The 47,440-nt window shown below is 60.9% G+C and carries 6 protein-coding genes and 3 pseudogenes; 1 reads left to right on the top strand and 8 read right to left on the bottom strand.

The features are described 5' to 3' along the window. The 8 genes and pseudogenes from AC6ROY_RS23170 to AC6ROY_RS23205 all read right to left on the bottom strand — a co-directional run. Positions 1 to 2,398: pseudogene (locus tag AC6ROY_RS23170) on the bottom strand (beta-ketoacyl synthase N-terminal-like domain-containing protein); the annotation flags it as partial. A gap of 192 nt (positions 2,399 to 2,590) precedes the next feature. After that, positions 2,591 to 5,260, bottom strand: a pseudogene (locus AC6ROY_RS23175) (type I polyketide synthase); the annotation flags it as partial. Positions 5,261 to 6,353: 1,093 nt separating this feature from the next. Beyond that, positions 6,354 to 14,666, bottom strand: coding sequence for an SDR family NAD(P)-dependent oxidoreductase (locus tag AC6ROY_RS23180; RefSeq protein WP_500102944.1), 8,313 nt, complete (start codon positions 14,664 to 14,666; stop codon positions 6,354 to 6,356). A 92-nt stretch (positions 14,667 to 14,758) separates the two neighbouring features. After that, positions 14,759 to 29,920 (bottom strand): SDR family NAD(P)-dependent oxidoreductase, encoded by a 15,162-nt coding sequence (locus AC6ROY_RS23185; protein WP_500102945.1) that lies wholly within the window; start codon positions 29,918 to 29,920, stop codon positions 14,759 to 14,761. Between the two features lies 1 nt (position 29,921). Continuing rightward, positions 29,922 to 41,408, bottom strand: a pseudogene (locus tag AC6ROY_RS23190) (SDR family NAD(P)-dependent oxidoreductase); the annotation flags it as partial. A gap of 50 nt (positions 41,409 to 41,458) precedes the next feature. Then, complete coding sequence (fabD, locus tag AC6ROY_RS23195) at positions 41,459 to 44,866, bottom strand: ACP S-malonyltransferase (protein WP_500102946.1); 3,408 nt, start codon at positions 44,864 to 44,866, stop codon at positions 41,459 to 41,461. 36 nt (positions 44,867 to 44,902) lie between these two features. Beyond that, positions 44,903 to 45,583, bottom strand: coding sequence for an MBL fold metallo-hydrolase (locus tag AC6ROY_RS23200; protein WP_500102947.1), 681 nt, complete (start codon positions 45,581 to 45,583; stop codon positions 44,903 to 44,905). 90 nt (positions 45,584 to 45,673) lie between these two features. Beyond that, a complete protein-coding gene (locus AC6ROY_RS23205; protein WP_500102948.1) occupies positions 45,674 to 46,435 on the bottom strand; it encodes a 4'-phosphopantetheinyl transferase family protein in 762 nt (253 codons plus the stop codon). 315 nt (positions 46,436 to 46,750) lie between these two features. Between AC6ROY_RS23205 and loaP the strand changes: the two genes are divergently transcribed. Next, a complete protein-coding gene (gene loaP, locus AC6ROY_RS23210) occupies positions 46,751 to 47,305 on the top strand; it encodes an antiterminator LoaP (RefSeq protein ID WP_500102949.1) in 555 nt (184 codons plus the stop codon). Positions 47,306 to 47,440 lie beyond the last annotated feature (135 nt).

Consider the following 47,440-nt stretch of genomic DNA (forward strand, 5'->3'; position numbering starts at 1 on the left):
TGCTCGGGTCAAGTCCCGCCTGCCGCAGCGCCTGCTCGATCACATTCGCCTGCGCATTCGGGTTCGGGACGGTATACCCGTTGGTTTTGCCCCCGTGGTTAATGGCGGTGGCCTTGATCACCCCATAGATCTGATCGCCGTCTTCCATCGCTTTGGACAAAGGCTTGAGCAGCACCGCGCCCACGCCTTCGCCCGGCACGTACCCGTCGCCCCCTTCGCCAAAGCTCTCGCATCGCCCTTTGCTCGACGCAAACTTGCCTTGGCCGAGCANGAGCAGCACCGCGCCCACGCCTTCGCCCGGCACGTACCCGTCGCCCCCTTCGCCAAAGCTCTCGCATCGCCCTTTGCTCGACGCAAACTTGCCTTGGCCGAGCAAAATATACTTATTCGGATGAATCGAGACGTTGACGCCGCCGGCGATCGCCAGCTCGCGACCGCCTTGCTGCAAGCTCTGGCAGGCCAGATGAATCGCCGTCAGCGAAGACGAACACATCGTATCGACGGCAAGGCTCGGCCCGTGCAGGTTGAAGAAGTACGACACCCGGTTGGCGATCGAAGCCGGACTTCCCGCCAGCGCGATCGGGCTGCCAAGCAGCGTCTCCTGTGCGCCGTACAGCTGATACTCTTCGTACATCACGCCGACATAGACCCCAACGTTGCCGTCAAGCCCCCGTCCGTGCTGCTTGGCAAGCGTCTCGCGAGTATAACCGGCGTCTTCCATCGCTTCATAGACGGTCTGCATGAACAATCGCTCCTGCGGGTCCATGAGCTCCGCCTCGCGCGGGGAGATGTTGAAGAACAGCGGATCGAATTGATCCACGCCATCCATAAATCCGCCCCATTTGCTGTTCGTCTTGCCCGCCTTGTTTTTGTCCGGGTCAAAATAGAGGCTATGATCCCAGCGTTCTTGAGGAATCTCCGTGATCGAATCCTCACCGTCCCGCAGATTGCCCCAAAATTCCTGAAGGTTGCGCGCCCCCGGATAGCGGCCGGAGACGCCGATGATCGCGACGTCCAGCCTGCTGTTCGCTCCCTCTTCTTGCGCATGCGCCATCGAAGCGAACCGCTGGCGTCGACGGCTGACGAGCGCCGTCCGTTCAGGCGTCTCCTTGACCGCAGGCTTGCGGGCCGGCGCGGCGTCTTGCGCCGGTTCCTCGTCCCCTGTCAGCCGCACCAGCTGCGCCCGATGCGAGTCGAGGAAGTACCCAGCCAGGTCCCGGAGGTTCTGGTACTCAAAAAAGAGCGTCTTGGGCAGAGAGCCAAATGTGTTTTCCAACTGGTTGGTGAGCTTCATCACCAGCATGGAATCAATCCCGTACTGTTCGAGCGGCGCATCCGCATCAAGGCGGCTCACCGGCCATTTCAAAACGGCGGACACCTGCTCTTTGAGATACGCGAGCGCGCTCTCCTGCAAGGGGTCCGCGCTCGCAGCAGCTACCTCTTCCCGGCTCGTTTCCACGAGCTTCTCCGGCACAGCGGCCTGCTCGTCTTCCGCAACCGCCCCAGCTTCCAGCACGCGAGAGGTATACCCTTTGAGACGGATGCGAACGCTTCCTTCCTTGTCGCAGAGATCGACATCGAGCTTTTGCACCTTGTCTTCCGGCCGGCTGCCCGCGCTGTATCGAACGAGCGCCCACATCTCGGCTTCACACGGCCCGAAGACATCCAGCTCCTGCAGCGCAAACGGCAGTGCCGGCTTGAAGATCTCTTGCCCGATCAGGAACCCGACAGCCGATTGCAAGGCCGCATCTGCAAGGCTCGGATGCAGAAGGTAGTCGGCCAGAGAGTCAGTGACGACGGACGGCAGCCTCAATCCGGCCAGCACGCGCCCTTCGCCCGCCTGCACCTGCTTGATGCCTTGATAAGCCGGCCCGTACTCCATGCCCATCGCACGGAGATATTCATAGCAGTCCGCTGCCCCGTACTGTCCCTGCACGAAGGATGCTTGCAGCTCCTTCAGGTCCCACTTCGGCGCTTCTTCCGCCGACGCACTCCGCACGGCGCGTCCTTGGCTGTGCACGATCTCCTCCCCGTCTTGCAGGGTGTAAACCTCATATCCGACCTCTCCGCCCGCCTCCGGGAAGAGGGCGATGTGCACCTCGACTGGTTCGTCGCCGACGAGGATCGGCCGCGCCCAGACCACATTGCGCAGGCGAGCATCCTTCAGGCCAGCCGCCTGCTCGACCGCCTTGCGGGCCATCTCCAGATAGGCCACGCCGGGCAGCACCTTCTGCCCCTTGACCACATGATCGGCCAAGAAAAACTCCGCTCCCGTGAACGTCGAGGAAAAGCGCTGTTCCGCAAAATCAGACGTGTTCCGATGAACCAGCGGATGCAGCTGCGACGCCGTCGGAAGAGCGCTGACCTTCGCCTTCCGTGCAACCCAGTATTCTTCCCGCGCGAACGGATAGGTCGGCAGGTTCGTGCGCGTAGGTCTTTCTGCGCCGAACAGCGCGTCTCCCGCGATCTCGCCGCCTTGGCCATACAGACCGGCAAGTGTACGAAGGTGCTCCTGATAGGCCGCAGGGTTCGTCGCCAATTCGCGGCTCTTCCCTGCCAGCTCCAACGCCTGCTCCTGCAGGGCCGAATCTCCGGCCTTCTCGCGCGCCGCCTTGCCGCGGAACATGTTGGCATCTTGCACGCCTTCCCGCGCCAGTTTCAGAACGCGCAGCATCTCCTGCGCATCCTGCACCACGACCGCCAGACGATGGGCAAAATGCTGACGTCCCTCCAGCAGCGTGTAGCTGATCTGCGCGAGACTGCCTGCCGCGCCCGAATCGTTCTCCAGCATCGCGATCATGTCTTGCAGTTTCTCTTGCAGCGCCTCGTCCGTTTTCGCCGAAAATGCGAGCAGGTAATGCGAGTCCCGGGGACCGGTATTCCCACCCTGTTCAACACTGCGGACGACCATGTGCGCGTTGGTCCCGCTCATGCCAAACGAACTCAACGCTCCCACACGGCCTGCGCCTGCCCGCTTCGTCCACGGCTTGCTCGCCTTATTCACATAAAAGGCACTGTTCTCCCAACGGATGTACTCGTTTTCCGTCTCGCAATGCAGGCTGGCCGGAATGGTCTCATGCCGCATTGCCTGAACCAAGCTGATCAGGTTGACCAAGCCTGACGCCGCAAACGTGTGGCCCAGATTGGTCTTGGTCGAAGTCAGCGCACAATACCCGCGCTTTTGCGTGCGGCGCTTGAAGACGTCCTGCAGCGCATGAACCTCGACCGGGTCCCCGAGCTTCGTCCCGGTGCCATGCGTCACGATGTAGTTGATCTCTTCCGGGTCTACCTCGTGCTGCTCGTACACATCCTGTACAAGCTTCGCCTGTGCGACGGTGCTTGGCGCCGTGATGCCGTTCGTCTTGCCGTCATAATTCACGCCGCTGCCTTGGATGACCGCGTAGACCGGGTCGCCGTCCGCCAGTGCTTGCGAGAGCCGCTTGAGCACGACCACCGCCACGGCTTCCCCCGGCACCAAACCGTTCGCCCCGTTGTCAAACGCCTTGCATTTGCCATCCTCCGACAGCATGCCGGCCTCCGTCATGCCCAGGTAAGCGGCTGGCGTCAGCAGCAAGTTCACGCCAGCGACCACCGCCGCGTCACACTCCCGATTTCGCAGGCTCAAGCAGGCCTGATGGGCTGCCACCAACCCGGAGGAGCAGGCGGTATTGATCGCCATCACCGGGCCGCTAAAGTTCAGAAAATACGGCAGGCGCGCCGCAAGAATCGCGTTATGGTTCGACGTGATGCTGGTGTCCTCGCCTTGAGAAAGCAGCGGATAGTCGCCTTCTTCCACACCGACGAACATGCCGATCTTGCTCTCGCTCAGCTGCCGCTTGCCCAATCCCGCATCTTCCAGCGCCCGCCACGCCTCTTGCAGGAGCAGGCGCTGTTTCGGGTCCATCGCTTCGGCTTCCAGCGGCGAGATTTCAAAGAACAGCGGATCGAACTCCCGCACGCCCGGGATCGCACCCAGCCATTTGCTGCGGCTGCGATCGCCATAATACACCCGCCAGTCATAGCGGTCTTCCGGAATCTCGGTGACCGCATCCCGTCCTTCAGAGAGAATGTCCCACAGTTCGTCGATGTTGCGCGCCTGCGGGAAGCGCCCGCTCATCCCGATGATCGCAATTGGCTCCGGCCCCGCTGCCGAGGTCTCGGTCGCCGCCGGTTCCACAATCGTGTCCTCAAGAGACGCTTCCGGCTGTTTCTCCAGTTGTATCTCCACACGCTCCGGCTGCACTCGCTCCGTCTTATAGAAGGCGCGCACGACTTCTCCATGGTCGCTCTCCAGATGCGAGACCAGCGCCTGAATCGTCGAATGCCCGAAAAACACCGCCGGGGAAATTTCCACGCCAAAATGCTTCGTCATCGAAGCGGCCAGATCAGCCAAGCTGACCGACTCAAATCCAAAATCGGCCAGGTTCGTCCCCACGTCCAACTTGTCCCGCGACACCTTTAAAATTCCGCCGATCAGTTGTTGCAAATCCCACGTCAAGCATTGTGCCGCCGTGAATCCCTTCATCTCCGGCCGTCTTCCGGAACCGGAAGAGAGGACCGCTTGCGAGGCTGGAGCCTTCGCAGGCTCCGGCTGCGACAGGCCGAGGAAGTGCTCGACGCGACGGCGCTCTCCGGCCATGACTAGATGCTGCGTCCGCTCCTGCGAGAGAAGGAGGTCGAACATCGCCAGCCCTTCTTCCACTTCCAAGAAGCGCTGACCGCTCGTTTTCAGGTAGAACCTGGCGCTCTCCTCATCTTCCAGCCCCATGCCTCCGTCTCTCCAGAGCGGCCAGTTGATCACCAGCGTCTTACCTGGACGCCCCTGTTTGTTTCGCATGGCTGCATAGGCTGTCTGGAACCGGTTCGCCAGCGCATAGTCACCCGAACCAAAGTCGCCGAGGATCGCCGAAGACGACGAGAAATAGCAGACGAACTCCAACGCCTCTTCGTCTGCGAGCAGCTCGTCAAGCACTTGGGTGCCCCTGATTTTCGGGTCGAGGATGCGTTTGAAGCTCTCCGCATCTTTCTCAAGGATGCTCCGGTCGCTCGTGACACCCGCCGCATGCACAACGCCATGAATCGCGCCAAATTGCTCACGCGCTTGAGCAAGCCCTTCCCGCATCGCATCCGCCTCGCAGACATCCGCTTTCACATACAGGACTTGGCTGCCCAGTTGTTCCAGAGCACGGAGCTTGGCCTGCTTCGCATCGTCAAGCGCAGAGCGGCCAGTCAGGATCAGCTTGACCGGACCTTTTTCCGCATAATACTCCGAAAATAAATACCCAAGCCCGCCGCATCCTCCGGTGATCAGATAAGTGCCCCCTGCTCTCACCTTCAAGTCGCCCGCTTGCAAGTCGGTCGGCTGCACGGAGCAAACATAGCGCTTGCCGGATCTGTAGAGAACGCTGGAGAGCGACGGCGCTTGCAGCTCCGTCAAAATCTTCGGCAGGCACGCAGCGAGCGAGACCTCTCCCTCTTGAATGAACATGGCCGCCTGCGTCTGTGGCAGCACGAGCCGTAGCGAGCGGGTCAGCGCGATCCACGACTCCAAATGACAACGCTCCAATTCGTTGGCATAAGAACCGAGGAGCAGCAGTCGCTTGGCCTGCACGTTCGACTTTGCCAGACTTTGGACAAGAGGAACGAGCGCAGCCGGGTTCTGGCGGCAGCTCGCATCCTCCAGCGGACAGAGGTACAGCACAGCGTCCACCGTTTGCCAGTCCTGCCGCCCGTCGCCGAGCACGTCCTGAAGGCTCTCCCCGCTGGTGACGAACGCAACCTGTGCGCGATCATCGACAGCCTGCACCGCTTCCACGACCGCTTGCTGATGCTCCGGCTCTGTCAGGAAGAAGATCAGCTTGCTCGCACGAAGCGGCGTTCCCTCAGCCGCCTTTTCCTCCTTCCAGACTTCTTCATAGGTCAGCAATTCAGAAGCCGGCTCAGAAACGGACTCGTTTCCGCTTGCCGCTTGTGCATGTCGAATCCTATCTATCGCTTCGGATTTGGACAAACGATTTTGTTTCACTTCAGACAATAGTTGCTGCAGGAAATCTTTCATATGTGCCTCCTAGCGGCTCAGCGTTCCTTTTCGAATTTTCTCTCATAAAATAGAAAAAAAGGAGGATCGCTCCTCCCTTTTCTTAGGTTCTGCTATGAAAATAGGTCATGCGGACATACTCTTCCCATGTCATCTGCCTACATGCACACGACACCATGCAACTGGATGTGCCCCTTACGCCCGCCAACGTGCCGCAACATCGATTGGAAAACAAATAAGGAATTTTTTCAAAACATGCTATTATTTGCCTTCTTATCCCTAATACTAATCTCGCAGCATTCATTTCGTCAAGAGATCAATTCAGGATCAGGGCGCTGCTGATTTTCAGAAGGGCTTCTTCGAGGGTGATCTCTTCGTCTACCAGCTCGTCCAGAATCTGCTCATAGAACCCTTCGTCAAAATTCGGCCCCTCCACCGCCCAGCATCTCTCACGGGCAAACGGATAGGTCGGCAGCGAGAGGCGGCGCGGTCTCTCCGTGCCATACAAAGAACCGTACTCCACACGCAGGCCCTTGACCCAGAGGTCGGCCAGCTTGGCAAGCTGGCCGCTCTCCCACCATTTCGTCACGAGCTCCTGCAGATCTTGATCCGCCGCGAACGACAGCGAGCTGTCCGTCGCGCCTTTGACCTGACCGCGGAAGACCGCGCCAAGCGCCGGACGGCCTTGCAGATAGGCGGACAGCTTCTGCTGCAGGTCCTGTGCGGAGGTTGCCACCACGGCGAGCCGCTCTTCCATCAGTTCGCGCCCCACCTGCAAGGTATAGGCCGCATCGGCGAGCGTGTCATCCGTCACGACCTGTCTGTCGATCGCCGCCTGCAGGCGCTGCGCCTGCTCGTGCAGACGCTGCTCGTCTTTGGCGGACAGCACGAGCAGCGCCGGACGGCTCTGCGTGATGCGGGCAACCGCTCGCGGCGCTACCTCCGGCACATGCTCCTCGATCACAAGATGCGCATTGGAACCTCCCGCTCCGAACGAGGAGATGCCAGCGATGCGCGGAACCTCGCGAAGCTCGCCGTCCATCTCCAGCAGCGGGCGCTTCCACTCCGCCAGTTCCCGCTGCACGACGAACGGCGTCAGACCAAAGTCGATGTTCGGGTTCAGCACGTCGGCGTGCAGAGACGGCACCAGTTGGCGATGCTTCATCTGCAGCAGCACTTTGGTCAGGCCGGCGATGCCAGCCGCACTCTCGCAGTGGCCGATGTTCGATTTGACTGATCCGATCGCGCAGAATTGCGTGTCTGCCGTGTCTTCTTGGAAGACTCTCATCAATCCGGCGATTTCGATCGGGTCGCCGAGCGCCGTTCCCGTTCCGTGCGCCTCCATGTAAGAGAGGGAACGCGGGTGAATGCCGGCCTTTTTGAACGCGCGTCCGATCACGCGAGCTTGCAGATTCGGATTCGGGACAGAGTAGCCGTTGGTCTTGCCGCCGTGATTAACCGCCGTCCCCTTGATCACGCCGTAGATCTGGTCGCCGTCCTCCAACGCCTTGGCGAGCGGTTTGAGCAGCACAGCGCCGACGCCTTCACCCGGCACGTACCCGTCGCCCCCTTCGCCAAAGCTCTCACAGCGCCCGTTGCTCGACGCGAACTTGCCTTGGCCGAGCATCAGGTACTTGTTCGGATGCAAGGACAGGTTGACCCCGCCGGCCACAGCCAGCTCGCAGTCGCCTTGCTCCAGACTCTGGCAGGCCAGATGAATCGCCGTGAGCGACGAGGAGCACATCGTATCGACCGCAAGGCTCGGGCCGTGCAAGTTGAAGAAATAGGACACGCGGTTGGCGATCGACGACGGGTTGCCTGACAAGGCCATCGGACGGCCCCGCAGCGTCTCCTCCGCTCCGTAGAGCTGATACTCCGAATACATCACCCCGACGTACACCCCGACATTGCGCTCCTCGCCCGATTCCCCGCCTGACACGAGCGTGTCGCGGGTGTAGCCCGCATCTTCCATCGCCTCATACACGGACTGCAGAAACAGGCGCTCTTGCGGGTCCATGAGCTCAGCTTCCCGAGGTGCGAGGTTGAAGAACAGCGGGTCGAACTTGTCGACATCGCGCACGAACCCGCCCCACTTGCTGTACGTCTTGCCACGCTTGCTGCGATCCGGGTCATAATACGGGCTGTGATCCCAGCGCTCCTTTGGAATCTCGGTGATCGAGTCCCGACCCTCGCGCAAGTTGTTCCAGAATGCCTCCAGATCATCCGCCTGCGGGTAGCGACCTGACAAGCCGATGATCGCGATGTCGAGCGCGTCGCTCTGTTTAGTCGGCTCCTTGACCGCCGCGCGAACCGGCGCGACGACCTTCCGCACAGGCGCTGCCACCGAAACCGATGCAGACTCTGCCGGTCGCTCCTCGACCCCGAGCAGGTCGATCAGATGGGCACGGTGACTTTTCAAAAAGTACCCGGTCAGCTCGCGCATGTTCTGGTATTCGAAGAACAGCGTCTTCGGCAACGCACCGAACGTTTTTTCCAATTGACGGGTCAGCTGCATCACCATGATCGAGTCGATGCCGTACACTTCCAGCGGCGCAGACGCTTCGATGCTCTCGGCAGGAACTCCCAGGACGGAGGACAGCTGCTTTTTGAAAAATTCGGCCGCTGCGCTCGCCAGAATCGCCTCTTCCTTGGCAGTCGGGATCGGGGCGGCGGGAACCTGCTTGTCGGTCTCGCCTGTCAGCAGGTCGATCACCTGCTGGATCGTCGGCAGCTCCGAGAAGTTGCTCGCCGTCAGAGCCAGGCCGAACTCCTCGTTGAGACGATCGGCCAGCTCATTCATCAGAAACGCGTCGATCCCGTAGTCCAGCCACTCGGCCTCGGCATCCAGTTTATCAGGTCTGACCTGCAGCAAGTCCGAGGCGATCTGCAGCACTCTCGCTTGCACATGGCCAGCCGCGCTGTGAACCGGGCGGGCAGCAGGGGCAGGGAACAGCGGGTGCAGCTTCTCCGTGATCCGGGCAAGGTCGCCTTGCACCACCATCACCTGATCGCACCCGATGGCCAAGCCCTGATAGAGAGCCCGAATCCCGTTCCGGCTCTCCAGCGGAATCATCCCCGTATGCTCTCTCATCCATTGCTCCGTCTCTGCATCCATTTGCATGCCGCCGTCTTGCCAGAGCGGCCAGTCGATCGCAAGCGTGCGGCCTTGGCGCTGCCCGCGAGCGACCAGTCGATTGCGCTCGGCAGCATAAGCATCCAAAAATCCGTTGGCCGCCGCATAATCAGCCTGCCCCGGATTGCCGAGGCAGCCGGCCACAGCGGAAAACAGCACGAAGAAGTCCAGCGGCAGCCCGATGCTCGAACGGTCGAGGTGGACCAATCCGCTCACTTTGGGAGCCAGCACCTCCTGCATCTCCTGCCCGGTCTTGCGGATGATGAAGTTGTCGCGGATCACGCCCGCTCCGTGCAGGATGCCTTGGAGGGTGCCATAGCGCGCCCGGATCTCCTCAAACAGTCCGGCGACCGCCTCTTCCCGCGTCACATCGACCTGTTGGTACTCGATGTGTGCGCCGAGGTCCTTCAGTTCCTGCAAAGCCGCTTGCTGCTGCAGGCCCAAGGGGGAGCGGCCGGTGAGGAGCAGTCGCGGAGCCTTGACTTGGCTTGCGATCTCTTTGGCAAAAATCAGGCCGAGTCCTCCCGCACCGCCGGTCAGAAGATAGACGCCGCCATCGCGCCACGGGATGTGGAACGCCTGCTGCGAGACTTCCGCCACCTCCCAAAAAGCGACCCAGCGCTGCCCGTATCGGTAGCGGATGCGGTCATCTTGCTGGGAATGGCGATTTTCCAAAAGCTTGTGTTCCAATTCTGCCGTGTCCTCGACCTCGATCAGCTGCGCGATCAGGTTCGGGTTCTCGCGGCGGGCGGTGCGAAGCAGTCCGGCAAGGCCGCTGAAGACCTGACCTTCCCCGTCGGCAGGCACCACGACCTGCACCAGCGCCTTGCCCTGTGGCTTGCTGCGCAGAAGGGTCTGAATCTCTTCGAACACGCGCGCCGCATACGCTTGGTAGCGGTCGGCGATGTCCTGACGATCCGACTGCAGCGCCACGACCTGTCCGCCGGGCACGAGAGGCGCCGTCAGCTCGCAGAGCAGCACCAGATGCTGCGACAGGGCAGGAGGGGCCGTCTTCTGCGCGATGCCCTGCTGCATCCAGCTCGGCTGCAGCAAGTGCGCTCCCTGCGTGCGCCCCCCTGCTCCCTCTTCCAGCACGCGTGAGGTGTAGCCCTTCAAGCGCACGCGCACCTGACCCTGTTCGTCACACGCGTCCACGTCGAACTTTTGCACCATGTCTCCCGCTGTGCTGCCTTCGCTGCGGCGCACCACGGCCCACATCGAGGGCGTGCACGGGCCGTAGATCTCGACTTCTTCCAACGCGAAGGGCACAAGCGGCTTGAATGACGAAGTGCCGAGCATCAGGCCGATCGCGGCCTGCAGCGCTGCGTCCATGAGGCTCGGGTGCAGAACGTAGCGGCTCTCTATGTCGGCCGCGCAATCAGGCAGCGACAACTTCGCCAGTACCTGCCCCGTTCCGATCGCCAGGCTCTCGATTCCTTGGTGTGCCGGCCCGTAGTTCAGTCCGGCTTGGCGAAAGACCTCGTACAGCTCGGAAGCGCTGATTCGGTTCTGCGAGCAGGCCGTCTGCAGAGTGGCGAGATTGACGGCAGGAGCATCTGCCTTACCCAAGCGTCTCGCCCGGCCTTGGCTGTGTACGACATCCCCCCGCCCGTCTCTGACTTCAAAGGAAATCGACTCGGCCTCTTCCGCCCGCAGCCCGACCTGAACCTCAACCGGCCCGTTCCCTGCGAGGATCGGGCTTGCGAAGCCCATATGCTGCAAGCGCCATGCGCTGCCTTCTTCGCTCGCTCCTGCCGCCAGCTCAAGAGCTGCGCGGACCATTTCGAGATGGGCCGCGCCCGGCAGAATCCGCTGTCCGTTGATCACATGATCGGCAAGGAAAAACTCTTTTCCCGTAAAAACAGATGCATAGCGCTGCTCTTCCAGCACCGAAATGTTTTCGTGCAGCAACGGATGCAGCGTGCGGGAGCTTGTGCCGCCCGCCTTCGCGACAGACTGCGCCGAACCCTCCGGCTTCCAATACCGCTCCTTGGCAAACGGATAGGTCGGAAGCGGAATGCGCGCATAGGGCAGCCCTTCAAACAGGCGTCCGTACTCCAGCGCATAGCCTTGTGCATACAGATCGGCCACGGCCGCGAGCTGTTCGAGCAGGTCTGCCCCTTGGGCAGCATGGCGACAATTTTCGATGCACTGGTTGCCGTAGCGTTTGAGCGACGGCTGTTCCCGAAGCTCGTTCGCAAGCAACTCGCCGTGATGCACACCGGCGATTTTTCCCGTCTCCAGCCATTTTTGCAGCGACTTGACCAGCTCCGGCACATTGCGCACTACGCAGGCCATGCGATGAGGCAGATGCCTGCGCCCGACGAGCAAGGTGCAGCTGATGCTGCCGCAGTCCGCATTCGGTTCCTGCTCGCAGAAGGCGATCAGATTCTGCGCCTGCTTGCGAAGCTGTTCGGCGGTGCGGGCAGACAGCACGATCAGATGCCCCGCTCTGTCAATCGGCGCCCGAACGGTCTGCGGCGCTTCCTCGATCACCATATGCGCGTTGGTGCCGCTGAACCCGAAGGCGCTGATCGCCGCGCGCCGCTTGCTTCCCGGCTCGATGCTCCAGTCACGCAGCTTGGTGTTCACATAGAACGGGCTGCCTTGATGCTCGATGTTTGCATTCCACGCGTCAAAATGAAGCGAGGGCGGCAGCTGCTTGTGTTCCAGCGCGAGCAGGATTTTAAGCACCCCGGCGACCCCGGCCGCCGCAGCTGCGTGTCCGATGTTCGTTTTGATCGAACCGATCGCGCAGTATTCCTTGCGGTCCGTGTAGGCGCGGAAGGCGCGGGTCAAGGCGTCGAACTCGATCGGATCGCCGAGCTTCGTTCCGGTGCCGTGCGCTTCGACCAGTTGAATCTGCTCCGGGTTGATCCCATGCGCCTCATAAACTTCGCGCTCCAGACGCTCTTGCGAATTGGCGCTGGGAGCGGTGATTCCGTTCGTCGTGCCGTCCTGGTTGAGCGCTGAGCCTCGAATCACGCCATAAATGTGATCTCGGTCGGCGAGCGCGTCTTTCAGTCGTTTGAGGACGACGACTCCCACGCCTTCTCCCGGCACGAATCCGTTCGCCAGGTCATCGAACGTGTGACAGCGCCCCGTCGCCGAGAGCATGCTCGCACGCTCTGCCGTCAAATAGAAACGAGGCGTGCTCTGGATGAAAACGCCGCCGGCCAGCGCCATATTCGTCTCCCCCAACCGCAAGCCCTGGCAAGCCAAGTGGATGGAGACGAGCGAACTCGAACAAGCTGTGTCGACCGCAACCGCCGGGCCTTGAAGGTCTAGGAAATACGAGATGCGCGCCGGAATCACAGAAGCGGCGTTGCCCCACATCGCTTGTGCCGGCGCCTGTTCAACCATCGACTGCTGGTAGTCGCCTCCGTTGATCCCGACATACACCCCGCAGGAGGCTCCTTTGACCGCGTCGCCGGCATAACCGGCCACTTCGAGCGCTTTCCAAGACTCTTCGAGGAAAATGCGCTGCTGCGGGTCCATGTGCGTCGCTTCAACGCCCGAGATGTGGAAGAACAGCGGATCGAAGCGGTCGATGTCATCGAGGAAGCCGCCTTCGTTGCAAAAGCGTGCTCCCTCCGCATGATAAGAGCGAAGATCCCATCGCGTCACCGGGCCAACGAGATCGTCTCCGTTCGCCAGATGCTCCCACAGCTCGCCCAAGTCCCCCGACTTCGGAAAACGCCCGCTCATGCCGACGATCGCAATCGCCTCAAGATCTCCACCTCGTTCGGAGATCTTTTTCCCCGCATCGTCTCGACCGTCAACTCGACTGCATTCTCGATCACCTTCTTGAGCACTTTCTCGAGCGCCTTGCTGAACGTCAGCTTGAGCTCTTGCCGTTTGCACCAATGTTGCTGCCGATGCAATTGTATTTGCAATTGCAGGATCATTTGCGATTGCAGTCGCCGCTGAGGTCGTCGCCGATGCTTGAGGCATGGCGGGAGCGAACGCTGTGGCAAGCGCTTCTTTGTATTGCCGGTGCATGTAGGAAGCGAGTTGGTTGACCGAGCTGTAATCGAACAGGTTCGTCGTCTTCAACCCGACCGGCAGCTTGTCGTTCAGCGCCTGCACCAGATGAACACCCGTGATCGAATCCAGACCGTAATCGGCAAACGACTTGTCGGAATCAATCCGATCCCGGTCCACTTTTAACGAAGAGACGAGCTGGTCCTTGATCACCTCCTTCACCCGCTCCTCAATCAGCGCTTCCGTCACCACGGATGCCGGAGCCTCGCCCGCTTCTCTCGACACAACGGGGGTCTCCGTGTTCGGCGACTTCGCTGCGGCGAGGGCCGTCGTCGGCCCTTGTCCCTGTTTCTGTCGCACCACCCCGTCGCTTTCCGCCACGATGATCTGCTGGCCGAGATCGTGCGCCTTTTGCGCCGGATGATCGACCGCGCGGAATCCTTCCGCTTTCAGCACCGAGGACCAGGCCTCCGGAGACAAGCCCGGGCAACCCGGCATGCGCAGCTCTGCATCCTCATACCACCACCATCCTTTGAGCAGGCCAAAGGTCAGGTGCGTGAACACCGAATTGCGGCTCATCTCGTTAAGCAGCAACAGGCCGTTTTTTGCTAAAACAGCCTTGGCATTGCGCAAGGTCTGGCGCATGTTCCTGGTGGCATGCAGGCAGTTGGTCGCCAACACGAGGTCATACGCCCCCGCATCCAGTCCCTGTCCGGCAATCGGCTCCTCCAAATTGAACAATCGATAGGTCAAATACGGAGCCTTCGGAGCATACTCCCGTTCGGCATGGAGCAAAAACGCCTTGGAGATGTCCGTGTAGCAATATTCTTCGACGTGCTGCTGATAAGGCTGTAGCTTGTCAAACATCATCGCGCTCGTCCCGCCGGTTCCGGCTCCGATCTCCAAGATGCGGACGCGCGCCGTCGGTTCGTTTTTCAAACGCTCCTGCAGGTAGAGGACCGCCGTGTCAGCCAGCACTTCGTTGAAGCCGTCGGAAATCGCGTTGTTTTTATACACGCCTTCCACCAGCTTCATCGAGGCATCAGGGAACAGGATGTCCGTCGCCGCCCGCTTGCCCGTCAGAATGTCCGGCAGTGCGCGCATCGTCGTCTCGGCCAGCACGACCTGCGCCTTGAGCTCCGCTTTTTCCAGCCAGCGAAACTTTCTCGCCTCCCACTCCCGCCAGAGCGTTTCCGTCGATGCGTCGAAGCTGAGCTGCGCATAACGGGTCAAGAGGGCGAGGCTTTCTTCGTACCACTTGTTATATAAGTCGGCCAACCCGCGAGCCGGGTTCTTGGCCGGATGCAGTCCCAGTTCGCGCAGGTGCGCCCCGAGCAGACGACAGAGGAGTTCATCCAGTTCCTCGCGATCACGGCTGCCTTCCGCCCAGACGCGAAGGAGGGTGGCGTCATCAGACACGAACTCCTTGCGGATCTGTTTCACAATGGAGGGATGCTTCTGCGGATAGACAGTGATGATGTCTCCTGCTCTTGTCCCTAGATACCGGTTCATGAACTTGCCCCCTCAAGTCAGGTGATTTGCTTTCCTATCCTTTGCATAAAAAAAAGCGCCCCCTTCCCGGACAGGAAGAGGAGCGCTTTCATCTAGTTCAAAATTTTCATCAGTGCCATCTGATCCATCGGACCTGCCAGCAGCGCCTCCAGCGCCTGCATGCCCTCAGGCGGCTCGATCGAGCCGATCCCCGCCTGGGTCATGCGTTCCTGATAGGCCGGAGATGCGACGACCCCGACCGAGCCCCAGTAGCCCCAGTTCATCACTTTCACGGCACAAGGCCATTCCTGTGCGAGCCGGCGCGCAAACGCGTCGGTAAAGGTGCAGCCGGCCACATAATTGCTCTGGCCTGCCGCTTTGAGAAACGCATTCACCGAGGAGAAGATCATCACGAAATCGAGCGGTTCTTCGCCAAACACCTGCGCCATGCGGACGCTGACATCCACCTTGGCTGCGAGCGAGGCGCGGAACTGCTCCTCCTCCATGTTGGCCAGGCTGCTGTCCGCCAGCACGATCGCGGAGTGTACGATCCCGTCGACCTGTCCGTAGCAAGCCTTGATCTCCTCATAGGCGCGCTCCAGCGACTGTCGATCCGTCGCATCCGCCGCAATGTAGTGCGGTGCAGGCCCCAGCTTGGACAGGGCGATCCGCTTGGCTTCAATCGCCGTATCCTGCGAACGGCGGCCGATCCAGACGATTTGCGCCGCGTAAGTACGGATCATGTACTCGCTCCAGACTTCGCCGATGCCGCCGGCCCCGCCGATCACCACGTATACGCCGCCCGGCTTGCAGATCGTCTGTTCCGGCTGTGGGCAACTCAGCTCCGCCAGTTGCTGGCGATGCCATTGCCGTCCTCGATAGACCCATGCATCCCCTTGCGGGTCTGCCGGGATCGTGAACAGGTCGGGCAGCGGCCATGCCTCCTCTGCGTCCAGATCGACCAGGCGAATGTTCCAGTTCGGATACTCCTTGGCCATCGAACCGATCAGGCCATGCAAGCCGGCGTGAACCGGGCTGACCGCCTCTTCGCGGTGCAAAGCCTGCGTCTGCGTCGTCAGCACCGTCCAGCCAAGGCTTCGAGCTCCGTATCCGAGATGGAGCACCGCTTTGATCAGGCGGAAGGCGAGCAGAACCCCTTCGTGCTGCCCGGCGATCACCGCCTCCAGCTCCAGCCCGTCAGAAGAATGGTCGGGCGCGATCCAGAAAATGTGATCGAGCGCACTGCGCGCCTGCAGCTTGCTGGCGATAACCTCCACGCTTTCTCCCGGCTTGATGTCAAGTTCGCGCGCGTTCGGCAGATACTGCCGGATCGCTAGCTGCTGCTCCGGCGTGCCGCCTACGATGGCGATCTGATCAAGCGGGGACGGGTGCAAGGGGCCTCGCTCCAAGGGAACCGCATCCCAGACAGGAACCAGCCTCACAACCTCGCCTTGCTCATCGTGCAGAAGGCTCGCTTCTGCGCTTGAAGTCTGCGGTGCAACGGAAGCCACTCCCGGATTTTCCAGCAGCGGCTCCACCCAGCAGCGCTGCTTCGCGAACGGGTAGGTCGGCAGGGAGATGCGTCGCGGTCTGTTTCCTTCGTAGAGCCGGCTCCAGTCAAACGCCAATCCTTTGACCCACAGGTCGAGCAGCTTCGCATATTTGCGCTTGCTCACCCACGCCTCGATCGCCGCCTGCAAGTCTTCATCGGCCGCAAACAAGGACAGGGTCTCTTTGTTGCCTTTGAGCTGACCACGGTACAAGCCGTCGATGCCGTCCTCCCCATTCAGGAAGCCCGCCAGCTTTTCCACCAACTCTCCGACGCTCGAAGCCGTCAGGGCCAACCGCTCCTCCATCGCTTCTCGTCCGACCTGCAAGGTGTAGGCGAGATCGACGAGGTCGGCTTCGGTGAACGCTTCTTCTTGCAAAACGGTCAGGAGATCCCTTGCCCGCTCGATAAGGCGCGGCTCTTCTTTGGCCGACAGCACAACGGCCGCCGGGTTCTCTGCGGTGACCTTCCGCTGCACGCGAGCCTCCGCTTCGGGAACGTATTCCTCCAGCAGGAGGCAAGCATTGGAACCACCCGCGCCAAAGCTGCTTACAGTCGCTCTCCTCGGCACTTCCCGCCCGTCGATCACCGGCCGCTTCCATTCCGCCAGCTCCTGCTGGACGACGAACGGCGTGCGGTCAAAGTCAATGTGCGGGTTAAGCACGGCTGAATGCAGAGAAGGCGCGAGCTGACGATGTTTCATTTGCAGCAGCACCTTCGTCAGACCGGCGATGCCCGCGGCGCTCTCCGAGTGCCCGATGTTCGATTTGACCGAACCGATCGCGCACTTCTGCCCGCCGACACGCGATTCTTGGAAGACCTTGGTGAGACCGGCGATCTCAATCGGGTCGCCCAGCGACGTTCCGGTGCCGTGCGCTTCCACATAGGAGAGCGTGCCCGGATCAATGCCGGCCTCTTTAAAGGCGCGGCCGACCACGCTCGCCTGCGCGTTCGGGTTCGGGACCGTATAGCCGTTGGTCTTGCCGCCGTGGTTGATGGCGGTCGCTTTCAGCACGCCGTAGATCTGGTTGCCGTCCTCCAGCGCTTTGGCCAGCGGCTTGAGCAGCACAGCGCCCACGCCTTCGCCCGGCACATAGCCGTCGCCGCCTTCGCCAAAGCTCTCGCAGCGCCCTTTGCTCGACGCGAAGTTGTTCTGCCCGAGCAGCAGGTACTTGTTCGGGTGCACCGACACGTTGACGCCGCCGGCAATCGCCACCTCGCACCCGCCATGCAGCAAGCTCTGGCAAGCCAGATGAATCGCGGTCAAGGACGAAGAGCACATCGTGTCGACCGCCAGGCTCGGCCCGTGCAGGTTCAGGAAATAGGACACGCGATTGGCGATCGAAGACGGGTTGCCAGCCAGTGACATCGGCTTGCCGAGCAGTGTCTGCTGCGCCCCGTACAGCTGGTACTCTTCATACATCACGCCGACGAACACCCCGACATTGCCGTCGAGCCCATAGGCGCGGTGCTTGGCGAGCGCATCGCGGGTGTAGCCCGCATCTTCCATCGCTTCATAGACGGTCTGCAGGAACAGCCGCTCCTGCGGGTCCATGAACTCCGCATCGCGAGGAGAGATGTTGAAGAACAGCGGATCGAACTTGTCCACATCTTGGAGGAAGCCGCCCCACTTGCTGTTCGTTTTGCCCGGATTGCGCTTGTCGGCGTCGTAATACGAGCTGTGATCCCAGCGGTCGGCCGGAATTTCCGTGATCGAGTCCCGACCGTCGCGCAGGTTTTTCCAAAACTCGCGCAGGTTCTGTGCCTCCGGGTAGCGGCCGGATACGCCGATGATCGCGATATCCAGCGGTTTTGCATCAGAAGCTGCTTCAACGGTCGGCACGTTTGCCCGCGCCTTCGAAGGAGCTTGTGCGAAACGGCCGCTCCCTCGCTTACTGAGCACGGGCGCTTCCCGCTCTGCGATCGGCTCGGCTGCGGCGACCGGCTCAGCGGCTGCCGGAGTCGGCTGATCTGTCGGCACTTCGACCCCGAGCAGCTTTTTCATCGGCTCCGGATAGGAGTCGATGAAGTACCCGGTCAGGTCTTCGATGTTCTGATATTCGAAGAACAAGGTCTTCGGCAGCGAACCGAATGTTTTTTCCAGCTGGTTGGTCATCTGCATGACCATGATCGAATCGATGCCATAGTCCTCCAGCGGCGCATCCGCTTCGATGCGGGCTGTCGGCATCTTCAGGACGGTCGATAGCAATTTTTTGAAAAAGAGAATCGACTTGTCCCGCAGAATCTCTTCCGACACCGAAGACTTGCTCAGCACAGAAGCCGATGCAGTCGGAATTGCCGTCTCTTGCGGCTGCTCCAACAGGGAAGCTCGCAGCTGTCTCAGGTTGCCGTGAAACACGACCACCTGATCCTGTTCCACCGCGAGGCTCTGATACAGCGCCTGTACGCCGCTCAAGGTCGGCATCGCGGTCATGCCTAGCTGCTCTTGCAAGGCTCGCTCCGTCTCGGCATCCAAGCGCATGCCGCCGTCCTGCCAGAGCGGCCAGTTGATCGACAGCGTGCGACCTTGGCGCCGCTTGGCGGCCACCTGCCCGTTGCGATACCGGGCATATGCGTCCAGGAAGGCATTGGCCATGCTGTAATCCGCTTGGCCCGGATTGCCGAGCACACCGGCGATGGACGAGAAGGTGACGAAGAAGTCGAGAGGCATGTCGCCGCTCGCTTGATCCAGATTCACCAGACCCGCCACTTTGGGAGCCAGCACCTCGGCCAGCTCCGCTTCCGTTTTCTTCAGCATGAAGTTGTCGCGAATCACGCCGGCGCTGTGGACGAGGCCGTCCAGCTTGCCGGAGTCGGCGCGGATGGCGTCAAACAGGCGCGCGACCTGTGCTCTGTCGGTCACATCCACACGCTTGTACTCGATGCGAGCACCTGTCGCTTGCAGCTCCTGCAGCGCGGTCTGCTGTGCTGCTCCAAGAGCAGAGCGGCCGGTGAGATACAAGGTCGTGCCGCTGACCTGCTGCACGATCTCCCGAGCCACGATCAGGCCGAGACCGCCTGCGCCGCCCGTGATCAGGTACGTCCCGCCATCTTTCCACGGGATGTGCGCCTCCTCCCGGGAGACCTCCGCTTCGCTCCAGCCTGCCACCCGGCGCTTGCCATCCTGGTAGCGAACGTGTCGGTCTTCCAAGCGGGCGAGATTCTCTTGCAGGCGAGCGGCCACTTCCGTCGCGTCGGACGTGCGCTCCAGTTCGATCAGCTGACCGATCAGGTTCGGATTCTCTTGCGACGCCGTTCGCAGCAAAGCGGAAAGTCCTGCGCTCAAGCGATGCTCCGGCTCGGCGCCGACTGCGATCTGCACGAGCACTTGGCCTTTGGGCTTCTGCTGAAGCAAAGCTTTGATCTCTCGGAACGCTTGGGTCGCGTGCGCTTCATAACGCGCTGCCGGATCGGATGTCTCCGAGCGCAACGTTATGCAGCGAGCGTCGTACACGTCTGCCTCCATGTCGCAGAGGAGCGCCAGGCGCTGGCTGTAGCTCGGCTGTTGTGCCGGCTCGCCGACCGGCTGCTCCGTCCAGTTCGGGAGCAGCAGCAGCGTTCCTTCCCGGCCGCGCCCATCGTCCAGTTGTCGTGCGGAATAGCCCTTGATGCGAACGCGGACATCGCCTTCTGCGGCACAAAGGTCAAGGTCGAACTTCTGCACCTTGTCCCCCGGACGGCTGCCAGCGCTGCGGCGCACGAGCACCCACATCTCGTCCGTGCACGAACCGAGGATGTCCACTTCCTCCAACGCGAACGGCAGAGCCGGACGCTTGATGTCGACACCGTCGGACAACAGGGCCAGCGTGACCTGCAAGGCCGAATCCATCAGGCTCGGATGCAGCGCAAACGAGCTTGCCCGCTCAACGGAAGCCGGCAGCACAAGGCGGGCGAGCGCTCGATCCGTGCCCAGATGCACGAGCTCGACGCCGCGGTGTGCCGGCCCGTAGTCGATGCCAAGCGACTCAAACATCGAATAGAACGCGGAGGCATCGAGCGTATGCAGGGAGCACTGAGACTGCAAAGTCTTGAGGTCAAGGCTTGGCAGGGCTTCAAGCGACTTCCACACCGCACGCCCTTGCGCGTGAATGACCGGCTCCTGACCTGCCTTCTCCTCGCTGTAGACCTCAAACCCGATCTCGCCATCCGCTTCCGGGAACAGGCTCAGATGCACATCCAGCGGCTGCTCCCCGAGGAGGAGCGGGCTTGCCCAGATGACATGCTTCAGACGCAGGCCGTCTCTTCCATCTTTCAGAGAAGCGGCCGCCAGCTCGACAGCTTCGCGCGCCATCTCCAGATACGCCACGCCCGGCAGCATGCGCCGGCCTTGCACGACATGGTCGGCCAGGAAGAACTCCTCCCCTGTGAAGGTCGAGGTAAATCGCTGCTCGGTCAGGTCGGACGTGTTGCGGTGAAGCAGCGGGTGAAGCGTCGTGTTCATCGCGTGCGACGAACGGCGTCCGCTGCCTGCCCTCCCCTCCCCCTTGGACATCCAGTAGCGCTCTTTGGCGAACGGATAGGCGGGCAGGCTGATGCGCTGCGGCAGGGTTTGATACAGCTCGTTCCAGTCAATGCGGCCGCCAAGGACCCAGAATTCGGCGAGCTTGTCGTGCTGACGATTCTGCATCCAATCGCTTGCCTCGGATGCGAGGCAGCCAAGGCTTGACTTGTCCTTGCCGCGTCTGACCTGACCACGGTACAGCCCGGCGATGTTTTCCTGCCCTTGCACGTACGCTTCCAAACGGTCTGTCAGCTCCTGCAAGGATCGGACCACGAGGGCCATCCGCTCTTCCATCTTTTCGCGTCCCACCTGCAACGTGTAGGCCGCGTCCGCCAGATCGGCATCCGTGATGCGTCCTTCCGCCACAAAGGCGAGCAGTTGGCGGCTCTTTTCCTGCAGGCGCTCCTCATTTTTCGCCGACAGCACGACGATCACCGCCTGCTTCGGCGCGGTGCCCTTGGTCTGGCGCGCTCTGCTCGGAATATATTCCTCGATCACCAGATGCGCGTTCGAGCCGCCGGCGCCAAACGACGAGATCCCTGCAATGCGCGGATATTCTCGACGAACCCCATCCAGTTCCAGAACCGGACGCGGCCACTCTCCCAGCTCCTGCTGCACGACAAACGGCGTCTTGCCGAAGTTGATGTTCGGGTTCAGCGGCTTGGCGTGCAGGGTCGGCGCGATCTGCCCATGCCTCATCTGCAGCAGCACTTTGGTCACGCCCGCGATGCCTGAAGCGCTCTCGCAATGGCCGATGTTCGACTTGGCCGAGCCGATCGCGCAGAACTGCTTGTCCTCCGTGCCTTTTTCAAATGCTTTGGTCAGGCCGGTGATCTCGATCGGGTCGCCCAGGGACGTGCCGGTTCCATGCGCTTCGAGATACGAGACCGTTCGCGGATGAACGCCCGCACGCTGCAGAGCGTCTGCGATGACGCGAGACTGAGCGTTCGGGTTCGGCACCGTATAGCCGTTGGTTTTGCCGCCTGCGTTCACCATGCTGCCCTTGATGACGCCATAGATGTGGTCGCCGTCGGCGATCGCCTTGTGCAGCGGCTTCAGGAGGATCGCCCCGACACCCTCTCCGTCGACAAAGCCGTCGGCCCCATCGCCGAATGCCTTGCACGCATCGGTCGCCGAGAGCATGGTCATCGCCGAGAGCCGCAGATAGTGCGCCGGATCAGAGATCAGGTTGACGCCGCCTGCGATCGCACAATCGCTCGTGCCGCTGTACAAGCTCTCCAGGGCGAGATGAATCGCCGTCAAAGAGGACGAGCAAGCCGTGTCCACATTGATGCTCGGCCCTTGGAAGTTAAAGAGATACGAGACGCGGTTCGCCAGCGACCAGAAGTTCGCACCCGTCGGGTAAAAAGCGTTCATGATCCCGGCGAACACCCCGACCTTGCCGCTTTCCGCGAGAGTGCCCGGCGTGTACCCCGCATCTTCGATGCTCGCGTACACCGTCTCCAGGAACAACCGCTCCTGCGGGTCCATCTTCTCCGCTTCGGCAGGGGAGATCTGAAAGAACAAAGGATCGAACTTGTCGATGTCCTTCAGGAACGCTCCCCATCGGGTGTACATCGTCCCCGCTTTTCCTTTTTCCGGGTCAAAATAGTCCTGCCAGTTCCAGCGTTCTTTCGGAATCTCGCCCACGCTGCTGCGGCCCTGCTTCAAATTGTTCCAGAAGCTGTTCACATCGTCAGCGTCCGGGTAGCGCCCGGCCAGCCCGACGATCGCGACGTCCTGCAGGCGCAGCGGCAGCTCTTCAGCTCTCATTTCGCGGGCGACAGGCGCCTCTTCTTGCCGCTGCAAATAGCGCTTGGAGGACGTGCGGAAGGTCAGGTTCGTGCGTGTTTGCGCGGCCTGTGCAGGCACGGAAGCCTCCGTGCGCGGCGTCTTCTGCACCTCCGTCTGCCCGGTCAGTCCGAGCTTTGCGACAAGCGCTTCGCGCTGCGTGTCGACCAGATGATCGACCAGCGAGTCCAGGGTCTGGTGTTCAAAGAACAGCGTGCTGTTGAGATCCTCCCCGATCCCTTCACGCAACGCATTGGTCAGCTGCACGACGAGGATCGAGTCGATGCCGTATTCCTCCAACGCTTCCGTCTCGTCGATCTTGTGCACCGGAATCTTCAGCGTGTCGCTGACGAGCTCCTTCAGATACGTCACGCTCTTCTCGCGCAGAGATTCAGGAGAAAGCGCGGCGACCGTCGCCTGCACAGGGCTCGGCTTGCTCGATACCGCTTGCGGTTTTGCTGCTTGTTGCTTGGTCGCCTGCTTGGCCACCGGCTTGCTTGTCTTCGCCGCCTGCTTCTGGCGAACGACGCCGTCGCTCATGGCGACGACAACCTGCTGGCCGAACTCATGCGCCTGCTCTGCCGGATGGAACACGCCGGAGAAGCCTTCGCTCGCCAGCACCTTGCCCCAGACCTCCGGGAACAAGCCTGGGTTGCCCGGAATGCGCAGCTCTGCATCTTCGTAGAGCCACCAGCCTTCGAGCAGACCGAACGTCAGATGCGTGAACAGCGCATTTTGCGAGATTTCGTTCAGCAAAAGGAGGCCGTTCGGTCGAAGCGCGGCTTTGGCGTTGCGAATCGTCTGCCGGATGTTCTTGGTCGCATGCAGGACGTTGGTCGCGATGACAAGGTCGTAGGCTCCCGCTTCAATGTCCTGTCCGGCGAGCGGCGCTTCGACGTTGAAGATCTTCGGTGCGAGATACGGATGGTCAGCCCCGTACTCACGCTCTGCATGCAGCAGAAACGCACGCGAGATGTCGGTGTAGCCGTACTCCACAATGCGATCCTGATACGGCCGCAGCTTGCGGAAGACCATCGCGCTCGTGCCTCCCGTACCCGCGCCGATCTCCAGAATGCGCAGGGAGACGGCCGGATCGTCCGCCATCCGTTCCTGCAGATAGGTCACCACCGTGTCAGCGAGCACCTCGTTGAAGTAGTCGGAGATCTGGTTGTTCTTGTAGATCCCCTCCACCAGCGCCATCGAGGCGTTGGGGAACATGATCTCCGTCGCCGGTACGCGGCCGGTCAGGATATCCGGCAAGGCGCGCAAGGTGGCCTCAACGAGCTGCGCCTGGGCTTTCAGGTTCGGGTTGGTGAGCCAGTGCGGCTTGTTCGCTTCCCATTCCAGCCAGAGCGCCTGGGCCGGCGTATCGAACTTCAGCGCAGGATCGCGCTCCAGAACGGCGACGCTCTCCGCCAGCCATTTGCGGTAAAATCCGCGCACCGCATGTCCGTCCTGCAATTGCGGCGCTTGCAGCTGCGCGCCGAGCAGACGAACAAGCAGCTCCTCCATGTCCGTCTTGTCCAAGCTCTCGTCCGCCTTCATGCGCGCCACGCGACCGTTCTGATCCGGCAGGCGCTTTTGCAGCGACTCTGCAAGCGCAGGCAGAACGTCCATCCCGATCTGCATCGTTTCGGTCGCGTTCACCCCTTCGACCTGCACGGCCTTGGTGGTTTTCATCAGCCCGAATTGGGCGATCGGTCGCGTCAGCAGCGTCTCCAGAGCTTCCATCGCTTCCTTCGGCTCGACAAATCCGATGCCGACCTGCGACAACAGCTCCCCTTCTTTGGAATGCACGATCTCCTCGGCGTTCCAGTAGCCCCAGTTCATCACCTTCACGCGGCAAGACATCTCGCGCGCCATCTGATGGGCAAAAGCATCCATGAACGTGCAACCAGCCGCATAGTGGCTTTGGTTCACATTTTTGATGAACGAGATGATCGAAGAGAAGAACAGGACAAAATCAAGCGGCTCGTCGCGGAACACCTGGGCCACGCGCAAAGAGACGTCCGCCTTCGCCGAGAATCCAGTGCGGAATTGCGCCTCCTCCATGCGATCCAGTCCTGCGTCCTGCAGCACCATCGCCGAGTGGATGATTCCGTCAATTCGGCCATACCGCTGCTTGATCTCGTCGCGCGCCCGCTGGAGCGACGCGGCATCGGTCGCATCGGCGGCCACATAGTGCGGAGTCTTGCCATGCCGTCCGAGGGCTTCGAGCTTGGATCGAATGGAGGCATCCGGTTGACGGCGACCGATCCAGACGACCTGCGCCTCGTAGCGGCGGATCATGTACTCGGTCCATGCTTCTCCGATCCTTCCGGCCCCGCCGATCACCACATACACGCCGCCCTGTCGGTACAGCGTGCCGTCAGCCGGCGTCGCTTGGAGCAAGACGAGCTGTTGGCGATGCCATTCGCCGCCTCGATAGACCCAAGAGCGACCACGGCGATCCGTCGGGAGCTGCAGCAAGTCAACCAGCGGCCAGACGCCCGCTTCGAGATCGACCAGGCGGATTTTCCAGCGCGGGTACTCCTTCGCCAGAGCGCCGACCAATCCGTGCAAGCCGGCGTGGGTCGGGTTAACCTGCTCCTGCGCGTGCAACGGCTGGGCCTGCGTCGTGAGTACCGTCCAGCCCAGCGGACGGGATTCGTATCCCGCTTGCAAAAGAGCTTTGACCGTGCGGAAGAGCAGCAGCACGCCTTCTTCCTGCTCGCGGACCAGCGCCTCGTTCGTCATCGAGGAGAGAGCGCGCTCCGGAGCGATCCAGAACATGTGGTCGAAGCTGCCCAGACGCTGCAGCTTGTCCCCGATCTCTGCGATGGAATCGCTCGGCTGCAGGTCGAGAGACTGTACGTTCGAAAGGTGCAAGCGCACGGAACGCTGCTGCTCCGAAGTGCCTCCGACCACCAACACGCGATCGGCAGCAGCAGGGAAAGCCGGCACGCGTTCCGGCGTGACGACATCCCATACCGGCGCCAAGCTCAAATTGCCGACCAGCGGGTCGTTTTTGCCCTCCTGCCCGGACGGCGTTTTCGCATCCAGCGCACGGTACGTGAAGCCTTTGATTCGAACCGAAACGCGGCCTGCCTCGTCGCATAGATCGATGTCGAGCTTTTCCACCGCGCCGCCTGCCTGGCTGCCTTCGCTGTGGCGGAGCACCGCCCACATCTCAGAGGTGCCGGCTTGGTAGACCTCCAGCTTTTGCAGCACGAACGGCAAAATCGGGTTCGGCGAGAGGTCTCCGCGCGCGCCGAGCAGGAAGCCGACCGACGCCTGCAGCGCTGAATCCATCAGGCTCGGATGCAGAACATACCTGCTGGCGGATGCTGACAGCGCGGACGGCAGAGACAGTCGAGCCAGCACGAGACCTGCGCCGACGTAGAGCTCTCGAATGCCGCGATGACCTTCCCCGTACTCAATACCCATCGACGAGAAGGCTTCATAGCAGGCTGCCGAAGTCAGCGCCTGCGAGGACGCTTGCTTCTGGAACGAGGCAAGATCGACCGTCGGAGGAGCCGTGACAGAAGCGAGCAGCGCGCGGCCTTCGCCATGCACCACCGGCTCGGAGTCCGGCCCCACGGTGTAGATCTCATACGCGACCTCGCCGTTCTCTTCCGGGAACAGTCCGATGTGCACCTGCACAGGCTGCTCTCCTATCGTGATCGGGCGAACCCATGCGACATTCTGCAGCTGCACCTCGCTCAGCCCTTCGACCAGCCCGCCGGCTGCATGCTCGACGGCGGCCCGCGCCATTTCCAGATAAGCCACGCCCGGCAGGACGCGATTGCCTTGCACTCGATGATCGTTCAGGAAGAACTCCTCGCCGGTAAAAGTCGACGAGAAACGCTGTTCGGCAAAATCGGACGTGTTCTGATGCAGCAGCGGATGAAGCACGCTCTGCACGCCCCCCGTTTCGGCCGCAACCTGTGCCGTCGCTCTGTTTGCAGCCTTGGGAACCCAATAGCGCTCCTTTGCAAACGGGTAGGTCGGCAGGCTGATGCGCTGCGGACGCCCTTGACGGTAGAGGCGATTCCAGTCGATCTCCACGCCTTTGACCCAGAGGTCTGCCAGCTTGTCATGCTTGCCTTTGGCGATCCATCGGTTCAGGAGCTCCCGCGAGTCTTCGTCTGCGCTGAAAAGCGTAATCGTCTCTTTGTTCTGCTTGACGGAGCCTCGATGCACGCTCACCTGCCCGTCCGGGTCTGCCACATACGCTTCGAGCTTTTGCTTCAGCTCCGAGAGGTCGCGGACGACAAAAGCCACGCGCTCCTCCATCGCCTCTCGACCGACTTGCAGCGTGTACGCGAGGTCGATCAGGTTGAGGTGTTGAAGAACCTCCGCAGCCGGGGTGACAGACTCTAGATGCAGGCCGGACGCCGCCGTTTCCCGCACCGCTCCCTCAAGCCCTGCCACGTGGGCCACCGCCGCAGCGATCGACTCTTGCTCCAGCAGTTCTTTAGGATCGACCTCCAGTTGGAATTCCGCTTGCAGACGCTCGCTCAGTTGGGCGAGGTGAATCGGTTCGATGCCATATTCGCTCCACTCGACATCCGCTTCCAACGCATCTGCCTTCACGTGGATCAGCCCCGCGAGCAGCTCCCGCATCACCGCTTCCAAACGCTGTTCCATCCCTTGCGCTTGCGCAGGCTCCACAGCTTGCACAGCCACCCGCACCGGATTCTGACGCTGCGCCTCCTCGTTCTTGTTCAGAGCCGCCAGCAAGCGGCCCGCATAGGCGACCAGGCGCTCCTTGCTCTTCGCGGACAGAGGAACAAGCGCGGCACTCTGCCCTTCCGTGCTCGTCGCCGCTTGCGGCGGGATGTATTCCTCCAAGATCACGTGCGCGTTCGAGCCGTACGCCCCGAACGAGCTCAGCCCGGCACGGCGCGGGTATTCGACCCGCTCACCGTTTTCGATGAGCGTCAGACGCTGCCACTCTTCCGTCTTGTGCTGGACGTAAAAAGGCGAATTTTCCAGCTCAATATACGGGTTGAGTTCCACCGAATGCAGCGACGGCACGAGCATTTTGTGATGAAGCTGCAGGGCGACTTTGTGCAGACCGCTGATGCCGGCCGCCGATTCGCCGTGGCCGATGTTGGACTTGACCGAACCGATCGAGCAGTATTGCTTGTCCGGCGTGAAGTGTCGGAACGCCTTGACCAGCCCTTGGATCTCGATCGGGTCGCCGAGCGACGTCCCGGTGCCGTGCGCTTCCATATACGAGATCGTGCGCGGATCGACTCCCGTTTTTTCCAAACATGCTTGAATCATGTCCGCCTGGGCCACCGGGCTCGGGACGGTGATCCCGCTCACTGCGCCCACGTGGTTGGTCGTGCTTCCTTTGACCACCGCATAGATGTGGTCGTTGTCCGCAATCGCCTTGCTCAGCGGCTTGAGCAGCACCGCGCCGATGCCTTCGCCCGACACATACCCGTCGCCGCCCTTGCCGAACGTGTGGCAGTACCCGTCGCTGGAATGCATGTCCATCATGCCATACGTCATGTACTTGTTCGGATGCAGCGACAGATTCACCCCGCCGGCCAGCGCTACTTCACACTCGCCGCGCTTGATGCTCTCCAGCGCCAGATGCACGGCGATCAGCGAAGACGAGCAGACGGTGTCGATCGCCATGCTCGGTCCGTGAAAATTGCAAAAATACGACACGCGGTTCGCGATCGACGCATAGCTGAGCGACAAAGGCTGCGGCTGTCCGTCGCGTACCGCTTCGGCTTGAATCAGCGTGTAGTCCTTGTGCATCACCCCGACGAACACGCCGACATTGCGGCGCTTGTTCGGTCCTTTTGGCGTCACCACCGTCTTCGGGGTGTAGCCGGCGTCTTCCACCGCTTCCCAGCAGGTCTCCAGGAACAAGCGCTCCTGCGGGTCGATCGTCTCCGCCTCCCGTGGCGAGATGCGGAAGAATTGCGGGTCGAAGCGGTCCGGATCATGGATAAAACCGCCCCATCGCGACATCGGCTTGCCGGACGGAGACTTGACGCCCTCCAGCCGCTCCCGCTCCCAGCGCGACTCCGGAACCTCCGTGATGCAGTCTTTGCCAGCCCGAAGATTCTCCCAGAACTCGTGAAGGTCGCGCGATTGCGGATACTTGCCGGACATCCCGATGATCGCGATGTCCTCTCCCGCATCCGGCGCGCCATAGCGGCCGGTCCCCGGGAGTTCGCGCTCAGCCTCGTACAGCTCGTCTGCCGACTCGCTCCACGCTGCCTCTGTCTGCTTCGCTCCGCTTGCCCCGCCGCCGAAGCGATCCGCATGATGCTCAGCGAGGTACTCGGCCAGCTCCATGATCGTCGTGTACTCGAACAACAGCGTCGGCATGAGCTGCGTTTCGAGCTTGCTGCCGATCGCCGTCACGACCTCCAGCAGCATCGACGAGTCGAGGCCGATCTCGTAGTACCCGACACCTGTCGCCACTTGATCTTCCGGTTTACCCAGCTTTTCGGCGATCAACCGGCGCAGGAAGGCAGACGCCTCCTCGACCGCCGAACCGCCTCCCGACGCATACGCAGGAGGTGCGACCGGCGCGGAAGGCCGGGGCTGTGGCTTTGGCTTTTCTTGCCCAGCAGCCTCCGCCTTGCGGGCCGGATTGATCATCCCTGCCCCGCGTACCAGCTTGCCCTTGTAATTGAGCAGCTCCGCAATCTTCTTTCCGCTTGCGTCAAAAAACTCCATCGTCAGAAAGTTGAGCTCCTTCTTCCGCTCAACCGGCTTGGCGATGCGCGTCCAGCACGCCGTTCCGAGCAGAGCGGCGGCGCGGAATTTTTCATAAAACAGCGGCAGGAACAGCCGCTGCTCCTCCTCGTTCGTGTTGTCGAACAAGACACCGGTGCCAACGCCGCTGCCATCGATCAGCGTCGGGTGGAACATGAAGCCCTCCGCACTGCGGCGCGCCTCGTCCCCCAGCGCGATCTCGATGTAAGACGCCCCGTTCTCGCCCTCATAGACCACGCCGTCCGCCAGCATGAACCCCGTATGCACGAGCTCTTGGCGGCGGCACTGCGCATAAAACGAATCAAGCGATACCGCGCGCGCGGCCGTCTGCTTAATCCGGCTGATATCAAGAACCTCGTCGAACGTCAGCGGATCGCACAGATGCATCTCCGCCGTGATGTGCAGCTTGCGCTCCGGGGACAAGGCCCCCTTGCGCCGCTCCTGCCCTTCCACGCGAATCTGCCAGCGGCCGGCTTCCGTCTCGTCGCACTGAACGCGGAGCAGGACGTTCAGATCCTGCCCCACGACCAGCGGGTTATAAATGGAAAGATTGCGAAGCTCCAGCCGTGCGAAATCATAGCCCCGCTCTCGAAACAGCTGATAGAGCAGATCAATGTACGCAAATCCCGGAAACAGCTCTTGACCGTAGGCTTTGTGATGCTTGACGACCGGATGATCCTTGCCGATTAGAATTTGATCTTCCATGTTACACCTCAACCCCAATTTGCTTCCAGATATTCATCGCCCGCTCTGCCCGTTCGGTCTGTCCATGCCCGCTCACATCGCGGCGCTGCAAGACAGGAAGCGGAATCGGCTTGCGAACGCTCAAACGCTCCTCAGACTCTTCCCAGCCTTCGAGGATCACGTGCGCGTTGGTGCCGCCGTCGGCAAAGCAGTTGATCGCCGCGATGCGAGTTGTGTCCGTCCAAGGCATGAGTTGACGGGCCATCTCAAACGGCGACGCCTGCAGATCATAATGCGTCATCGCCTCTTCGCCCGACAGGAACGGCACCATCTGCCGGCGCTGCAGCATCAAGACGAGTTTGATAAAGCCGGCGATCCCTTCCGCGCACAACGGATGCCCGATGCTCGGTTTCATCGACCCCAATCCCAGCGGGAGGTTCGAGGAAGCCCGATACACCGATTGGATCGTCTTCAGTTCCAAGAGGTCGGTCACTTCCGTGCCCGAACCGTTTGTTTCGATATAGCGAACCGCTTCAGGCGATACCCCGCCTTTTCGGAGCGCCGCCTGCAGCACTTGTTTCTGGGCCGCAAGGCTCGGGGTGGCAGGTCCGGCGGTCCGTCCGTTGTTGTTGACAGCGACCGCTTTGATGACGGCGTAGATCGCATCGCCATCGTGCAAAGCCTGCTCCACTGTCTTCAGCAAGACCATACCGCACCCTTCCCCGACCACGATGCCGTCTGCTCGACGGTCAAAGAGGTGGAACGCCCCTTCTCGGTTCAGGATGTTGCGCTGTTCAAAGATGCGGTGCGTCTCATCGGTGGTCAGCAGCGAGACCCCGCCGACGATCGCCGACTCGATCTCCCCGCTCTGAAGCGCCTGCGCCGCCATGTTCATCCCCACCAGAGCAGAGGAGCAAGCGGTGTCCACCACAACACACGGACCGCGCAAGTCAAAATATTGCGAGATGTTCGCCGCCAGATAGTTCTGTCCGACAGCCAAAATCGGGTTGCGCGCCTGGCCCAGATCCGCCGTACTCGGCGAGTGCTTGCTGCGCGCCCCGAGGTAGACGCCGACCGAGCGGCCTTTGACCTCCTGCTGAGTGTAGCCGGCGTGACACACGAGCTTGAGGCTTTCTTCCAGCACCAGAAGGGCTTGCGGGTCCATCGCTTTGGCGTCTTCCTCCGATAGATGGAAGAACGACGGGTCATACTGCGTGATGTCGTCGAGCAATCCGGCATAGAAGCCGCTCGAATACCCCCAGCGACCCTGCGGCACCTCGCGAATAGCGGAACGGCCCTCGGACAGCAACTGCCAATACTGCTCCGGAGAAGCCGCCCCCGGCAGTCGGCAAGACAGGCCGACGACGGCCAGATCAGCGGCCCCGGAGGCCGGAGCGGATATGCGTACGGTTGCTTGTCCTTGCTTCGCGACACGCGGCTTGGCTGGACGACTTGGCGCACGATAAGAAGGCGCCGCCGGCTTTTCTTGCTGAACCTGCGCGGCCCCCGTCGCGTTGGCGAGGGCTGGCCCATGCAGAGCTTCCAAATGCTTTGCCAGCGATTCGATCGTCGGGAACTCCAGCAGGAGAGACGGGGCGAGCTTCACTTGCAACGCCTGCGCGATCTGACGCAGCAATTGCGCTTGCAAAATGGAATCGACCCCATAGTCTGCAATCTGCGCATCGACCTCGAGCTTGGCCGGGTCCAGTTTCAACTCTTTTGCAAAAATCGACCGAACCCAAGCCTCCGTTGTCTGCCCTTGGTCGCCGGACGCCACGCTTGCTTTTCGCGCAGGGGCCACCGGCCGCTGTGCCGGAACCACAGGGGATGTCGGGAGCGCCGGCGTCTGCTTTTTGCGCTGCAGCAGCGTTTGCGGATTCCAGAGCGATGGGTTGACCACGGCGGACATGACGACCGGGCCGATTTTTTTCGCCAGCACATAATCGAGGAACTCCAGCCCCTCGGCGTTGGTCATCGTCAGAAGGCCTGTCTGCTCGTAGACTCTGCTCTTGACTTCGCCCATGCCCGCCTCCTTCCAGCTCGGCCATTGCACGCTGACGATCGGACATTCCGGACGCTTCGCTTCCGCCAAATAATCCATGTAGGCATTGGCCACCGCATAGTCGCTCAACCCCGCCGCGAGCGACGGGATCGCGGCTGACACAGACGAGAACGCGACGAAGAACTGCAGCGGCTCTGTACGGAGACTGCGGTACAGCGCGTCAAGTCCCGCCACTTTCGGCTCCAGCACCTGCTCGATGCCTTCGACCGTCTTGCGAATGAAGGCCGAGTTCTCTTCATCGAGCAGGCCCGCCGCATGCAGCACCCCGCCGATCGGGCCGAGGCTGCGGCGAACCGCCTGCACGCTCTCTTCGACCGCCTGAACATCGGACAGCGGCACAGACAGAACCATCACCTGCGCCCCTTCTCGCTCCAGAGCTTGGATGCCCTGAATCTTCCGGGAAACAGGCGTCTGCTCCCGCAGATGCGCCGCCCACGTCTCGCGCAGCGGCAAGGTTTCCCGTCCGGTCAGCACCAGACGCTTGACGCCATAGTGTTTGACAAAATGCTGCGCGCACAGATACCCCAGACCCCTCGTGCCCCCGGTGATCCAGAGCACTTGATCTTCCGGGAACGGCGTTCGCGCTTGCTGCTCGCCTTTTTCCCATTCCTTGAGCCGCACGCGATAACGCAGCCCGTTTCGCCAGCACGCTTCCGTCTCCTCATCTTCGACAAGGAACTCAGCGGCGATCTGCTCGGCCAGCCTCGTCTCATCAGAGATCGGCTCCAGATCGAGATGGCGGGATTGCACATAGCCATATTCGCTCTGCAGCATGCGATAGAGCGCCGCACGGGAGGCGCCCGCGAGGTTGACCGTCGTATTCTGATACCCTTCGAGCCCCTTGGTGACACTCAAAAGCATCATCCCCTCGCGGTGGCCGTGTTCGATCAGCAGTTGAAGCCAGCTCATCCATTCCGCCGATTCCCTGCGCTCCTGGCCGCAGCCGACCAGATCGATCAGGCCGTCATAAGCCTGCCAATCCAGCGCTTGCGGCTCTTGCGCCACATCAAACAGGCGGCTTTGCGGCAGTCTCTTCGCCAGCTCGGCGGCCAAACTGCGCGTCTCCGGCCTGGTCAGGATCGCCACCGCCCGGTTGACGCTGCGGCTTGGAGCTGCCGAACATGGCTCCCACACTTTTTTCAGAAAATACATCTTGCGCTCTGCCGCCGTGCTGTTTCCTTGCCACTCGCCTTCGACCGGCTCCAGCACCAGTCCGCGCATCTGCACGCAGACCTCGCCCGTTTCGTCGCAGAGGTCGAGGTCATAGCCGGTCTCGCCGCTTCGAATCAGCGCCCACATCGCAGACGGGCACGGACGGAGGATGTCCAGCGACTGCAGGGAGACCGGTCGGGTCGGCTTGCGGTCGGTCTGTTTCAGCGTAAAAGCGTTCACGGCCTGAACCGCAGCTTCCAGCAAGGTCGGGTGCAGCACATAGTCCGCTTCCGTAGCAAGAGCTGCTGACGGCAGGGCGAGCTTGGCCAGCACGTGGTTCTCTCCCAAACAGAGCGTCTCGATCCCTTGCAGGCTTGGCCCATAGGCCGTCCCCATCGCGCGGAAGGCATCGTAGCATGGCTCAGCCGTCAGAACGCCGAGTCCCGACTGCACCTGCAAGGCGTGCAGATCGAGCGGCGGCGCCGGATCGAACGCGCAGATCTCGACTTCGCCATAGCTATACAGCGTCGGAGCTTCCTCCCCTTGCTGGAGGTCACCGCTGATCTCATAGGCGATCTCGCCGTCCTCCAGCGCATGGAGTCCGACATGCAGACGTATAGATTCGCCTGCTGCGACGATCGGTTGCGGCCAGACGACATCTTTCAAACGCATGGATGCCGGATCGTTCGCTTCAAGACCCGTCGCCAGCAGAGCAGCCGCTCGCGCCAGCTCCAGCTCTGCGACGCCCGGCAGTACCCGGTTGCCATAGACGACGTGATCGCGGAGGAAGAATTCGCGGCCCGTCAGCGTTGAACGGAACCGCACTTCGGTCAGGTCGGACGTGTTCTCGTGCACCAGCGGATGCGGCATCGCGGCGCGTCCTGCGCCCGTCCCGCTCTGCACAGCTCCGGCGATCGGAAGCCAGTAGCGCTCCTTGGCAAACGGATAGCCCGGCAGCGAGATGCGACCTGGCTTGCCTTTTACATATTGCCGGCTCCAATCGATCGACAGCCCTTTAGCCCACAGGTCGAGCAGCTTGCCGAACTTGCCTTTTGCCTGCCATGCCTCGATCACCGCCTGCATGTCCTCGTCCTGTGCGAAGAGGGCCAGCGTGTCCTTGTAGTGCTTGATATGTCCGTGGAACAGGCCGTCGATGCCTCGTTTGCCGGACAGGAAATCTTGCAGTTTGGCACTCAGTTCCTTGAGTGACGAGGCCAGCACGGCCAGACGCTCCTCCATCGTCTCGCGGCCCAACTGCAAGGTGTAGGTGATCGCCGGCATGTCCGCGTCGCTGTATGCACCGCTCTCGACAGCCTGCAGCAAGCGCTGTGCCTGTTCTTGCAGACGGTCTGCGTTTTTGGCCGAGAGCACGATGACGTGCGGAGCCGTTCCGAAATGGTCGCGCCGCTGCTCTGCCGCTTGGTATTCCTCAATGATCACATGCGCGTTCGCACCGCCGGCCCCGAACGACGAGAGGCCCGCGAGGCGCGGGAGCTCCCTTGTCTGACCGTCGATCTCCACCAGAGGGCGCTTCCATTCCATCAGCTCTTGCGGCACGACAAACGGGCTGTTCCGGAAGTCGATGTTTGCGTTGAGCTGTTGAGCGTGCAAGGACGGAGCGATTCTGCGGTGCTTGAGCTGGAGCAGCACTTTGGTCAGGCCGGCGATGCCGGCGCTCGCTTCCAGATGCCCGATGTTCGACTTGACAGAGCCGATCGCACAGAACTGCTTGTCTCGCGTGTACTTGCCAAACGCGCGGGAGAGCCCGGTGATCTCGATCGGGTCGCCCAGCGCCGTGCCGGTGCCGTGCGCCTCGATGTAGCTGATCGCGCGCGGGTTGATCTTCGCCCGGTCCAGCGCTTTCAGAATCATGTCCGACTGCGCCGTCGGGTTCGGCACCGTATATCCGTTGGTCTTGCCTCCGTGATTGACAGCGGTCGCCTTGATGACGCCGTAGATGTGGTCGCCGTCCTTCACCGCTTGGTCGAGCGGCTTGAGCAGCACGGCGCCGATGCCTTCGCCCGGCACATACCCGTCGCCATCCGCGCCAAAGCTTCTGCATCTGCCATCCGTCGCCAGGAACTTGTACTGGCTCAGGAACAAATATTTTCCCACGCCGATCGACAGGTTGACGCCGCCGGCGATGGCGACGCTGCTCTCTCCGTTCAGAAGGCTCTGGCAGGCGAGATGCAGCGCGGTCAGGGACGAAGAGCACGCGGTATCCACCGTCAGGCTCGGCCCGTTGAAGTTGCAGAAATACGAAACGCGGTTGGCGATGCTGTAGAGCAGCGTGCTTGGGCTAAGCACATGGCCCTGCGCCTGTGCGAGCACACCAAGCTCTTGATACGGCTGCCACAGCGCCCCGACGAACACGCCGACCGACTGATCTCGGAGGCTCTGTCTCGTATAGCCGGCATCTTCGAGCGCATGCCAGACCACCTCAAGGAACAAACGCTCCTGTGGGTCCATCAGCTCGGCTTCACGCGGCGGGATGTTGAAGAACATCGGGTCGAACTTGTCCACATCCTCGATGAAACTACCCCATTTGCTGTACAGCTTGTCGTTTTGCTTGTCCGGATCATAGTAGCGCACATAATCAAATCGATCCGGTCGGATCTCTTCGATGCAGTCCTTGCCCGCTTGGAGGTTCGCCCAGAATTCCGCCAGCGATCCGGCCTGCGGATAGCGCCCGGCAAGGCCGATGATCGCGATATCCCGCACAGCCGGAGCGTGCGGCGTCATCGCAACCGTCTCGACCACATCTGCGGAACGCGCGGTCTCTTGAGCACTCGCCACAGCCGCTACTGTCGATTCAACCGCCGCCTCTGCCACCTCATCCACTTCAACCGTTTCCGGCAATTGCAGCAGCGAACGCAGCGTCGCTTCATACTCCTCCAGGAAATAACCCATCAGATCGTCCAAGTTGCGGTATTCAAAGAACAGAGTCTTGGACAGCCCGGACCCGAACGCCTCCTCGAACAGCTTGTTCAGCTCCAGGATCATTACCGAGTTGATGCCATACGCTTCGAACGCTTCCTCCGGCCGGATCATTGACGGCTCCAGCCCGATCGCCTCAGACAGCAGACCCCGCACGAATTCCTGCGCGCGAGCTCTCAGCAACGCCGCTCCACGGTCGCGAACCGCCTGCGTTTGGGCCGTCGACACCGGGGCCGCCGCCTGCACCAAGGCCGATTTTTCAACATTCGTCGCCTTGATTGAGAAATTGACGAGCCGCGCCACCACGCGCCCCTCCTCGTCGCAAACGGTCAGGTTAAACTTCTTGATGTCCGGGTTGTTTTTCGTCTTCGGGCTGACTTCGCTGTAGACGCGGCATCTGCGCGGCACGATCCCCCGCATCTCCAAGCTTTCGATCGCAATCGGGATAAAATCACGCTCGTCATCGCCGTGAAAGCGGTTGTTGATCAGCGCCGTCTGGAACACGCCCGTCAGCATCGTCGGGTGCAGCAGGTACTCCTCATACGTGTCTGCGATCATCTCCGGCAGTTCCAGGGTCGCCAGCGCTTCCTGCTCGCTCAGCACCATCTCCTGCATCGGCATGAAGCTCTCCCCGACGATCAAGCCCTCCGCATGAATCTGCTGATAGACCTGTTCCCGCGTCCAGCTCGCCGTGCATCGCTCTCGAATCGCCGCGAGATCAAGCGTTTCCACCTCGCTCTGCGCCAGCTGCCACGGAGCATATTCCAACGCCCCGGTCGCATGCACGACGCGCTCGGCCCCTTCCATGCTGTAGATCTCGTAGTCGGTGCGCTCCCCTTTTGGCAGCAGTTGAATGAACACATCAAACGGCTCTCCGCTCGAAGACAGCTGCTTCGCCCAGTAGCAGTTGAGCAGCTTGCTCACCCGCTGGCCCGGAAGAGCGAGTGCGCCGGCCTGCCTGGCCATCTCTGCATAGCACGCGCCTGGCACGTTGTATTTGTTGTCTACCACATGATCGACCTGATAGAACTCCGTGTTGTCATAACGTCGCTGGTACAGCCCCTGCTCGCCATCGACCTTGTTCAGATCGATTAGCCCCGAGCTGCGATACAGCGGAGCCAGAGCCCCCAGCTTGGCATAGTGCGCCTCGATGACCGCGCGCTGCTTGTCTTGCAGCAAATAGTCCAGAATCTGTTGCGAGGTTCCATGCTCAAACAGCAACGGCGGTGTGAAATCGACGCCAAAAACCTGCGAGATCAGGTTCGCGATCTGCAGCAGCGACAGCGACGCCACCCCGAGCTGCTGCAGCGGCTGGCTGGCGCCGATCTCCGCCGGAGCCAGGTGCAGCGCTTGTGCGAGGATGCTGTAGAGATCCCGACGGATCATCGTCGGCACATCCAGTTCTCGCACAGTCTCCGCCTGCTTGCGGATGCCAAAGTGCTGGTTGATTTTCATCCGGTCACCCTCGATCCCTACGATGTGGGCGAAACCTTCCTGACTTGCCAGATGCAGCGCTTCCCGGAGCAGAACCAAGCCCTGCGGCGTTTCCAGCGGCTGCATCCCGAACACCTTCCAGAGGTGCTCCTTCTCCTCCGGCTCCACGGTCATCCCGCCGTTCGCCCAGAGCGGCCAGTTGATCGCCAGCGACAGGCCGCTGCGCCTGCCCTCGGCGACGAGCTGCTGCCGGTGCGCCGCATACGCATCCATGAAGCTGTTGCCCGAAGCATAATCGCACTGCCCTTGATTGGGCATCAGCGCTGCAATGGACGAGAACATGACAAAAAAGTCCAGTTCGTCGCCGGCCGTCGCGTCGTCCAGATGGAGCGTCCCCGCAAGTTTGGGCTGCAGGACTTTTTCAAAAGACTCGGTTGTTTTGCGCAGGATGAAGCTGTCTTCAATCAACCCGCTTCCCTGCAAAACGCCGTGGATGCTGCCATAGGTCGCACGCGCTTGCTCCACCGCCGCACGCACTTGTCCGGCATCGCCGAGGTCCGCCCGAATGTACAGGCCGGAACCGCCCAGACTTGCCAGCCTGTCAAGCTGTGCCGCGATTCCCTCATCCTGCTCTCTTCGCCCAAGCAGCACGACCTTCGCCTGATATGCCTTGGCCAGATAGTCGGAGAAAATCTGCCCCAGGCCGCCTGTGCCGCCTGCGATCAGATACACCCCGCCTTGGCGCAGCGCATAAGCCTGCTTCTGCAAGCCGCCCGCCACGGTCACCATCTCGCGCAGCTGCCTTGTCCCGCCCGCATATCTCACTTCATGCAGCGGGGACGGAGCACTCGCAAACAGCTCCTCCAGCAGCGCCCGGCCGCAGTTTTCAAAGCGATCCGTGAACGCCGCCACCTCCAGATGAAGACGCGGGTACTCATACTTCAGCGTGCGAGCCAGCCCGCCGGCCGCATACAGGGCGGGCAGCGCCTCGGACAACATGCCCTCACCGGCGTAGAGGAGCTTGATCGGCTCTTTAAATCGGCTCTTAATCAGAGCTGCTGCCAGCACGTGCAGCCCCCGCAGGTCTTCTACCCCCGGACGGACGGCCGGCACGAGAATCTGCCGCATGGCAAACCCGCTCGCCTTGACCTCCTGCAGCGCTTCCAGATAGCGATCCGGGTCCTGCTCGGTGATCGTCAAGCGTCGAAACGGCGCCTCCTCGCCCAGTTCGCCGCGCATCCAATCGGCCAGCGACTCCGAACCGTTGAGGAGGAGCAAGCCCTTCGCCTCCGCTTCCGGACCACAGGCTTCCTCCCGCCACTTCGAGGTGTAATAAAGCAGCCCCTGTTTGCTCGGCGCTTCTTTTCTCGTTTCTTCGTTCCCTGCTTCTTCTTTGCTCACCAACGCCCGCTTCGTAAAATTTTTCACCGAAGCCAGCACGCGGCCTTCGCCGTCGCAAAGATACAGGTCGAACTGGATCGAACCGCTCTGCTGCGCCTGACGCTGCTTAACATAGTAATAGCGCACCGCTTCCAAGCTTCCCGCAACCGTGAAGCTCTCCGCATAATACGGCACATACTGCGCTTCGCTCGCCGTGCCGTTTCGCACGCTCAAGCACACCGCCGTCTGCAGCGCCCCGTCCAGAATGCCGGCTGCAATGCGCCCGTGATTCCGGACGTCCACCTCCGCAATCGCCTCGTCAGCCGAGCCGTACAGCGACTCGATCACCTGGAACGAAGGCCCGTACACCAGACCGTTTTCGGAAAAGAGACCATACAGCTCCGCCTTCGATTCCTTCGTCTCGCAGCGCTTGCGAATCTGCTCCACCTCGATGCGCTCTTCCGTCCGCGCCACCCGCTTGAGCAGGCGGCCTTGGCAGTGCAGGTCCGCACCCGAACGGATGCGCACAGCCCGGTCGCTTCCTTCCTCCTTCACGTTCAGGAGGAGGGTGCGCGGCTCGTCGAGAACGGCCAGCGGCTTCAGCCAGTACACATCTTGGAACGTCACACCGGCTGTCCACTCTTCCTTCAGCTCTCCGACGATCAGGTCCAGGTAGCCCACGCCCGGCAGCACTTTCTGCCGTTGAACGAGATGGTCTTGCACCATCCGCTCCGTAGCAGGGAGCAGGATCTGCTTGTCGCCGGAAGCCGCATTCGCATCCGCCCTCACAGTCTTCGGCTCAAACCAGCAGCGCAGCCGCTCAAACGGATACCCCGGCGCCTCGATGCGAGAACCGTGGAAGCTCGCCTGCTCCCATTCGATCCCCTCGCCCTTCACCCAAGCCTCGGCGAGCAGGAACAGATCGTCCGTCGACGCAGCGACCTGCACAGGCGCGTCAGGCTTCGTCACCGCGATGCCTTGGAACAGCGACAGCGAGGCCTGCTCGCTCACATACCGCTCCAGCTCCTCCACCACCTGCTCCACCGACGAAGCGACCATCGCCAGACGCTCCTCGAACTCCTCGCGCCCGAACATCAGCGTGAACGCGAGATCGTCCACGTGCACAGACTGCCCGGCTTCGCTTTGCAAAAATGTGAGCAGTCGCTCAGCCGATGCCCGCAACTTCCCTATTTTCGCAGACAAAAGCACCAACCGCTTCTGCGACGCGCTCTTGGCGCGAGGTCTGCTGCTGCGCGGCGGCTCTTCCAAGATCACATGCGCATTGACACCGCCCATGCCAAACCCGCTGACCCCCGCCTGTCTCGGCAGCAGCTTGCCTTCGATGCGCCGCTTCTTCCACGCGGTCGGGGCCGTGACGAGGCCAAACGGCGATTCCTCAAACGAGATGTACGGATTGATCTCTGTAAAATTGAGCAGCTCCGGCAGCACGCCATGCTTCATCGCCAGCAGCACCTTGATGATCGAAGCCATCCCGGCCGCGCTCTCCAAGTGGCCGATGTTCGTCTTGACCGAGCCGAGCAAGCAAGCGTTCTCGCGCGGCTGCAGGCCCCGCTCTTCATAATACTGCCCGTATGCTTTCTTCAGCGCATTGATCTCGATCGGGTCGCCCAGCGGCGTGCCAGTGCCGTGCGCTTCGATGTAGGAGATGTTGCGCGGGTCCGCTTCGGAGCGCTGCAGCGCGGTGTAGACCACCTCAGACTGAGCGGTCACGTTGGGGGCCGTCAGGAAATTCGAGCGCCCACCGTGATTGATCGCCGTCGCCTTGATCACGCCCAGAATGTTGTCACGGTCTTCCACCGCCTTGTCCAGCGGCTTGAGGAACAGGGCCGCCACGCCCTCACCGCGCACATAGCCGTTCGCAGACGCATCAAACGTTTTGCATTGCCCGTCCACCGACAGCATACCGGACTTGGCATGGGAGATGTACATCCGCGGGCTGAGCAGCGCATTGACGCCCCCGACGATCGCCGCCTCGCATTCCCCTTCCCGAATATCGCGCACCGCGTTGTGCAGGGCGACCAGAGAACTGGAGCACGCGGTGTCCACAGCCTCGCTCGGCCCTCTGAAGTTGAAAAAATACGACACGCGGTTCGCGAGGATCGAGTGTACCGTTCCTGTGGAAACAAAGGCGCTGATGTTCTCCCCCATCAGCTCGGCATAGTCGTTTTTCGAGACGCCCGCATAGACGCCGATCTTCCGGCCCGACAGACTCTTCGGGCTGTAGCCAGCGTTTTCAATCACCTGCCAGACCGTTTCTAGGAATAGGCGGTGCTGCGGGTCGATAAAATTCGCCTCTTTGGGCGAGATGCCAAAAAACAGCGGGTCGAAGCGATCGACCTCCTCAATGAATCCGCCCCACTTGCTGTTCGTCTTGTTTTCTTCCTTTTGCGGGTCGCCGTACACATCCTCCCACTTCCAGCGGTCTTGCGGAATGACAGAAATGCTGTTGAGGCCTGCATGGAGGTTGTTCCAGAATTCCTGCGTGTTCTTCGCCCCCGGAAAACGACCGGCGATTCCGACGATGGCAACTTCTCGCTTTGGCGTTTGAGTCATCCAGATCCGCTCCTTTTTGCTTACAATCCGACCAGTTCAGAGATGCGCCGGTTCAGCAGATCTGCCGTTTCGCGCATCAGTTTTTCGCCGATCACATCGACATGGCGCGCTCTCCAGCTTTCCAGCGGCGTGCCTTTCACCCAGCGGTTGAACGCCCCCAAGGCCGGGCCGCAATGCACCTGATAATCCACCGTGTGCTCGGCGTCCCCGCTGAGCGCCATGCGCGACGAATAGCCAAAATACCATTTGAAGATCAGCGCCATCTTGTGCTTGGGATTGCGCTCCGCCTTCTCGATCTCCTGCGGGGCCACATAGGCTTGCACTTCGCGGTAGACCTCGTCGAAACTGCGCTTGAAGTAACGCTCTTGCAAAAGGCGGCGGGTCTTCTCATCGATCTCCTCCAGCGAATTGAACTGGCGGTAGAGTTCGTACAGCTTGTTCGCACGGGCCGGGAAAAAGACGCCTTTTTTCAAAACCTGCACGCGAGCGCCGATCTCAAACATGTCGCCCGCCGGCGCATAGGCCGTGTCCTGCACGTTCATCTCCTGCAGCAGATCCTTCACCGACTCGGACGTCTGCGCTTCCACCGTGCATTGGTTGATCGAGCCGGTCACGAGATAATCCGCCCCGAGCACGAGCGCCGCCACCGCCGCTTCCGGGGTTCCGATGCCGCCGGCCGCTCCGATGCGAATCTTCTTCTTGTATTCGTATTTGGCCATCATCTCATCGCGCAGACGAACGATCGACGGAAGCAGCACGGAAGAGACCCCCTGATCGGTATGTCCGCCGGAATCGGCCTCGACGGTGATGTCATCCGCCATCGGAACTTCGCGGAGCAGATCTGCTTCCTCGCGCGTGATTCGCTGTTCCAGCAACAGCTTGTCGACGATGCGCTCCGGCGCCAGGCTCAGAAACGCCTCGGCAACTTCCGGGCGCGAGACTTTGGCGAGGATGCGGTTTTCGACGATCACGCCGCCTTCTGCCGAGCGTTTCAGCCCTTTCGCCCGGTAGCGGACCAATGCGGAGTTCACCGCCATGTAGGCGCTTGCCTCCACGTTCCGCACGCCGGTGCGCAGGAAGAGATCGACCGTCATCTCCTCCATCGCTGGGTTGCCTTGGTTATGCAGCAGGTTCATGCCATACGCCTCACCGCGCGTCAACGCCTGCTGAATCGTGCGAATCGCCTGTTCGATCTGCTCCAGCTTCATGCCGCCGGTCCCGCAAAAACCCAGCATGCCCGCCTTGCCGACCTGAATGACCAGGCGCTCAGAAGCCACGCCGCGATACATCGAGCCCGTGACATAGGCGTACTTCAAGTTATAATCCTTCTTGAACTCCTCATCGCCCAGCGATTCCGCCGTGCTCGCCCTTATCGACACACGCACGACCGGCTCGCTCACAGCTTCCCTCACCGGCACGACCTCCACCGGAGCCGGAGCAGACGCCACAGCAGGCGCCTCAACAGCGACTGCCACCTCCGCGACCGACGCTTTCGTCACCTCAGGCACAGCCACAGACGCCGCCACAGCCACCAGCACCGGCTCTTCCGCCTCCTCCACGTCATCCGCTTCGGGCTCGATCACGAGCGGTTCCGTCTTGCGGCGGATCGTGGTGACGAGCTTGGTCAGGACATTGCCCGGCCCGACCTCTTCGATCTCGATCTCGCCAAGGCCCATCAGATAGCGCACGCTGTCCGTCCATTTGACCGGAGACACGATCTGCTGCGCCAAATTATCCTTCACCTGCCGTTGCTTGTACGGACGCGCATAAATGTTCGAGATGACCGGAATCTCCAGTTTTGAAAATTCAAACGATTCCAGATACGCTTCAAAACTCCGCTTGCTCTCCGCCATATACCGGGAATGGAAAGCCCCGCTCACATTGAGCGGAATGTACATGCGCACGCCCGCTTCCTCAAAAAACGGCTGCGCGCGCAGGATGTCCGTCTTCAAGCCCGCGATGACGATCTGGTCCGGCGAATTGTGGTTGGCGATGTCGATCCCGTCCAGCCCGTTCTCCATCAGCACTCGGTCGATCTGCTCCACCGTAAACCCGATCACCGCCGCCATGCCTCCGCCGCTCGCCAGGCTCATCAGCTCGCCCCGCTTCTTGACCATCCGCAGACCGGTAGCAAAATCAAACGCCCCTGCCGCAAACAGCGCATTGTACTCACCCAAGCTGTGCCCGGCCACATAATCCGGCTTGCATCCCTTCTCCTGCACCTTCTTGAGAAAACTCAATGCGTTGACCACATACAGAGCCGGCTGCGTATACTGCGTTTGGCCCAGCTGATTATCCGGGTCCTCCAAGCACAGCCTTTTGATCGAATAGCCCAAGATCTCATCCGCTTGTGCCATCAGATCTGCAAACTCGTCAAACAGCGTACCTCCCATGCCTTTGTGCTGAGAACCTTGTCCAGGAAACACGTATGCTTTCATAGGTTGTCCTCCCTTTTTGATGGGCGATGAAATGAATTGCTCCAGTTGCTCGCAAACCTTGTTGAAGTTCTTGAGATCCTGCTGATACGGCGTAAGGACCGCATAGCTTTGCGAGAGCGAATCCTGTTTAAAATTCCGCTTGGCCAGATTGGACAGCGTTCCCGAAGGACCCAAGTCCACGTACAGGCAATCGTCTCCCTGCTCCAGCGCCTGCACCGCTTCGGCAAAGCGAATCGGCTGTCGCGCCACCTCCCAGAAATACTCGCTCCTCAGCGCTGTCTCCCGCCGCCCGGTCACCCCGGAATAAAATCGCACCCGAGGCTGGCGATACGAAAGCCCGCGCAGCCGCGCCACATAGGAAGCGGCAGCCGGATCAATCCATGAGGAATGGTACGCAAAGGAGACCGGCAGAATCTGATAAGCGATGCCTTTCTCCCGCAGCGCCTCTCCGATGCTCGGCAGCATCGCCGCCGGGCCGGCCACCACAAAATGCGCGTCCGAATTGATCGACGCTATCTCCGTGTTCTGACGCAAGAGCGGCATCCTGTCATAGAGGCTCGGCTCCTGCAAAATCCCGATCATCCCGCCGGGAAGACAGGTAGCCTCAAACGCCTTGGCCTGCTCCACCACCAGCTCCAACGCGACCCCCACTTCGAGCACACCTGCCACAGCCGCCGCTGCGAACTCGCCCATGCTGCTGCCAAGGACCGCATCTGGCTTGACCCCGCGGGCCATCAGCGCCAGCGCCAGCGCATATTCCACCATGAAGAGCGCGGGGTGGGTCAGCAGCGTCCGTTCAAACGGCTCGTCTCGGCGTTTGTCCTCCGCATACAGACGCGCCAGCACCGACTCCCCGACGAGCGGCGTCACCATCTCGTCCAACTTGTTCATCCACTTGCGAAACTCAGAAACCTCCTCATAGAGCCCTCGACCCATCTGGTAAAACTGAGAACCCTGCCCGGAGAAAAGAAACACGACCGGCTTGCCCATCCATGACCCTCCTGAACGCGACTCGTCTGCCTTGATTTATTTAAAATTGAACAATTGCCCCTGATGCTTGCGCATCCGAAACCGGACAAAATGCTCTCTGTGCTCAATCTGAAAATAGATGTTGTGCTCCAGCACATCCCGAAACGTCATGCCCGGCTCCTTGCCATAAGAATGACCCGGATACACCCGCACATGAGGGGGAGTGGACATGCGAATCCTCTGAAAACTGTCATGCATCTGCTCAGGGGAACCTCCGGCCCCATCGCAGACGCCGCAGCCTTCAATAAACACCGTATCCCCCGTGATCAGATCGTCTGTGAGCCGAAAACAAGCCCCGCCGGCCGTGTGCCCTGGCGTCAGCATGCAAGTGATCGGCGTCTCTCCCAGCCAGATCGTCTCCCCTTCCTCAAACGGATGCAGATTCCGACATGTGAACCCGTAGGCAGCGATCTCCCTGACCGACATGTACGCCCGCGCCGCCGGGTAGAGCTCCAACAGCGGCTCCACCTTGTTGACATGATCGTGATGCGAATGTGTCAGCAGGATGCAAGCCAACTCCGCCTTCAATGAGCGAAGCATCCCGACGATCAATTCCAAGTCCCAAGCCGGGTCCACCACAGCCGCCTGCCGGGTGGCTTTGTCCACGAGTAGGTACGCATAATTTTTCATAAACAAAAACTCAACCTTCAACGGGTGCAACTCATAGCTCCGCTTCATCCTTCCCTTCCTCTCTTCAAATCCTAAAAAGCAAGCACAAAAAAATAGAGGAACGATCTCCTCTACTTGTTTGTGCTTGCTTTGGCTATTTTAAATAACTTCTTCCACCTTGCCCAACAGCTCCCGCACGGCCTCCAAGTTCAAACGGCAGTCCTTGGGATAGGCAATCGCAAAGACGCGCCCCCCCACGACCCAGCCCGCAACTCGGAACTGCGGAAAATGAGAGTAAGCCGCCACCCAAGCCGTTCCCTGCTGTTCGAGCCCTGTGATCTCCAAAAACTCGAACGGCACCGCAAGGCCCGTTTTCAAGACTTTGGACAAGGCTTCCTTGGCCGACCAGTACAGCGTCATCAAGAGCGCCTCAGACCCCGGCTGCACACCGATCCGCTCGCGTTCCCGCTCCGTCATCTGAGCCGCCATCACGGCTTGCAGGGCCGGACGGATCTGCTCGACATCCAATCCCATCGGCAGCGCTTCCGGAAACACGAGCGCCGCCCCCAGCTCGTCGCAATGGGAGATGCTCACCTGCAGATTGAGGGCGGCAGGGTGTACGATCAGCGGCTGGTGAAGAATCCCCCGATCAATCCAGATCCGATCCAGACGTTCTTCCTGCACAGAGGCCGCCACCGCTCGCTTGGCCGCATAGCGTCCAGCCAGATAGCTGGTGATCCGCCGCTCAAACTGCAGCCCTTCATAAAACGCCAGCTCGTTCGGATGCAGAAACGGGATCGTGGCCTGATACTCCGCCGCCGATTGCGCACAGCAAACACTCAACCAAGCGCAGTACGGCTCCTCTCCCCCTCGCACGTCAAGTCCCTGCACGAAGCTCTCCGGAGGACACACTTCTCCCATGCCCCTTCCTCTCAATGCGATTCAATATGATACCCTAAGTTCCTTCAACGCGCCGAAACATCGATTAAATTGGCTTAGGGATTTTCTAAGATTAAACCAAACATTCGATCCATTAATTCACAAATAAAACAAAATAACCCATCTCACTAATACAGCTTAATACTACTCTCATTCAACTTTGTTCGTCAAGGATTACTTACTAGAGACCTATTTATTAAATCACCATATCTTGGTAACATGTGATATAATGTTGTAAAATATACTATTTTTTCTTGATTATTTGTAATCACACACACAAGTTAGGGGATGGCTAGTTTGAATTGGTACGCACTATTCGTTGAATCCGGTCAAGAAGAGGTCGTGCAAAAGTTCCTAAGCCTGTTCTTTGATGAAACTTCCCTCCGCTCTGTCGTACCGAAACGCAGAGTCCCCGAGAAGAAGGCAGGCGCTGTCAAGCACGTGCTGAAGAAGATGTTCCCCGGCTACGTGTTGATCAAGACCCGCATGACCGATGAAGTTTTTCACACCTTGAAAAAAGTCCCCAAGTGCTACAAGCTGCTCAGTCCAGGCACGCTCTACTCCAAAGATCAAGGAACCTATTACTCCAAAATTGACGAACGCGAGATGTCGCTGATCTTGCAGTTGATCGGAGACGGAGAGATCGTTGGCTATTCGGGTATTTACATAGAAAATTCACGTGTCTCCGTAACCTCCGGCCCGCTGCAGGGCATGGAAGGCATCATCACCAAAATAGACCGTCACAAAAAGCGGGCGAAGATCCACCTCAACTTCATGGGTGCCGAGAAGATCATCGACGTAGGCGTGGAGATCCTCTCCCCTTGCATCCCGCAGCTGCAAAAGGCCACGTAACAAACATTCCAGTTCCGGTAAGGAACTGGGACGTTTGTTTTAAGCGCTGCCCCGACGAGTATGACTAGTAGAACGCTCCTGAAATAACGTTGTAAACTTAATGCTCTAGCCCATAGCTCCAACGATGGGGCACCG

Source organism: Paenibacillus sp. sg306046, assembly GCF_059821225.1.

What these genes read in the sequence shown, in the direction of transcription:
- AC6ROY_RS23205 (WP_500102948.1), bottom strand. Translation starts at nt 46,435, where the DNA reads ATGGGAGAAGTGTGTCCTCCGGAGAGCTTCGTGCAGGGACTTGACGTG.
- fabD (WP_500102946.1), bottom strand. Translation starts at nt 44,866, where the DNA reads ATGGGCAAGCCGGTCGTGTTTCTTTTCTCCGGGCAGGGTTCTCAGTTT.
- AC6ROY_RS23180 (WP_500102944.1), bottom strand. Translation starts at nt 14,666, where the DNA reads ATGAACCGGTATCTAGGGACAAGAGCAGGAGACATCATCACTGTCTAT.
- AC6ROY_RS23185 (WP_500102945.1), bottom strand. Translation starts at nt 29,920, where the DNA reads ATGGAAGATCAAATTCTAATCGGCAAGGATCATCCGGTCGTCAAGCAT.
- AC6ROY_RS23200 (WP_500102947.1), bottom strand. Translation starts at nt 45,583, where the DNA reads ATGAAGCGGAGCTATGAGTTGCACCCGTTGAAGGTTGAGTTTTTGTTT.